This is a genomic window from Nocardioides psychrotolerans (genome assembly GCF_900113685.1).
GTDB lineage: Bacteria > Actinomycetota > Actinomycetes > Propionibacteriales > Nocardioidaceae > Nocardioides > Nocardioides psychrotolerans.
On record NZ_FOQG01000007.1, the window covers coordinates 112556 to 168783 of the forward strand.

Annotated in this window: 60 protein-coding genes and 1 riboswitch (2 of these 61 running past the window's edge); of the genes, 28 read left to right on the plus strand and 32 right to left on the minus strand. The window is 71.1% G+C overall.

The window, feature by feature from the left end:
• Positions 1-548: the 5' portion of an ornithine cyclodeaminase family protein gene (locus tag BM204_RS10475; RefSeq protein ID WP_091112875.1), read on the minus strand. 376 nt of this gene lie to the left of the window's left edge; only the first 548 of its 924 coding nucleotides appear in the window; it begins with the start codon at positions 546-548; its stop codon lies beyond the left edge, outside the window.
• Between the two features lie 209 nt (positions 549-757).
• On the opposite strand from BM204_RS10475, the gene BM204_RS10480 reads away from it, so the two are divergent.
• The gene (locus tag BM204_RS10480; RefSeq protein WP_091112878.1) at positions 758-1612 is read left to right on the plus strand and encodes an alpha/beta fold hydrolase; all 855 of its coding nucleotides are present in this window, start codon (positions 758-760) and stop codon (positions 1610-1612) included.
• A gap of 62 nt (positions 1613-1674) precedes the next feature.
• On the opposite strand, the gene BM204_RS10485 is transcribed toward BM204_RS10480, so the two are convergent.
• Positions 1675-2415 (minus strand): DUF2332 domain-containing protein, encoded by a 741-nt coding sequence (locus BM204_RS10485; protein ID WP_143099719.1) that lies wholly within the window; start codon positions 2413-2415, stop codon positions 1675-1677.
• Positions 2416-2593: 178 nt separating this feature from the next.
• Positions 2594-3778 carry a site-specific DNA-methyltransferase gene (locus BM204_RS10490; protein WP_091112883.1) on the minus strand — a complete coding sequence of 395 codons (1185 nt, stop codon included), beginning with the start codon at positions 3776-3778 and terminating at the stop codon, positions 2594-2596.
• A 68-nt stretch (positions 3779-3846) separates the two neighbouring features.
• Here BM204_RS10490 and BM204_RS10495 point away from each other — a divergent pair, with 68 nt between their 5' ends.
• Genes BM204_RS10495 through BM204_RS23250 form a run of 3 tightly spaced genes read left to right on the plus strand, consistent with a single transcriptional unit; the run spans position 3847 to position 7665 of the window.
• Positions 3847-4755 (plus strand): matrixin family metalloprotease, encoded by a 909-nt coding sequence (locus tag BM204_RS10495; protein ID WP_091112886.1) that lies wholly within the window; start codon positions 3847-3849, stop codon positions 4753-4755.
• Positions 4756-4815: 60 nt separating this feature from the next.
• The gene (locus BM204_RS10500; RefSeq protein ID WP_091112888.1) at positions 4816-6393 is read left to right on the plus strand and encodes an alpha/beta hydrolase; all 1578 of its coding nucleotides are present in this window, start codon (positions 4816-4818) and stop codon (positions 6391-6393) included.
• Between the two features lie 18 nt (positions 6394-6411).
• Positions 6412-7665: a phosphodiester glycosidase family protein gene (locus tag BM204_RS23250; RefSeq protein WP_091112889.1), complete on the plus strand. Its 1254-nt coding sequence runs from the start codon at positions 6412-6414 to the stop codon at positions 7663-7665.
• Here BM204_RS23250 and BM204_RS10510 read toward each other — a convergent pair.
• A complete protein-coding gene (locus BM204_RS10510) occupies positions 7662-8183 on the minus strand; it encodes a hypothetical protein (RefSeq protein WP_091112892.1) in 522 nt (173 codons plus the stop codon). The two genes, BM204_RS23250 and BM204_RS10510, sit on opposite strands and share 4 nt — an antisense overlap.
• Positions 8184-8232: 49 nt before the next feature.
• Here BM204_RS10510 and BM204_RS10515 point away from each other — a divergent pair, with 49 nt between their 5' ends.
• Positions 8233-8832: a mismatch-specific DNA-glycosylase gene (locus tag BM204_RS10515; protein WP_091112893.1), complete on the plus strand. Its 600-nt coding sequence runs from the start codon at positions 8233-8235 to the stop codon at positions 8830-8832.
• Here BM204_RS10515 and glgC read toward each other — a convergent pair.
• Positions 8829-10070 carry a glucose-1-phosphate adenylyltransferase gene (glgC, locus tag BM204_RS10520; RefSeq protein WP_091112896.1) on the minus strand — a complete coding sequence of 414 codons (1242 nt, stop codon included), beginning with the start codon at positions 10068-10070 and terminating at the stop codon, positions 8829-8831. The genes BM204_RS10515 and glgC overlap by 4 nt on opposite strands.
• 41 nt (positions 10071-10111) lie before the next feature.
• On the opposite strand from glgC, the gene glgA reads away from it, so the two are divergent.
• The 3 genes from glgA (at position 10112) to BM204_RS10535 (ending at position 12548) form a co-directional block, all read left to right on the plus strand.
• Positions 10112-11299 carry a glycogen synthase gene (gene glgA, locus BM204_RS10525; RefSeq protein WP_174812997.1) on the plus strand — a complete coding sequence of 396 codons (1188 nt, stop codon included), beginning with the start codon at positions 10112-10114 and terminating at the stop codon, positions 11297-11299.
• A gap of 99 nt (positions 11300-11398) precedes the next feature.
• Complete coding sequence (locus tag BM204_RS10530; RefSeq protein ID WP_091112900.1) at positions 11399-11827, plus strand: hypothetical protein; 429 nt, start codon at positions 11399-11401, stop codon at positions 11825-11827.
• A gap of 37 nt (positions 11828-11864) precedes the next feature.
• Positions 11865-12548, plus strand: a complete 684-nt coding sequence (locus BM204_RS10535) for a hypothetical protein (RefSeq protein WP_091112902.1) — start codon at positions 11865-11867, stop codon at positions 12546-12548.
• 5 nt (positions 12549-12553) lie between these two features.
• On the opposite strand, the gene BM204_RS10540 is transcribed toward BM204_RS10535, so the two are convergent.
• Positions 12554-13471, minus strand: a complete 918-nt coding sequence (locus BM204_RS10540) for a DUF1707 SHOCT-like domain-containing protein (RefSeq protein WP_091112904.1) — start codon at positions 13469-13471, stop codon at positions 12554-12556.
• Between the two features lie 86 nt (positions 13472-13557).
• The gene (locus BM204_RS10545) at positions 13558-13752 is read right to left on the minus strand and encodes a hypothetical protein (RefSeq protein WP_143099720.1); all 195 of its coding nucleotides are present in this window, start codon (positions 13750-13752) and stop codon (positions 13558-13560) included.
• Between BM204_RS10545 and BM204_RS10550 the strand changes: the two genes are divergently transcribed.
• Positions 13747-14367: a C40 family peptidase gene (locus BM204_RS10550; RefSeq protein ID WP_091112907.1), complete on the plus strand. Its 621-nt coding sequence runs from the start codon at positions 13747-13749 to the stop codon at positions 14365-14367. The genes BM204_RS10545 and BM204_RS10550 overlap by 6 nt on opposite strands.
• On the opposite strand, the gene BM204_RS10555 is transcribed toward BM204_RS10550, so the two are convergent.
• Genes BM204_RS10555 through BM204_RS10570 form a run of 4 tightly spaced genes read right to left on the minus strand, consistent with a single transcriptional unit; the run spans position 14351 to position 18974 of the window.
• Entirely contained in the window at positions 14351-15040 is a 690-nt protein-coding gene (locus BM204_RS10555) for an alpha/beta hydrolase (RefSeq protein ID WP_174812996.1), read from the minus strand. The two genes, BM204_RS10550 and BM204_RS10555, sit on opposite strands and share 17 nt — an antisense overlap.
• 54 nt (positions 15041-15094) lie before the next feature.
• Positions 15095-15433: a TraR/DksA family transcriptional regulator gene (locus BM204_RS10560; RefSeq protein WP_371863250.1), complete on the minus strand. Its 339-nt coding sequence runs from the start codon at positions 15431-15433 to the stop codon at positions 15095-15097.
• A 2-nt stretch (positions 15434-15435) separates the two neighbouring features.
• Positions 15436-16230 carry a hypothetical protein gene (locus BM204_RS10565; RefSeq protein ID WP_091112911.1) on the minus strand — a complete coding sequence of 265 codons (795 nt, stop codon included), beginning with the start codon at positions 16228-16230 and terminating at the stop codon, positions 15436-15438.
• A gap of 44 nt (positions 16231-16274) precedes the next feature.
• Positions 16275-18974: a class F sortase gene (locus BM204_RS10570; protein WP_143099721.1), complete on the minus strand. Its 2700-nt coding sequence runs from the start codon at positions 18972-18974 to the stop codon at positions 16275-16277.
• 94 nt (positions 18975-19068) lie between these two features.
• On the opposite strand from BM204_RS10570, the gene BM204_RS10575 reads away from it, so the two are divergent.
• Together BM204_RS10575 and BM204_RS10580 are read left to right on the plus strand one after the other, a co-directional pair.
• On the plus strand, positions 19069-19629 hold the full coding sequence (locus BM204_RS10575) for a hypothetical protein (protein WP_143099722.1): 561 nt from the start codon (positions 19069-19071) through the stop codon (positions 19627-19629).
• 224 nt (positions 19630-19853) lie between these two features.
• Positions 19854-20261, plus strand: coding sequence for a VOC family protein (locus BM204_RS10580; protein WP_091112918.1), 408 nt, complete (start codon positions 19854-19856; stop codon positions 20259-20261).
• Between the two features lie 51 nt (positions 20262-20312).
• Here BM204_RS10580 and BM204_RS10585 read toward each other — a convergent pair whose 3' ends face one another.
• Together BM204_RS10585 and BM204_RS10590 are read right to left on the minus strand one after the other, a co-directional pair.
• Positions 20313-20627 (minus strand): DMT family transporter, encoded by a 315-nt coding sequence (locus BM204_RS10585; RefSeq protein WP_091112920.1) that lies wholly within the window; start codon positions 20625-20627, stop codon positions 20313-20315.
• Positions 20628-20637: 10 nt separating this feature from the next.
• Positions 20638-20701, minus strand: a riboswitch (guanidine-III (ykkC-III) riboswitch).
• Positions 20702-20769: 68 nt separating this feature from the next.
• Complete coding sequence (locus tag BM204_RS10590) at positions 20770-21453, minus strand: SprT-like domain-containing protein (protein WP_246166136.1); 684 nt, start codon at positions 21451-21453, stop codon at positions 20770-20772.
• Positions 21454-21546: 93 nt separating this feature from the next.
• On the opposite strand from BM204_RS10590, the gene BM204_RS10595 reads away from it, so the two are divergent.
• Positions 21547-22026 carry a universal stress protein gene (locus BM204_RS10595; protein WP_091113183.1) on the plus strand — a complete coding sequence of 160 codons (480 nt, stop codon included), beginning with the start codon at positions 21547-21549 and terminating at the stop codon, positions 22024-22026.
• A 39-nt stretch (positions 22027-22065) separates the two neighbouring features.
• Here the strand turns inward: BM204_RS10595 and BM204_RS10600 are convergent, their stop codons facing one another.
• Positions 22066-23661 carry an alkaline phosphatase D family protein gene (locus tag BM204_RS10600; RefSeq protein ID WP_091112927.1) on the minus strand — a complete coding sequence of 532 codons (1596 nt, stop codon included), beginning with the start codon at positions 23659-23661 and terminating at the stop codon, positions 22066-22068.
• Positions 23662-23736: 75 nt separating this feature from the next.
• Between BM204_RS10600 and BM204_RS10605 the strand changes: the two genes are divergently transcribed.
• Complete coding sequence (locus tag BM204_RS10605) at positions 23737-24138, plus strand: carboxypeptidase-like regulatory domain-containing protein (RefSeq protein ID WP_091112929.1); 402 nt, start codon at positions 23737-23739, stop codon at positions 24136-24138.
• A 3-nt stretch (positions 24139-24141) separates the two neighbouring features.
• Here the strand turns inward: BM204_RS10605 and BM204_RS10610 are convergent, their stop codons facing one another.
• The 4 genes from BM204_RS10610 to nrdR form a co-directional block, all read right to left on the minus strand.
• A complete protein-coding gene (locus BM204_RS10610; protein ID WP_091113185.1) occupies positions 24142-25797 on the minus strand; it encodes a nuclease-related domain-containing DEAD/DEAH box helicase in 1656 nt (551 codons plus the stop codon).
• 28 nt (positions 25798-25825) lie between these two features.
• Positions 25826-27100: a T3SS (YopN, CesT) and YbjN peptide-binding chaperone 1 gene (locus BM204_RS10615; RefSeq protein WP_091112931.1), complete on the minus strand. Its 1275-nt coding sequence runs from the start codon at positions 27098-27100 to the stop codon at positions 25826-25828.
• Positions 27101-27570: 470 nt separating this feature from the next.
• The gene (locus BM204_RS10620) at positions 27571-30477 is read right to left on the minus strand and encodes a vitamin B12-dependent ribonucleotide reductase (RefSeq protein ID WP_091112933.1); all 2907 of its coding nucleotides are present in this window, start codon (positions 30475-30477) and stop codon (positions 27571-27573) included.
• Positions 30478-30635: 158 nt separating this feature from the next.
• The gene (gene nrdR / locus BM204_RS10625) at positions 30636-31130 is read right to left on the minus strand and encodes a transcriptional regulator NrdR (protein ID WP_091112936.1); all 495 of its coding nucleotides are present in this window, start codon (positions 31128-31130) and stop codon (positions 30636-30638) included.
• Between the two features lie 301 nt (positions 31131-31431).
• Between nrdR and BM204_RS10630 the strand changes: the two genes are divergently transcribed.
• Entirely contained in the window at positions 31432-31896 is a 465-nt protein-coding gene (locus BM204_RS10630) for a hypothetical protein (RefSeq protein WP_091112938.1), read from the plus strand.
• Between the two features lie 68 nt (positions 31897-31964).
• Positions 31965-32336, plus strand: coding sequence for a hypothetical protein (locus BM204_RS10635; protein ID WP_091112941.1), 372 nt, complete (start codon positions 31965-31967; stop codon positions 32334-32336).
• An 88-nt stretch (positions 32337-32424) separates the two neighbouring features.
• Here the strand turns inward: BM204_RS10635 and BM204_RS10640 are convergent, their stop codons facing one another.
• Together BM204_RS10640 and BM204_RS10645 are read right to left on the minus strand one after the other, a co-directional pair.
• Positions 32425-32781: a LysM peptidoglycan-binding domain-containing protein gene (locus BM204_RS10640; RefSeq protein ID WP_091112945.1), complete on the minus strand. Its 357-nt coding sequence runs from the start codon at positions 32779-32781 to the stop codon at positions 32425-32427.
• Positions 32782-32997: 216 nt separating this feature from the next.
• Positions 32998-33777 (minus strand): SDR family oxidoreductase, encoded by a 780-nt coding sequence (locus BM204_RS10645; RefSeq protein WP_091112948.1) that lies wholly within the window; start codon positions 33775-33777, stop codon positions 32998-33000.
• Between the two features lie 107 nt (positions 33778-33884).
• Here BM204_RS10645 and lexA point away from each other — a divergent pair, with 107 nt between their 5' ends.
• From lexA to BM204_RS10670, 5 genes are all read left to right on the plus strand, one after another.
• On the plus strand, positions 33885-34598 hold the full coding sequence (gene lexA / locus BM204_RS10650) for a transcriptional repressor LexA (RefSeq protein WP_091112950.1): 714 nt from the start codon (positions 33885-33887) through the stop codon (positions 34596-34598).
• 94 nt (positions 34599-34692) lie between these two features.
• Positions 34693-36225, plus strand: coding sequence for an MXAN_6640 family putative metalloprotease (locus BM204_RS10655; RefSeq protein ID WP_091112952.1), 1533 nt, complete (start codon positions 34693-34695; stop codon positions 36223-36225).
• Between the two features lie 87 nt (positions 36226-36312).
• Entirely contained in the window at positions 36313-37902 is a 1590-nt protein-coding gene (locus tag BM204_RS10660) for an MXAN_6640 family putative metalloprotease (protein WP_091112954.1), read from the plus strand.
• A gap of 73 nt (positions 37903-37975) precedes the next feature.
• A complete protein-coding gene (locus BM204_RS10665; protein WP_246166132.1) occupies positions 37976-39700 on the plus strand; it encodes an alkaline phosphatase D family protein in 1725 nt (574 codons plus the stop codon).
• A complete protein-coding gene (locus BM204_RS10670; protein ID WP_091112956.1) occupies positions 39700-41022 on the plus strand; it encodes an alkaline phosphatase family protein in 1323 nt (440 codons plus the stop codon). The genes BM204_RS10665 and BM204_RS10670 overlap by 1 nt, the downstream gene beginning before the upstream one ends.
• Positions 41023-41025: 3 nt before the next feature.
• Here the strand turns inward: BM204_RS10670 and BM204_RS10675 are convergent, their stop codons facing one another.
• Together BM204_RS10675 and BM204_RS10680 are read right to left on the minus strand one after the other, a co-directional pair.
• Positions 41026-41586, minus strand: coding sequence for a hypothetical protein (locus tag BM204_RS10675; RefSeq protein ID WP_091112959.1), 561 nt, complete (start codon positions 41584-41586; stop codon positions 41026-41028).
• A 52-nt stretch (positions 41587-41638) separates the two neighbouring features.
• Positions 41639-43630 carry an ATP-dependent DNA helicase gene (locus BM204_RS10680; RefSeq protein ID WP_091112962.1) on the minus strand — a complete coding sequence of 664 codons (1992 nt, stop codon included), beginning with the start codon at positions 43628-43630 and terminating at the stop codon, positions 41639-41641.
• 75 nt (positions 43631-43705) lie between these two features.
• Between BM204_RS10680 and BM204_RS10685 the strand changes: the two genes are divergently transcribed.
• The gene (locus BM204_RS10685) at positions 43706-44599 is read left to right on the plus strand and encodes an alpha/beta fold hydrolase (protein WP_091112964.1); all 894 of its coding nucleotides are present in this window, start codon (positions 43706-43708) and stop codon (positions 44597-44599) included.
• Here the strand turns inward: BM204_RS10685 and BM204_RS10690 are convergent.
• Positions 44574-44933 (minus strand): ROK family protein, encoded by a 360-nt coding sequence (locus BM204_RS10690; protein ID WP_256215642.1) that lies wholly within the window; start codon positions 44931-44933, stop codon positions 44574-44576. The genes BM204_RS10685 and BM204_RS10690 overlap by 26 nt on opposite strands.
• Between BM204_RS10690 and BM204_RS10695 the strand changes: the two genes are divergently transcribed.
• A complete protein-coding gene (locus BM204_RS10695) occupies positions 44814-45359 on the plus strand; it encodes a sugar phosphate isomerase/epimerase family protein (protein ID WP_246166129.1) in 546 nt (181 codons plus the stop codon). The genes BM204_RS10690 and BM204_RS10695 overlap by 120 nt on opposite strands.
• Positions 45360-45552: 193 nt before the next feature.
• Here the strand turns inward: BM204_RS10695 and BM204_RS10700 are convergent, their stop codons facing one another.
• Together BM204_RS10700 and hflX are read right to left on the minus strand one after the other, a co-directional pair.
• Entirely contained in the window at positions 45553-46245 is a 693-nt protein-coding gene (locus tag BM204_RS10700) for an SGNH/GDSL hydrolase family protein (protein ID WP_143099723.1), read from the minus strand.
• Between the two features lie 52 nt (positions 46246-46297).
• On the minus strand, positions 46298-47794 hold the full coding sequence (hflX, locus tag BM204_RS10705) for a GTPase HflX (protein WP_091112969.1): 1497 nt from the start codon (positions 47792-47794) through the stop codon (positions 46298-46300).
• A gap of 173 nt (positions 47795-47967) precedes the next feature.
• Between hflX and BM204_RS10710 the strand changes: the two genes are divergently transcribed.
• The gene (locus BM204_RS10710; protein WP_246166126.1) at positions 47968-48660 is read left to right on the plus strand and encodes a nucleoside/nucleotide kinase family protein; all 693 of its coding nucleotides are present in this window, start codon (positions 47968-47970) and stop codon (positions 48658-48660) included.
• On the opposite strand, the gene BM204_RS10715 is transcribed toward BM204_RS10710, so the two are convergent.
• The 7 genes from BM204_RS10715 to miaA all read right to left on the minus strand — a co-directional run bounded on the left by BM204_RS10715 (position 48578) and on the right by miaA (position 54828).
• The gene (locus BM204_RS10715) at positions 48578-50167 is read right to left on the minus strand and encodes an alkaline phosphatase D family protein (RefSeq protein WP_218031167.1); all 1590 of its coding nucleotides are present in this window, start codon (positions 50165-50167) and stop codon (positions 48578-48580) included. The genes BM204_RS10710 and BM204_RS10715 overlap by 83 nt on opposite strands.
• An 89-nt stretch (positions 50168-50256) precedes the next feature.
• A complete protein-coding gene (locus BM204_RS10720; protein WP_091112971.1) occupies positions 50257-51033 on the minus strand; it encodes an SDR family oxidoreductase in 777 nt (258 codons plus the stop codon).
• 20 nt (positions 51034-51053) lie between these two features.
• Entirely contained in the window at positions 51054-51875 is an 822-nt protein-coding gene (dapF, locus tag BM204_RS10725) for a diaminopimelate epimerase (protein WP_091112974.1), read from the minus strand.
• Positions 51872-52507: an MSMEG_1061 family FMN-dependent PPOX-type flavoprotein gene (locus tag BM204_RS10730; protein ID WP_091113198.1), complete on the minus strand. Its 636-nt coding sequence runs from the start codon at positions 52505-52507 to the stop codon at positions 51872-51874. The genes dapF and BM204_RS10730 overlap by 4 nt, the downstream gene beginning before the upstream one ends.
• A 21-nt stretch (positions 52508-52528) precedes the next feature.
• Positions 52529-53341: an SDR family NAD(P)-dependent oxidoreductase gene (locus BM204_RS10735; RefSeq protein WP_091112975.1), complete on the minus strand. Its 813-nt coding sequence runs from the start codon at positions 53339-53341 to the stop codon at positions 52529-52531.
• Positions 53342-53351: 10 nt separating this feature from the next.
• Positions 53352-53903 (minus strand): dihydrofolate reductase family protein, encoded by a 552-nt coding sequence (locus BM204_RS10740; protein ID WP_091112978.1) that lies wholly within the window; start codon positions 53901-53903, stop codon positions 53352-53354.
• Between the two features lie 4 nt (positions 53904-53907).
• Positions 53908-54828, minus strand: coding sequence for a tRNA (adenosine(37)-N6)-dimethylallyltransferase MiaA (miaA, locus tag BM204_RS10745; RefSeq protein ID WP_091112980.1), 921 nt, complete (start codon positions 54826-54828; stop codon positions 53908-53910).
• 45 nt (positions 54829-54873) lie between these two features.
• On the opposite strand from miaA, the gene BM204_RS10750 reads away from it, so the two are divergent.
• The 5 genes in view from BM204_RS10750 to BM204_RS10765 are tightly spaced (at most 8 nt apart) and all read left to right on the plus strand, a layout consistent with a single transcriptional unit that may run on beyond the window.
• Positions 54874-55077: an Rv0909 family putative TA system antitoxin gene (locus tag BM204_RS10750; protein ID WP_091112983.1), complete on the plus strand. Its 204-nt coding sequence runs from the start codon at positions 54874-54876 to the stop codon at positions 55075-55077.
• Positions 55074-55250 carry a hypothetical protein gene (locus BM204_RS22655; RefSeq protein ID WP_170259104.1) on the plus strand — a complete coding sequence of 59 codons (177 nt, stop codon included), beginning with the start codon at positions 55074-55076 and terminating at the stop codon, positions 55248-55250. The genes BM204_RS10750 and BM204_RS22655 overlap by 4 nt, the downstream gene beginning before the upstream one ends.
• Positions 55247-55738 (plus strand): NUDIX hydrolase, encoded by a 492-nt coding sequence (locus tag BM204_RS10755; protein WP_091112985.1) that lies wholly within the window; start codon positions 55247-55249, stop codon positions 55736-55738. The genes BM204_RS22655 and BM204_RS10755 overlap by 4 nt, the downstream gene beginning before the upstream one ends.
• Positions 55739-55746: 8 nt before the next feature.
• Positions 55747-56052 carry a hypothetical protein gene (locus BM204_RS10760; RefSeq protein ID WP_091112987.1) on the plus strand — a complete coding sequence of 102 codons (306 nt, stop codon included), beginning with the start codon at positions 55747-55749 and terminating at the stop codon, positions 56050-56052.
• On the plus strand, positions 56049-56228 hold the 5' portion of the coding sequence (locus BM204_RS10765) for a hypothetical protein (protein ID WP_091112989.1). 114 nt of this gene lie beyond the right edge of the window; only the first 180 of its 294 coding nucleotides appear in the window; the start codon lies at positions 56049-56051; its stop codon lies beyond the right edge, outside the window. The genes BM204_RS10760 and BM204_RS10765 overlap by 4 nt, the downstream gene beginning before the upstream one ends.

Here is a 56228-nt window from a genome sequence, read left to right on the forward strand (position 1 = left end):
ATCCCGGCATCGCAGACGGCCGATGCTGCGTCTTCGGATGGCCAGACCATGAGCCCGAGTTCTTCGCGGGCGCGGGCAGCGAAGTCCCGTCGGTGTTGTTGGTCCGGGCTGTACACGCGAACCTGTCTCAGCTCTCGGACGGCCGTAAGGGCCCACAACTGCGCCCAGGCCTGCCGACCGGTGCCGACAACCCCGGCGGTGTCTGCTTCGGGTCGAGCCAGGAGATCGACGGCGACGGCGCCGAGGGCCCCGGTACGCCGAGCGCCGAGTTCATCGCCCACCACCAGGCCGGTCAGCTGGCCGCTTGCGTTCCACACGGCCACCAACTGATCCCCAGCCGGGTGGCCGGCTCGGTAGGCGCGGAATCCGCTCGTGCCGTCTGGGAGACCGCCTACGGTGAAGACATAATCCACGCTGCCCAGTTCGGCGCGTGCGCGCGGAGGGGCGATGAGTTCACCGCGACCGGCCTGCAGGAGAGCCTCCCGCGCGGCGGCCACCACCATTGCGGCCGATGCTGCACACACATCGTCGTCGGTCAGGATCATCATGGACTCACCATTGCAAGTGAAGTGCGCTTGAGGTCAAGCACCACGCTGAGCGAAGCGAGCAGGCGCCCGCCGTGAAGCTCAAACTATCGCCAAGAGCGGATCGCTCTGCGAGACGCACTCGCAGGGCTGAACCCAGCAAGGTCGGTGAGCGCGCAGCCTGAGCGAGCGTCGCTCGCTTGGCTGTGGGTCGTGAGTGGTGGACTGGTCTCATGACGACCGTTGCTCTGCATCACACCGAGTTCGGACCGACTGACGGTCTCGCCGTCCTTGCCCTGCATGGATGGACGCCGGACCACCGGTTGATGACCGGATGCCTCGAACCGGTGTTTGCAGCTCGAACCCACCCGTACCGTCGGCTCTATCCCGATATGCCCGGCATGGGCGCCACACCCGCCGGCTCCGTCGCGTCATCGGACGACATGCTCGCCTCCCTCGAGGTGTATGTGGACGAGCACGTCGGGGATGGGCCCTTACTCGTCATCGGCGAGTCTTACGGCGGCTACCTTGCTCGGGCGATCACGCGGCGCCGTCGGCACCAGGTTGCCGGACTCGCTCTCGTCTGCCCGATCGGCCGCGCCGTACTACACGCCGATCGGGACGTTCCGCTGCACACCGTGCTCGTTCGTGACCCCGCCCTGGGAGACATGCAAGGTTCGGACTTCGACGATGTCGCCGTGGTCCAGACCCACGAGACCTACCGCCGCACCCAAGATGAGATCGTCGTCGGACTCGAGATCGCCGATCAGGCAGCGCTGGACCGCATCCAGCAGCAATGGGTGCTCTCCGACGATCCCGAGGACGCGGAACCGATCATGGTGCCAACAGCGATCGTGTCTGGTCGACAAGACGCCTCAACCGGCTACCGCGATGTGTGGTCACTCTTGGAGCACTACCCGAGAGCGAGCTTCGCGGTCCTCGATCGGGCCGGACACAACTTGCAGATCGAGCAACCTCGTCTCTTCACCGCGATCACCGCGGAATGGCTTGACCGCGTCGAGGAATCCCTTGCGACCTGGCCTGGACGTGTGCTCGGTCGAGCGCCCTCGGTGGTGCACGAGGAATAGCGGTCGCCCGCTCGACGGCATCTCCGGTGGTCCCGTAGTCGATCCCCAACTGCGACTGTGAGCTATGGAAGCCAGGCGAGGCTGTGGCCATGTGGTCCGGTCACGGCAACAGGCACCCGGTCGTGCGCGAGGATGAACCGGCCACGAGGTCTCGGATTTAGGTCGGCGCCACGGATGACGCCGGGAGCCTCGTTCGACACCCAGTGAATGTCGCGGATTCTCTTCACAGCGCGCATGACATCGGTGAACCGACTGCGCTGCTCTTGATCAAGGTAGGCCAACACTGCGGAGTGGAAGACAACCAACGTCGCATCCGAGGGTGCGTCCGCGAGCAGCCCGGGAAGGTCGATGAGGAGGTCACCGGCGTCGAGTCGGGGCGGGTCCGCGGCGACCAGGTCAAGTGCCCGGTCCAGGCGTTCGGCGCGGTCGATCTGTTCAGGCCAGACAAGCGAGGCCAGCCAGCGGCGGTCGTCGTCACGGTTGGCCTGCAACGGGTTCAGGTCGAGTCCGGCCCGCCAGACCACCTCGGGTAGCTGGCCGGGCAGCGGGACCGGTCCGGTCACCTCGCAGGACAGAAAGATCTCGCTTTCGCCAAGCCGATGCTCGCCCAGGCTCGTTGCATAGCGGTAGCTGTACCGGTTGGGGTACAGACACAGCCCTGCGCTGGCTCCGACTTTCGACCAGAGCGAGCGGCTGGGGCAGTGAGGCCAGTCATACGACGGCGACACCCCATGCAACTCATGCACGGCCATCCCCAGATACAACTCAGCCGTATCCCGCCCCACGCCAGTCCAGTCAGCCACGCGATCACGATAGGCAGGCCTCGAAGGATGGAGGACATGCCCCAGGTCGTGAGGTGTTCGCAAGCGGATCGGCTTTCGGGACGCATGGCTCGACCTTCAAACGCCGTCCGCTCATCGGCCAGATCCGGTAGACGCCGGCCCGCACTGCGGTCGATGGGGACACAGCCAGTGAGGGGTCCTAGACGGGCGTCAGGTCGACGAACCCGCCACCGAGCAGCGCGTCGACCGCCGCCAGCCGGGCGCGGGTGATGTCGGCGACGGTGGCGTAGCCGGCGAGCTGGGCGTTGGAGCCGACCCGGGTCGGTTCGGTCGAGTTCACCGACAGGCACGTGCGGCGCCCCCCGTCCTCGGCGTTGGCGAGCGCGACCGCGTGGCCCGTCGTACCGCTGCCGGCGAAGAAATCGAGCACCCGCGCGTCGTCGGGCATGGTGGCGAGGATGCGCCGCAGGAGCCCGGTCGGCTTGGGTGACTCGAAGACGTGACCGAGGATCTCCTTGAGCTCGACGACCGCGCTGTCGGTCGAGCCGATCTCGTCGGCCAGCCAGATCGTGCGCAGCTTCTTGCGGCGCCCCCCGGGAACGTCGCGGTGCAGCCAGTCCTTCTGGAAGACGTCGACCCGCTCGCCGCGCACCCCCTTGATGGTGCGGCACACCAGGTCGTCAGGGCGCTCGTCGATGCGGGGCCGGCTCCAGCGCCAGACCGCAGAGGTGCCGTCGCCGAAGACGGGGGCGATCTCAACGGCGCCCTCGAACGGCAGCGTGCGCACGGCCCCCGACTCCGGGTCGCCCCACACCGAGAAGTGCAACGTGCGGGCCGTCGCGGGGTTGAACTTCTTGTTCGTGTTCCTCAGCGGCAGGTGCCGGAACCGCCTGCCGTCGACGTCGGTCAGCGGGAAGTCGTGCTCGTTGACGGTGTCGGTCGTGCTCGCGTCGAGCACGCAGGCACGCGCATCCCGGGCATAGGCGAGGAGGTACTCATGGCTGGTCGCGAAACCCTTGCCCAGCTGGCGTCCCTTCGGGTTGAGGTTGACCACCACCTGTGCCAGCAGCTGGGCCTCACCGAAGACGTCGTCCATGAGCAGCCGCAGGTGGGCAGCCTCGTTGTCGTCGATGCTGACGAAGATCGCTCCCGTCGGGGCGAGCACGTCGCGGGCGGCCACCAGCCGCGGCCGCATCATCGCCACCCACGCCTGGTGGCGGCTCGCCCCGCCGACGCCACGGATGTCGTCGCGGTAGGCGAACTCGTTGCCGGTGTTGTAGGGCGGGTCGATGTAGACCAGGTCGACGCTCGCGGGCGCCAGCAGCGGTAGCACGTCGAGGTTGTCGCCGGCCACGAAGGCGTTCCCCTGCTCCGGCCACTCCACGGCCGCACCCTACGGCGCGGACGACGGCCAGGCCGTCCTGGGTGCGGGTCGCTGCGTAGAGTTCTGACGTGGGGTGGTCCGAGCGTCGCGCGCAGCGTGAGTGGGAGCGTGACCTGCTGCGCCAGATCCGAGCCCTCGAGACCACCGACGAGGGCCCCGACGGCGGTCAGGTCACCCGCCTCCGCCGCCAGCGCGTACGACGACCACCTCGCCGCCCGCGCCGTGCCCCGGCGGTGCGACGCGGACGCGCCCCGGGTGAGCGCCGTCGTACGTTCGTGACGATCGGGGTCACGCTGTCGCTCATCGGCGCGCTGCTGCTGCTCAACGTGGTGCCCGGCGCCTACCAGCTGCGCAACCTGCTCGGGCTCGACGACCGACTCGGTGCCGCGGTCGACGGCGGGAGCTCCGGCGCCTACCGCTTCCTCTCCACGCGACCGGGCACCGACGACCCGATCGGCTGGGACCCTTGCCGCCCGATCGCCTACGAGGTCAACCCGGCCGGGGCGCCCGACAGCTGGGAGTCGCTCGTGGGCGACGCCGTCGCGACGATCAGCAGGGCCACGGGGCTGGTCTTCGAGGACGAGGGCGTCACCGACGACCGCGCCTTCGACGAGCGCTTCCGAGCCGGCATCGACCCGCGACCGGTGCTCATCGGGTGGGCCACGTCCGACGAGGTCCCGGGGCTGAAAGGCGACGTCGCCGGCCTCGCCGGGCCGATCTCGACCAGCGACGGGGTCCTGACGCGCTACGTCACCGGCCGCGTCGTCCTCGACAGCGAGGCGTTCGAGCAGATCGAGCGCTTCCGCGGCGCCGAGGAGCAGCAGCGCGCGATCGTGCTGCACGAGCTCGCGCACCTGGTCGGGCTCGACCACGTCGACGATCCCTCACAGCTGATGTACCGCACCACCGAGGTCACCCGGTTCGGCCGGGGCGACCTGCGCGGGCTCGCGCTCGTCGGCGACGCGCCCTGTGGATGAGCCCCGGGTGACGGTGGTCACAGGGCGTGACCTTCGTCTCTCCGGCGAGTTGATCCCGGCATGACGTCACGCCTCGCCCTGCGCTTCGGAGTCCTGCCGCTCGGTGCCACGCTGCTCGCCGCCACCCTGGCCGCCGTACCGACCGCGACGGTCGCGTCCCCGGCCGCCTCGTCCGCGAGGTCCGGCGTCGCGGTCACCAACGGCTGCCTCTCAAGCGTCCCGGAGACGAAGGGCGGCGCCCCGGTGAAGATCTGCTACTCGATCTTCAAGCCGGCCTCGGCGACCTCCGCGAAGCGTGTCCCGATGGTCATCCACTCGCACGGCTGGGGCGGCTCGCGCACCACCGACCCCGCCGACTTCGCCAGCCTCACGCGAGCCGGCTACGGCGTGCTGTCCTTCGACCAGCGCGGCTTCGGCGCCTCGGGCGGCAAGGCCCACGTCGAGAACCCCGACTTCGAGGGCCAGGACGTCCGCGCGCTCGTGCGGTTGGTCAGCAGGCTCCGCTGGGTGCAGCAGGACGCCCCCGGCGACCCGCGCCTCGGCGCGATCGGCGGCAGCTATGGCGGGGGCTACCAGTTCCTCGGCGCCTTCGAGTCGCTGCGCCTCAAGGGCAAGCCGGTCTTCGACGCGCTCGCACCGGAGATCACCTGGCACGACGTGTCGCAGAGCCTCGCGCCCGAGGGCGTGGTGCGGACCGCGTGGGCGCTCGCACTCAGCGCTGCGGCGCTGCCGACCCAGGCGCTGCCCGAGCGTGTCTACAAGGCGCTCGTCGAGGGCGCCGCTACCGGCACCTGGCCCGACGGGTCGATCCCCGGCACGGAGGACCTCGTGACGTTCTTCGCCAAGAACGGCCCGAAGCACCACGTCGACGCCGGTCGCCGCCTCGACATCCCGGTCCTGCTCGGCCAGGGCACGACCGACTCGCTCTTCCCGCTCCAGCAGGGGCTGGCCAACTGGCAGCGCGCGATCACCCCTCGGGCCCGCAAGCAGAGCATCTTCGTGGGCTACAACGGCGGTCACGTGCTCCCCGCTGTCCTTCCCCAGGGTGTCGACGTCACCTCCGACCCGTGCAGTCGCAGGCTCGGCGGCGGCGACTTCCGCGCGCTCACCGTGAAGTTCTTCGACAAGGTCCTGCAGCGCAAGCCCAGCAGCCTCGGCGGCTTCGGCAAGATCCACCTCGCCACCCCCGACAACACCTGCACGACCGTCTCGTCGGTCGCCCCCACCACGACGTACGACGTCGGCACGGTCGCCACGACCGAGGGACCGGCCGGTGCGCCGATCCCCTACGCGGTCGCCGAGGGCCCGATCCGGATCGCCGGCTCGTCCTACCTCACCGGCAAGGTCACGGCACTGGGCGTCAACAACCGGGCGTTCTACGGGCTGGCCGTCGGCACCTCGCCGCTCGATGCCCACCTCGTCCAGAACAACGTGCTGCCGCTGAACGAGCGCCTCCCCGTCTCGGGCTTGGCCCGGCGTGTGACGCTGCCGTCGGTCGCGATCGACGTGCCCGCGGGGCAGACGCTCTACCTCCTGGTCTCGCCCGTCAGCGACACGTTCGTCACGATGGGCTCGCGGACCCCGGGTGCCGTGGTCATCGACGACACGGTCGTGCACCTCCCCGTTGTGGGCCGCTGACTCTTTACCCTGGGCTGGATGCGTACCCGACTTCCCCGGATCGCAGGCCTGGTGCTGGTCTGCGCTCTTCTCGCGGCTCCGCCGGTCCAGGCCGACGGTCCCCCAGACGACGGCACCGACCTGCGCCCCGACCAACGCTTCGCCCAACGCCTGAGCCAGGCCCGTCTCCCGCAGACCTCCGACCGGGTCCGCGGCGCGATCGCGGCGCCGATGTCACCGCTGGTCCGGCGACTCTCGACCCGTGTGGGGCCCTCGTCGAGGTGGGTCGTCTCGCCCGGTGTCAGCTACACCACCTGGAGCCAGACCGACGCGCGCGGCCCGATCCGGGCTCATCTGCTCGCGATCGACCTGAGCACCCCCGGCCTGCGGCTCGACTACGCGTCGGCCGGGGCCGTCCGTCGTACGGACCAGGTCAGCGACATCCTCGCCCACAACAAGGCGATCGCCGGTGTCAACGGCGACTTCTTCGACATCGGCGACACCGGGGCCCCCCTCGGCCTCGGTCAGGACCGCCAGCGCGGGCTGCTCCACGCACCGCGCGGCGGGTGGAACTCCGCCTTCTGGCTGGACAGGGCCGGGCGACCCGACATCGGCTACCTGCCGCTGAAGGCAGCGGTCAGGTTCCGCCCCCACCTGAAGATCACCAACGTCAACTCCCCCGAGGTACGCCGCGGCGGCATCGGCGTCTACACACCTGGGTGGGGTGCGAGCGCGGGCTACCGGTGGACCGGCGGGCAGACCAGGCAGGTCCGGATGGTGCGCGTCGTCAACGACCGCGTCGTCGAGACCAAGAACAAGCTGCCGAGCAACACCGTCATCCGGGGCAACCTGCTGGTGGGGCGCGGCGAGGGTGCCCGGCGGCTCGCGGGACTCGCCAAGGGCGCGAAGGTCGACGTCGAGGGCTGGCTCCAGGGGCGGCCGCAGGTCGCGATCACCGGCAACAAGTTCCTGATCCGCAACGGCGTCTTCGAGGTCATCAACGACCGGGAGATGCACCCCCGCACGGCGATCGGCATCGACCGCGACACCGGCGAGGTGCTCCTGCTCGCGATCGACGGGCGGCAGAGCTTCAGCCGCGGCTACACGATGGTCGAGCTCGCCGAGATGATGCAGGACCTCGGCGCCAACGAGGCGCTCAACCTCGACGGCGGCGGCTCCACGACCATGGTCGCGCGCCGGCCCAACGGGTCGATCGGCGTGGTCAACAGCCCGTCCGACGGCTTCCAGCGCTCGGTCGCCAATGCTCTCGAGGTGACCTACTCCGCGCCCTAGCCCTGGCTCGGCACGTCGACGACCGCGATGGTCGTCACCGGAGCGAGGCACTCCTGCAGGGGCGCGGTGACCTTGTCAGGGGTCACCGTCCAGGTCCCGCTGTCGTCGGGCGCGCCGGTCACCGTCACGCCCGGAGGCACGTCGCAGCCCAGCGCCACGACCGCGGCCATCAAGCGGTGACCGTCGGCCGGCGGGTTGTCCTCGGCGATCGTCATCACCTGCTCGCTGAGGCTCGAGGAGTCGAGCTGGGTCAGGAAGTCGAGCAACCCGTCGCCGTCGATCGGCGTCAGTGTGTCCGACACCGTGCCGCCGGCGTTGGTCTCGTGCACCAGGCCGAGCACGGTCGCGCCGTCGTCGGTCCCGTCGTCGGCCCCGCCGTCCGTGGGTGCCGGGGTGGTCGGGGCGCTCGAGGCCGACGGTGTCGACGTCGCGTCGTCCGTGGCTGAGCCGGTGCCCTCCTCCCCGCAACCGGCGAGCAGGAGGGGCAGAAGCAGGAGGGGTCCGAGTGTCCGTCTCATGATGGTTGGGACGTTACCGGGGTGAGGGGGGTTCCGGCAGGCTGGGCCGGTGACCGAACGCCGCCGCTCCTTCACCCGCGCCGAGCTGGAGTCCTTCCGCGACGCGGAGGTGCCCGACCTCCTGCCCGATGACGACGACCAGGGGCTGCGGCTGCTTTTCGTCGGCATCAACCCCGGCCTGTGGACCGCCGCGACCAACACCCACTTCGCCCACCCCGTCAACCGGTTCTACCCCGCGCTGCTCCTCGCGGGCGTGCTCGAGCGGCCGATCGACCCCGCGGCCGGGATGAGCGAGGAGGACCGTGACTACCTGCGCGCGCGAGGCGTCGGGATCAGCAACCTCGTGCGCCGCGCCACCGCCCGCGCCTCGGAGCTGTCGAGGGAGGAGCTGCGCGAGGGCGGGGAGGCACTCGCCGCACTGGTCCGACGTACGACGCCCGCGGTGGTGGCCGTCGCCGGCATCACGGCCTACCGCACAGCGTTCGGCGTGCCCAAGGCCGTGCTCGGGCGGCAGCCGGAGCCGTTCGAGGGGGCCGAGCTGTGGGTCGTGCCCAACCCCAGCGGGCTCAACGCGCACGAGACCGTCGCGTCGCTCGCCGAGGCCTACGCGGCACCGGCCCGGGCCGCGGGGATCCTCGGACCGACCTAGAACTCCTGGTCCTTGCCGAGCACGGTGAGCCCGTCCTCGACGACGAACCCGCGAGCCAGGTCGGCCGCGGGGTCCACGCCGAGCTGGCCGCCGGGCGGCACGACGACGTTCTTGTCGAGGATCGCGTTGCGCACGACGGCTCCGGCGCCGATGCGCACACCGTTGAGCAGGACCGAGCCCTCGACGACGGCACCGGGCTCCACCCGCACGCCCGGGGAGAGCACCGACCGCTTCACCGTCGCGCCGCTGACCACGACACCCGGGGAGAGCAGTGCCTCGTCGACCGTCGAGTCGACGCCGTCCGCGCCCTGCACGACCTTGGCCGGGGGCTGGGGGCCGTAGGAGGTGTAGATGGGCCACTCGAAGTTGTAGAGGTTGAAGACCGGCAGCGGCGAGACGACGTCCATCTGGGCGGCGTAGTAGGAGCCGAGCGTCCCGACGTCGCGCCAGTAGCCCCGGTCGCGGTCGGTGGCGCCGGGGACCACGTTGTCCTTGTAGTCGTAGACGCCGGCCAGGTTGCGGCGCACGAACGACGGGACGATGTCGCCGCCCATGTCGTGCTTGGAGCCGGCGGTCGTCGCGTCGCGGGTGACGGCGTCGATGAGGGCATCGGCGTCGAAGACGTAGTTGCCCATCGAGGCGAGGACCTCCCCGGGGCTGTCGGGCAGGCCGATCGGATCGGTCGGCTTCTCGAGGAACTCGCGGATCCGCGACGGGTCGTCCGGGTGCACGTCAATGACGCCGAACTGGTCGGCGAGCCCGATCGGCTGGCGGATCGCAGCGACAGTGCAGGTCGCATCGCTCTCGACGTGCTGCTGGACCATCTGCGAGAAGTCCATGCGGTAGACGTGGTCGGCGCCGACCACGACCACGATGTCGGGCTTCTCGTCCTTGAGCAGGTTGAGGGACTGGAAGATCGCGTCGGCGCTGCCGAGGTACCAGTGCTTGCCCACGCGCTGCTGCGCCGGCACGGGCGTGACGTAGTTGCCGAGCATCGTCGACATGCGCCAGGTCTGGGTGACGTGACGGTCGAGGCTGTGCGACTTGTACTGCGTGAGCACGACGACCTGGAGGTAACCCGAGTTGACCACGTTGGAGAGCGCGAAGTCGATCAACCGGTAGATGCCGGCGAAGGGCACGGCGGGCTTGGCGCGGTCGGCGGTGAGGGGCATCAACCGCTTGCCCTCCCCACCCGCGAGGACGATGGCCAGGACCTTCTTGCGCGACGCTCCAGTCATGGCGCGACCCTAGCCGGAGGCCGGGGCCTAGGGTGAGCGTCGTGCGCGTCGACGTGGTGTCCAAGGAGTATCCGCCGTCCGTCTACGGAGGGGCCGGCGTCCATGTGACCGAGCTGGTCCGGGCGTTGCGCGCCCGCGCCGATGTCGATGCCCGGGTGCACGCCTTCGGTGGGCCGCGCTCCGAGGCCGGTACGTCGTCCTACCCCGACCTGGTCGAGCTCGCCGGCGCCAACACCGCGCTCCAGACGCTCGGGGTCGACCTGGCCATCGCCGACGCGGTCGGCGGGGCCGACCTCGTGCACTCGCACACCTGGTATGCCAACCTGGCCGGCCACGTCGCGTCCCTCCTGCACGGCATCCCCCACGTCGTCTCGGCGCACTCGCTGGAGCCGCTGAGGCCGTGGAAGGCCGAGCAGCTCGGCGGTGGCTACGCCGTGTCGTCGTGGGTCGAGCGGACGTCCTACGAGGCGGCCGCCGCGGTGATCGCCGTCTCGGCGGCGATGCGCGACGACGTGCTGGCCTCCTACCCCGCGATCGACCCGGCGAAGGTGCAGGTGGTGCACAACGGCATCGACACCGAGCAGTGGTCGCCGATCGTCGCGCCCGACCGGGTGCGCGAGCTCGGCGTCGACCCGGACCGGCCCTCGGTCGTCTTCGTCGGTCGGGTCACCCGCCAGAAGGGGCTGCCGTTCTTCCTGCGCGCGGTCGCGCAGCTGCCGCCGGAGGTGCAGATCGTGCTCTGCGCCGGCGCGCCCGACACCCCCGAGATCGCTGCGGAGGTGGAGGTCCTGGTGGCGGAGCTCGCCGCCGGGCGCTCGGGCGTGGTGTGGATCCGCGAGATGCTGCCGCGCCCCGACGTCATGGCGCTGCTGACGGGCGCCACCGCCTTCGCGTGCCCGTCGATCTACGAGCCGCTCGGCATCGTCAACCTCGAGGCGATGGCCTGCGAGACCGCCGTCGTCGCCACCGCCACCGGCGGGATCCCGGAGGTCGTCGTGCCGGGCCAGACCGGCCTGCTGGTGCCCATCGAGCAGGCTACGGACGGCACGGGCACGCCACTGGATCCCGAGGGCTACGTGCGCGACTTCGCCGCCGCGCTCAACGAGGTCGTGGCCGATCCGACGCGGGCAGCCGCGATGGGGGTCGCGGGTCGGCAACGGGCCGTCGATTCCTTCGGCTGGCCGGCGATCGCCGAGCGCACCGTGGAGATCTACCGCTCGGTGCTCTGAGCCGCGGCCTGAGTCGCGGGGCGTGAGTCGCGGGGCCTGAGTCGCGAGGCCTGTGGAGGAGCGTTCGCGCGATCGCCGGGATGGGGGGATCGTCGAGACATGACCTTTCAGACACAGATCCGCACCCAGTCCGACCTCGAGAACGCCTGGCGCACCCTGATGGGCCCGCTGGGCTTCGGCGGCCACAGCGTCTGGCTGATGGCGCTGGAGCCCGACGGCACGACGACGCCCATGATCATGGAGATCACCGAGTCCGAGGAGCCGATCGACGAGGAGATGCAGGCCTCGCTGGCCGAGCTCCTCCGACTCACCACGACCGAGCTGGTCCCCGACGGCCGGGTCGCCTTCCTGCGCACCCGCCCCGGAAGCGACGGCCTGAGCGCTGCCGACCGGGAGTGGGCGCGGGCGCTCTACGCGGCGTGCCGGCTCGCCGGCGTGCGGCACGAGGTGTTGCTCGTCGCCAACGACGTGATGCTGGAGCCGTTGCCCCTCGACGACCTGCCCACCGGCCTGCCGATGGCCGGATGACCCTCGCCCGGCGGCCACGTGCTCTAGGTTCGGCTGCGTGACCAAGCTGATGTTCGCCCTGTGGGGTGACGACCTCTCCGCCGCCCTGCACTCCCCCGACCTGCGGGCCGCTCTGGCTGCGGCCGGCGCCGAGCGTCTGCAGGTCAACCTCGACGACGAGCACGTCGCTGCCGCGATGCGGATCCCCACCGGCGACCGGCCGATCGGGGCCGTCGTGAGCGTGTGGACCTCCGGTCCCTCAGCAGTCGTCGTGTCGGCCCTCGAGGCAGTCGCCCGGGACGCGTCGGGTCACGTGGCCGGGTGGGAGGTCGAGGAACGGCGTCCGATCGGGCCTCCCGAGACCTGGGACGGCTCGCGTGGCGCCGGGCTCGCCAACGTGGCGGTCCTGCGACGTCCCGACGAGCTCTCCCAGGAGGAGTGGCTGCACCGCTGGCTCGTCGACCACACCCCGATCGCGATCGCGACGCAGGCGACGTTCGGCTACCTGCAGAACGTCGTCGTCGAGGCCGTCACCCCGGACGCTCCGGTGGTGCACGCCCTGGTCGAGGAGCTCTTCCCGATCGAGGGCATGACCGACATGCATGCGTTCTACGGCAGTGGTGGCGACGACGCCGAGCTGTCCCGACGCCTCGAGCTGCTCATGGGCAGCGTGACGCGCATCGGAGCCGACCGCGACATCGACCTGGTGCCGACCAGCCGCTACCTCTACGCGCTCAGCTGACAGGGTCAGCTGACGGAGCGGTCGATGACGGTGCCGTCCTTCTCCGCCCTGAGGTAGCCCGACTCCCCGAAGTCGTTCGACGCATACGCCGACAACCAGGTCGTCGAGTCGTCCTGGGGCTTGCGCACGATGACGTAGTAGCTCGTCGGGTCGTCGACCAGCATCCGCGTCTTGCGGGTCAGTCGGCCCAGGACGGTGGGGTCGATCGTCGAGAGGTCGAAGCGCTCGTAGGTCGAGGTGCTCTTCGTGCTCTCGGTCAGGTCGCCGTCGAAGTAGTAGCTGATGGAGCGCTTGCCCTCCGCCTCGGCGGGGGCCGTCGTCACGGCGTACTCCGAGTAGAGCACGGACTCGAAGACCGCCGTCCTCCCGGTCTCCTCGCGGAGGGAGTCAAGGAGGTCGCGGAAGCCACCCGGCGTGAACAGGTCCGGCGGTGGGGCGTCACCCGGGCCCGGGGCGTCCTCGAACCCGTCGAAGGGGTCGAACCCCCCGAAGGTCTCGTCCGAGCCGTTCTCGATGTTGCCGACGACGCTGAGGATCACCGCGCCCGCCCCGATCGCGATCACGAGGAAGAAGATGATCGGGACGAGGATCAACGCCCTCGACCCCCCCGGGGGCTTGGTGCCATACATCTGCGTCACCTGCGCCGCGACCATCTGGTCCTGCGGCGGGCCGTAGTTGACCTGCGGCGCGGGGCTCGCTTCCTCGCTCGGGTCCGTCTGCGGCGGCTCGTACGTCGTCCACGCCGGCGCGGTCGCGCGGTGCGCGAGGTCCTGGGTGATCATCTGCAGCTCGGTCGTCGTCTGCGCGTACTTCAGCTGGTCGACGCGGCGGTCCCGGTCTGCCTGGACGATCCGACCCTCGGCCAGGGCCGCCTCGACGGCCTTCTTCGCGGCGTTGCGATCCCCATCGTCTACTCGGTCCACGGGTGCACGCTAGCCGTGACGGGGGGTCGGCGTCAGTAGTCCACACGAGCCATCGGGACGCTGTGCAGCGCGGGCCTGCTGCTCACCTACGCTCCGTGAGCCGGCCCGTTCTCGAGGTCGGCGAGTCGCTGGTGCAGCTGGCGGCGTACGTCCTCCGGCGTGACCTGCGCGCGCTTGCGCTGCTCGCGGGCGATGATGGCTCCGCTGGCGGCGACCCCGGTCAGCCCGGCGATCCCCAGCACCTTCCACAGCTTCATCGACAGGACTCCCTCATCGTGCACACCTCACGCCTGACCCTCGATGCCGCGGTCGAACTGACCCGCACCGGGGACCTCTGGCTCTTCCGTGGCCATTCGGCCGCTGACCACGCTATCCGCGTCCTGACCAACGCGCCCGTCAACCACGTCGGCATGGCGATCGTGATCGATGACCTGCCGCCGCTGATGTGGCACGCCGAGCTCGGCAAGGGGCTGCTCGACGTGTGGACCGGCGACCACCACCGCGGCGTCCAGCTCCACGACCTGCGCGGTGCGGTCGAGCAGTGGTGCGGCCGCTACGAGCAGCGAGCCTGGCTGCGCCAGCTCGACGGCGAGGTCACCCCAGAGATGGAGGCAGCCGTGCTGCGGACGGTGGCGCGGCTCGACGGCACGCCGTTCCCCGCGACGGCCAAGCTGATCGGTCGGTGGGCGCGCGGACGCCTGCGACGACCCGCACCCGCCGAGCTCACCTACTGCGCCGAGGTGGTCGCCGCGACCTACCAGGCGATGGGCCTCCTCGACGGCTCACGCCCCACCAACTTCTACGACCCCGGGACGTTCTGGTCAGGAGACGACCTGGAGCTGGGCCGCGGCGCGACGCTCGGCGACGAGATCGAGGTCGTCACGTCCCTGCCGTGACCCACTGCTCGCCACCGATCACCCGGCGTACGGGCCTGGAGAGGGCGCCGGTGGGCACGTTGCGCAGCAGCGAGGCGGCGGTGAACTCGGCGGCAAAGCGGTCGAAGACCCTGCCGTGGCTGAGCATCGCGTGCTTGCCCCCGGGGATGGTGATGAAGCCCAGCGACGCCCGCTGCGCGATGCGTTCCGCGACCAGCCGGGCACGGGAGATCGGTGCGATCCGGTCGGCGTCCCCGTGGACGACGAGGACGCGGCGCCCGGAGAGGTCGGCATCGTCGTCGGGGTAGAGCCACGGATTGAGGGCGACCACCGACTCGACGCGGGACTGACCACCGGCCAGGAGTGCGGCGCGACCGCCCAAGGAGTGACCCACCAGCCCGACGGGGAGATCGGCGTAGTCCGCACGGACCTTGCCCATCGCCCAGATGACGTCGCGCACGGGCGTGTGCGCCGAGTCCCAGCCGCGGTAGGAGTTAAGGAGTCGGTAGACCGCCAGGTGGCCACGTCCCTCGCGGGCGACGCGTCGCCCGGTCGGGATCATCCGGACCACCGACAGCTGCGCGGGGCTGACCATCATCTGCTGTTCGCGCGACGCTCCGCCGTGCAGCACGAGCACGACACCGGTGGCCGCATCGGGCTCGCGGACCGGGATCAGCCGGGGTGATGCTTCCAAGCTCAGTCCCTCCTCTTCTCGCTCATGGCTGGCCAGTACCCAGGGTGGCCGTCCTCAGGCGCATCCCACGCACGTCCGCGCCATCGGGCGGGCCTCGAGCCGACCGGCCGGGATCGCGTGGCCGCACACCTCGCAGGTGCCGTAGGTGCCGGCGTCCAGCCGACCCACGGCCGCGTCGACCTCGGCCAGGTGGGCGACGGCCTGGTGCACGAGCGCGTCCACCTGCGAGCGCTCGAACGCGATCGTGGCTCCCTCGGGATCGTGCTCGTCGTCGGCGTTGGTGTCGCGCGAGGCGGCGACGACCCCGGCGAAGTCACCGCGCAGGCTGGCCAGGCGTAACGCCGTGCGCTCCCGCTCCACGGCGAGGCTCGCGCGAGCGTCCTCGTCGCTCACCATCAGGACGAGGGCGTCGGGCTGGGCGTGGGCAGGGTGGGGTCGACCTCGGTCGGGAGCGGGTCGGTCGGCGTCGGGTCGGACGGCTCCGTCGGCTCCTCGGTCGGCGTCTCCGAGGGGTCCACGGTCGGCACCTCCGACGGGTCCTCCGTCGGCTCCTCGGTGGCACCCGAGGTCGGCTCCTGCGTGGGCTCGCTGCCACCGTCGCTCGGTTGACGGTCGGGCTGCTCGTCGTCGTCGCCGGACGAGGAGCCGCCGCCGGTGAAGGTCGAGCTGGAGTCCTTGTCGCTGCCTCCGGTGTAGGAGGACACGCTGCGGCCGGTGAGCGCCTCGAAGGAGGCGATCGCGATGACGACGACGAGGAACGTCGCCGCGGCCAGGGCCGCGATCCGTCTCCACGGCAGCACCACGAGACGATCGCGCAGGGTCGGCGGCGCCACGGCCGCCTCGTCGAGGTCCGCCTTCGCCTCGCCGAGGCGCTCGTCGGCCATCTCGAGGTGGGCCTCGACGGCCTCGTCGTCACCCTGACGCCGGCCGGCGCGGCGTACTTCTGCCTGCGCGATGCCGACCTTGAGCAGCGCCGTCTCCTGGGCCTTCGCCAGGGAGCGCCTGCTGCGGGCGAGACCCTGCGCATAGAGCTGGCTCGTCACGGTCACCGCGATGCTGCCGAGGGCGGCACCGACGAGGGTGCCGACCGCGCCGAGGGTGGACAGCAGGACCGCAGTCGAGACGGCCGCCAGCGCTCCGGCGAACGTCTTGACCCAGTCGAGCTCGAGCTTGGGGTCTTCGTCAGTCATCTCCTCTCACCATGCCACGGTGACCCAGCCCACACCGCACCCCGTCAGGTCACCTCCACCGCCGTCACGACGAGGTTGTCGGCGTAGTGGAACCCGCCGACCGTGCGGCGTCTGGTGGTGCAGGTGACGAGGTGCAGGACGTGGGGGCCGTCGGTGCGGAACAGCTCGGCAGGCAGTCCGCGGGTGCGGGCGAACCGCTGGACCCGGCGTACGACGAAGCGGTGGGCGCTGCCGTCCGCCGCGGTCCAGGCCACGACGTCACCGATGCGCACCTTCCGCAGGCGCCACAGTGCTCCCGGACGTTCGTGACGGTCCGAGACGTGGCCCGAGACGACGCTCGCACCGAGCAGCTCGCCGGCCGACGAGGTCGTCGTGAGCCACCCCAGCCGCCGCCTGTCGTCGGGGATCGCCATCGCGCCCCGGTCGAGTCCCACCCCGTCGACGGGCGCGCCGATGCCGGCGCTCGGGATGCTGAGCCGCCCAGCCGGCAGGCGTCTCGCCGACGAGACAGGAGCACGGTAGGTGCGGTGCAGGTAGTGCGGTCGCGCCCGCCGGGTCGGCACCGTCGCCTCGCCCTGGACGGCCTCGCCGCCGAGCAGCGCCGCCGAGCCCAGGCCCCGCAGGTCGCCGGAGGTGGGACCGGAGGGCACCTCGGGCACGTAGGGCGTGACGGGTCGGGTGAGGAGCGCCGTCTCGACGGGGATGCCGGGCCGGGTGGCCGCCGCGTCGGTCGAGGAGGTCGCAGGCAGCCGCTCGCGGTAGGTGTAGCACCCTGCGACCTCGAGCAGCGTCGACCGCGTCTCGCGCGTGCCGTTGCCACGAGCGAGGAGCTCACCACGGTCGACGACCGGAGCGCCACGCCAGTCGAGCCCGTCGCAGGACCCGTTGCCACGCGGCGCGAGTGGTCCGTGCAGCCACCACCGCACCGTGACCCGGTCGTCGGCGCCGAGCCCGCGCAGCCGCACGGTGTCGGAGATCCGCTCGCCGGTCAGCGCGTGCTGGTCGGAGGCGACCGTGCTCACCCGTGGCGTACGACGGACCGCGAGCGCCGTCTCCGTCTCCAGGCCCGGCGGACTCACCGCCTCGCTCGTCAACGCCGTGGGCGCGACCCGCTGGCTGTAGGTGTAGCAACCGGTGGCGCTCAGCGTGGTCGACGGGGTGCGGTAGGAGCCGTCGCCCAGCACCGCGAGCCCCCCGGACGCGACGATCCCGGCGCGACCCCACGCCAGGTCGTCGCACGAGCCGTCGCGGGGTGCGCGCGGGCCGTGCAGCGCCCACTCGATCGTCACCGGGCTCTCCCCGATGCCGCCGAGGACCACCCGGTCGTGGAGGGCGTCACCGACGAGCGCGCGTTGCTGCGACGCGGTCGTGCGGATCGTCGGCGTGAACGGGATGACCCGGGTCGTCTCCTCGACGATGCCGCAGCGCGTGGTCACCGGCACGGTGTCGTCGTCACCGGGGAACGACTCGACCCACGTGTAGAAGCCGACCGCGGGCACCACCACCGGCGGTGTGGTGGACGTGCCGTTGTCCGACACCGCGAAGGTCACGCTCCCCGCCCTCGCCGACGGCGTGCAGTCCTCAGCGCCCGGCTGGTCGGCGAACGGGCCGAACAGCGTCGCCGTCACTTGCGCGTCGTAGCCCTCGGGCAGGCCGGTCACCATCACCACGTCGTGGATCTCGGCCCCGGGCGTCACGACCGCCTCGGAGGTGCGGGTGACGACCTCGGGCCTGGCCTTGCGGATCTTGGCACTGGCCTGGACGACCGCGGTCGTGCGACTCTCCTGGGCGATCCAGCCGCGCTGCACGCCGGCCGGGCGCGCGGTGCGACCGCCGTGCGGTCGCCACGACCGGGCGCGGTAGAGCAGCCCGTCGGCTGCCGGCCCGAACGCGTTGGCGCGGATCCGGTAGCGGCCGACGTCGTGGGGCTTGATCCGGAGCTTGGTGCGGTGCGCGTTGGAGCGCACGGGTCGCGGGCAGCGGATCGGACCGGTGCAGACGAAGCGCACCTCGACCCCGGGCACCCGGACCCCCGCCGCGGAGAGGACGCGGACCCGGTAGGTGCGGGTGCGTCCGAGCCGCATCGGGCCCTGGTTGCGACTCTCCATGCGGAGCTCGTAGGGGCCGCGAAAGCGTGAGGCCTGCGACCACATCTCCTGCGCCAGCCGCAGGATCGGCCCACCGAGCCCCCCGATCGGTGGCCGGACGTGCTCCCCCACGTGGAGGCCCTGCGGGTAGACCACGGCGCCACCGGGTCGCACCCCGTCGCCCATGACCTCGCGGATGACCAGGGCGATCGCGGCGTCCCGGTCGTCGCTGCCGGTCGAGCCGTCACCGGCCCACGTCGAGATCACCTGGTTGAGCGCCGCCACCTCCGCGTCGCCGACCCGCTCCCCGAGCTGGTTGACGAGGCGGTCGGTGCCGACCGTGGGGGCGCTGCGCGGCAGCCGCGAGTCGTAGAGGAAGTCGATGCAGAAGAACACCCGGCCGTCGGGCGCTCGGTAGGTGCCGATCCAGGTCAGCCCGCTCCCCCGACCCGTCGACCAACGCAAGCAGGCGCCGTTGACCAGGTTGGGGTCGATGCTGCGGCAGGCGCCCTTGGCGACGCGCGTGGCCGCCTCGGCTGCCGGCGTACGGCCGGGTGGGAGCAGGACCAGCACCAGCGCGCCGAGGAGCAGGCACAGCGCGAGGGCGGCGTGGGTGACGGGACGGGCGACGGGGCGGGCAAGGCGTGAGAGCGACATGACGAGCACCGTTGCCGCTCTCGGGGGCTGAGCGAACCACGATCTGGACGCCTGTGGATGACCGCCTGGTCGGGCTGCCGCTAGCGTGCAGGTCGTGGACGACTACGACGCTGAGGAACTCTTCGACGAGATCGAGTTCGGCGCCCGCGCCGACAAGGCCGAGGCCCACGAGAAGATCGGGTGGTCGATCCCGGTAGGTGAGCACGGACGCGTGCTGTTCCTCAAGGCGGCAGCCGAGCACTGGGCGATGCGCGACGACCTCGCCCACGCCCGTGAGCTGCTGGCCGAGATCGCGGACGGTCCCGACGAGGGAGTGCTGAGCGTCCGTGCCATCCAGCTGACCATCGCGCTCCGGGAGGACGACACCGCGGAGGCCGAGGCGCTCCTCGCCCAGCTGCTCGCCGACTTCCGCAAGGACCTGGTCACGACCTCGACCTGCCACTTCGTCGGGGACTGCCTGCAACACGCCGGTGAGCTGAAGAAGGCGCACCGCTGGTTCACCCTGCCGCTCTCCAACGTCGACCCCGACGAGGACCTCGACGACCTCGAGGAGATGTGCGTCGTGGCCCGCGCCGGCGTACGCCGTCAGCTCGGGCTGCCGCACGACCGCTATGACGCGGTCGCCGACGAGATCGAGGCCCTGCGCGAGGCCTGACGCGCGAGGCATCCGGATCAGAGCCGGGGAGGACGCCCGGCAGGCGCGGTCGCCGCCCGACGCCCGCGTGGTATCCACCTGCCGGCGAAGGGGTGCGCCTCGGGAGAGCTCGCCGGCGCGCGCTCGCTGCCATCCTCGAGACCGCACCGAGCGACCGATGAGTTCTCCGGCCGACGCCGGTCGGAGCACCTGAAGGACCACCCGACCCGACCTGAGGAGCCACCATGGCCGCCCTGCTCAACCCCTACATTCACTTCGAGGCAAGCGCCCGCGAGGCGATGGAGTTCTACCAGTCGCTCTTCGGCGGCGAGCTCAACGTGATGACCTTCGGCGACATGGGCATGGAGGGCGCCACCGCCGGCCACGTCATGCACGCCCAGCTGCAGGCGCCCAACGGCTTCGCACTGATGGCCTCCGACACACCTCCGGGGATGACCCTCACCAAGGGCGAGACCGTGACGCTCTCGCTCAGCGGTGACGACGAGACCGAGCTGCGTGGTTGGTTCGAGGCGCTGGCCGAGGGTGGCGAGGTGCACGCGCCGCTCGAGAAGCAGGTGTGGGGCGACCAGTTCGGGCAGGCGGCCGACAAGTTCGGCGTCACCTGGCTGGTCAACATCAACCAGCAGGGCTGACCCAGCCTCCACGGCTGCGGCTGCGGCTGCGGCTGCGGCTGACCGACCGGCTCAGTGCAGCAGCTTGAGGCCGGTCACGCACCCGACCAGGCCCACGAGCAGCAGCACCTTGAGCGCGGACACCGACTCCTCCCCGCTCGCCATCGCGTAGGCGACGGTGAGGGTCGCGCCGATCCCCACCCACACGGCGTACGACGTGCCGACCGGGAGGGTGCGCATGGCCCAGGCCAGCCCCGCCATGCTCGCGAGCAGCGCTGCCGCGAAGGTCACGCTCGGGACGAGCCGGGTGAAACCCTCGGAGCGACCGAGGGCGGTCGCCCAGACCGCCTCGAGCACGCCTGAGATCACGAGAACGAACCATGACACCGGAGTCTCCTCTGGGCCGTCTTGTCGCGAGCCGGGTACGGCACCCATCGTCCGGGAGCCTCGTCGGGCTCTGGCTCGACCCTAGCAACGGGTGGGCTGAGGGGCACGTCGCCGCGGTGGCCGCTCCGTCACGTTAGGCGGACTAGGAAACCCGCTCCGCCATTGAGAACGGCACAGTGAGGACGCCACCACCGCGGACTTCCAGGTGGTAGCGGGTGCGGCCGCGCTTGACCAGCGTGCCGACGACGCCTTCGTAACGGCCCTGGGCGATCACCCGCATCGGCTCGCCGACCCGGGCAGGCGGCCCGGCCGGCACGAGGGCGGGCTGGTCGAGGATCCGGCGCAGGTGGGCGTCGTAGCCGGCGGTCATCGCGACCGATCGGCCGTGGTGGGTCCAGGTGAAGAGGTGGGCGACGTCGAAGGTGGTCGAGCAGAGCCTGCAGGTCAGGGGGCGCTCGGGCCGGCGGTGGCGGGTGACGCGGTGGGCGGCGCCGCACAGCCCGACCCAGGCTCCGTCCACGGAGGGGGCATCGGGTGACATGCACCGCTCGGCGCTGCAGCCGATGCGTCGGGCGGTCGCCTGCCAGACCCGGTCGTGGCCGTGGCGCGCACCGACCAGGGCATGGGCGACCTCGTGGAGGAGTGTGTCGCGCACGTCGGCCTCGGAGTGCAGCTCGGTCAGCGGCGCGGACAGACCGATCTGACGGGTGGTCTCGCGGCAGATCCCGGCGCGGCGCTTGGCGCGGTCGAAGACCAGCTCCCAGTCGCGCAGGCCGTGCTGGTCAAGGAGGGCGCGGCCGAGGTGGGCTGCGGCGGTGAGCTGCACGTCGTACCTCCTCGGGAACCGGTGCACCACGATCCTAGGAAGGCCCACCGACATCGGTGCCGAGGCGCTCCGTGCAGGTGCGAGGATGTGACCATGACGACTGAGAAGCCCGTGATCGTGCTCGGCAACGACGGCTCGAAGGCGAGTGAGCCCGCCCTGCGCTGGGCCCTGCAGCAGGCCCGCGCCACGGGTGGGCAGGTCCAGGTCGTCCGGGGCTGGACCATGGCGACGGCGCCGCGACCCGAGTCCCAGACCGTCGGCTACGTCCCGCCGCTGGCGGACTTCGAGGCTGCGGTCGTCACGTCGATCGAGGCCGACTGCGCGGCGATCGTCGCGGAGTTCCCCGAGGTCGAGGTCGCCTACGTCGCCAAGCGCGGCCCTGCCGCCAACGCCCTGCTGGACTGCGCCGAGGCCGCCGACCTCGTCGTCGTCGGTGCGCGTGGGCTCGGTGGCTTCCGCGGCCTGGCCCTCGGGTCGACGAGCGACCAGGTCACCCGCCACGCGGCGTGCCCCGTGGTCGTCGTCCGCCACGACAAGGACGCGCAGACCGAGAGGTCGCTCCCCCGCGAGTGACCCCCGAGTGACCCTGGTCAGACGACGGCGCCCTGGCGATCAACGCCTGACGTCGGGCTCCAGGTCGGTGCTCCACAGCACCGCGCCGGTGAGGTCGCGCAGGCTCATCGTCAACCGCCCGTCGATGGCGATCGCCGCGTGGCCGAAGAACTGGTTGCCCTTGCGCGGCGACTCGTTGGGCGTGGCGGCCGACTTGCTGAAGACCACCTCGGGCCCGAACGTGCCGTCGAGCTGGTTGGGGCCGAAGGTGCCCGCCGCGATCGGCCCGGCGACGAACTCCCAGAACGGCTCGAAGTCGGTGAAGCCGGCCCGCGTCGGGTCATAGCGGTGCGCCGCGCAGTAGTGCACGTCGGCGGTGATCCACACCGTGTTGCGGATGCCGCGGCGCTTGATCTCGGAGAGCACGTGCGCGATCTCGAGCTCCTTGCCCAGCGGTGCGCCCGGGTCCCGGTTGGCCAGGCTCTCCTGGTTGACCGGGCCGTCGGGCACGACGACGCCGAGCGGCATGTCGGCGGAGATCACCTTCCACGTGGCCGTCGAGCGATCGAGCTCGCGGACCAGCCAGTCGACCTGCTCCTGGCCGAGGATGTTGGTCCCCTCGGCCTCGAGACCAGGGGTGTTGGGGTCCTTGAAGGTGCGCATGTCGAGGCAGAACACGTCGAGCTGCGGCCCGCGCGCGACCTTGCGATAGATCCGCGCCGGCGCGAAGCCCTGGTCACGACCGCGGTCCTGGCGGTGGGCGCGCGGGTCGGCGATCGGCATGTACTCCTGCCACGCCTGCCGCGCCCTCGCCGCCAGCACGTCGACGCGACGCTCCTGTGCGTAGCGCGGGTCGTCGAGCACCTCGCCGGCCCACCAGTTGTTGGTCGTCTCGTGGTCGTCCCACTGCGCGATCACCGGCACCTCGGCATACATCGCCCGCACGTTCTCGTCGAGCATCGTGTAGCGGTGCCGCCCGCGGAACTCCCCGAGCGTCTCGGCCACCTTGCTCACCTCGGGCGTCACGAGGTTGCGCCACACCTGCCCGTCCGTCTCCACGACCTCCGCCGCGATCGGCCCGTCGGCATAGATCGTGTCGCCGGCGTGGACGAAGAAGTCGGGCCGCGTCTCGTGCATGGCGCGATAACCGACCAGTCCCCCGAGGTCCGGATTGATCCCCCACCCCTGTCCGCACGTGTCACCGGTCCACACGAAGCTCGTCGCCTGCGGCTGTACGCCGGCCGTGCGGAACCTCGCCACCTGCGACTCGCCCCGGTGGCCGTCCTCGTCCTCGAACGCCAGCCCCACGGCGTACTCACGCCCGGGCGCCAGCCCCTCCAACGCGATCTTGGCCGTGAAGTCGCTGCTCGCGTCGGCCCACGGCCCCTCCACCCGCCGACGCTTCCGCCCGCTCAGCACCTCCGCCACGAGCCGCCCCCGCCCCGACGACCGCGCCCACACCACGCCCGAGCCAGTGCTCACGTCACCGCTCTGCACGCCGGAGGTCAGTCGCAGGCGGCTGCGCACCAGGCTCGCCAGCACTGCCGATGTACTCGAGGGGAGCGCGACGGCGCCCGTGGTGGTCAGCGCGCCCGCGGTGAGTGCGCTGGAGCGCAGGAGCGTACGACGGCCGAAGGTCTTCCCGAGATCAGTCATGTCCCCCACGCTGCTCGATCGAGGTGGCGAGGCGGTGATCTGGAGCCGAACAGACCACGACGACGTCCCACCACCATGCGCTTCCTGCTAGCAGCCACGGCCCTGCTCACCTGTGCCGGTTGCGGCAGCGATGCCTCGCCCCCCGCTTCAGGGGCTGGGACCCGGTCCGCCGTCTCCGGCCAGGTCCTCCTCGGACCTCAGTGCCCGCTCGAGGTCGTCGACGAGCCCTGCGACCCGGCACCCGCCGCCGGCGCCACCGTGACCGTCTCCGAGCAGCTCCCCGGTGAGGCCTACGCCGCCGGCCCCACCGTCGCCGAGGCCCTCACGGACGCGTCAGGCCACTTCCGGATCGACCTCGCCCCCGGCGACTACGTCGTGACCGCCGACGCCGGGATGTCCTGCGAGCTCATGGACGTGCGCGTCGTCGTCGGCGAGGACGCCACGATGGACGTCCCGTGCGACACGGGGATCCGCTGACCGTCAGCAGATGCCGAGCCGCTTGGCGACCTCGTCGCCGGCCACCCGTCGTACGACGTCAGGGTCGCCCACCACAGTGAGCAGGTCGGTCGCGCGGGACATGCCGACGTAGAGCCGCTCGCGAGCGCGGTCACGCCCCCCTGATTCGTTGACGCACAGCACCACCGCGGACCGCTCGAGGCCCTTGCAGCCGAGGACGTGGCCGTAGAAGACGTCGTCGCCCTCCCAGAAGGTCCGCCAGTAGCCGAGCTGGCCGTGCCGCTCAGTCGCGTCGGCGTGCATCGGGTGACGGTGCCCGGTGGTGATCAGCGCGATGTTGCCGTGGGACCAGCCCTCGACGAGCAGGCGCTCGACCTCGTCGTCGGCATGCCCGATCGCCTCGTCGGACGAGCACGGCACGAACCGGACGGCAGGGCCGTCGCCTCCCTGGGCATACATGCGACTCGGTGCCAGGGGTCCGAAAGCGCCGTGGATCTGCTTGGTGTTGCGCAGGTTGTGGTCGAGCACGAGGGGCACCAACGCGACCGGCGGCCGGCCGAAGCGGGCGAAGATGCGCTGGTTCTCGTCGGAGTAGACGTAGAGCCCGCCCTCGACCTCGTCGCGCAACGACTTGAGGACCGGACGCCACCAGCTGTCGGCGAAGTCCTGGGCCTCGTCGACGATGACGGCGTCGTACCTGTGACCCTCCGGCAGATGCTCGGCCAGGTCGCCCATGACGGTCGGGAGGGTGACCTCCCAGAAGTGGCTGTCCTCCCTGCTCCCCTTGGGTGCGCCCCACTGGCCGCCGAAGTCCTCGAAGGTTCCGACGTACGCCGGGCGGTGGTTGCGCGGCCAGGTCGAGACCTGGCGCTTGAGGAACTCCGCGAGGCCGATCGAGTAGCACAGCAGGGCCACCCGCTGGGCCTTGCGCTCGCTGGTGCCGCGGGTGAGCTCCTTCGCCTGCTGCAGCGCGAGGACCGTCTTGCCGCTGCCGGCACCGCCGCGCACCTCGACGCGCCGGAGCAGCCGCGTCACCTTCAAGATGATGTCCTGCTCCTGGGTGAGCCGATCGGCGCGCGCGGACCGCTCGGCGGCCTCGGCGTTGACGTCGTAGGCCGTGTGGAGCCGGCCCGAGAGGATCTCCACGATCAGGTCGATGTCGTCGTGGTTGGGCGTCGGGTGGTCGTGCGCCAGGCCCCAGCCGTTGTCGCGCACCCGTTGCTCGAGCTCGACCTGGTCGTGCTTGTCGTGGAACGCCCACCGGGGCAGCTCGGGCACCGAGAAGTCGTTGCCGAGGACGGAGTAGGGAAGGACCACGCCGTGCGACCAGGCGACGTGGCCGCGACTCCCCCAGCGGGGGTCCTGCTCGACATAGCGACGCAGCGCGTGCTTGGCATCGCGCGCCTGGTCGACGGGCCAGGTGGGCTCGTCCTTGCCGCTGCGCCTGACCCACCAGCCACCCTCGTCGTGCCACACAGAGCCACCCTTGACCTCCAGGACGAGCACGCCCGCCTCGGGCATCAGCACGATCAGGTCGGCCTCGTGGTCCTTGTCCTGGTCGGTCAGGCGGAAGTTGGCGATCAGCACGTCGTCGGCGCCCAGCCCCGCGCGGAGCCGCTCCCAGACCTCCTGCTCGGAGGTGGTCGTGAACCGGGGCTCCTCGGGGATCAACCTCACCATGGGGCGACCGTGCCACATCCGGGCGCCGTCACGACACCTCCTGCTCCCACTCGCCGGAGTCGAGTGTCTCCTCGACGTCCAGCAGGGACAGCTGCTGGCTGCGGCGCAGGGGCGACCGTTTGTCGAGGGCGCCGCGGCGGACCCGCGCCTCGCCGTCGGAGAGGAAGCGCAGCGCCCGACGCAGGTGGCTCAGGACGAGCTCCTGGTCGTGGTCGTCGGTCGCCAGCGAGTCGCGACGCAGCGCCACGATGGCGGCGATGATCGCGCTCCGGTCGTGGCTGAACAGCACCGCCACGCTCGAGGGACGCATCGGACCCTCGTGCAGCGCCTCGAGCAGCGCGGTGAGCGCCAGGGGCGGCTCCGGGGCGACGGGCTGCTCCCGGAGCACGTCGCGGAACCGCCGCCCACCCAGGCGTACGGCGAGCTCGCGCGCCAGGTCGTCGACCACGCTGAGCATCACCGCCAGCATGCCGCGCAGCTGCGCCGGCGCGAACGGCATCGCCACGAGCCGCACCTTCATGACGACGTAGTCGCCGACCAGCACGAACTTGAAGAGCTCGTTGGCCCGGTTGAGCAGCGCCAGCTCGACCGGGACCCGCGAGTGCTCCCGGACCCCGAGCACGACGTGGGCGAAGAGGTCGATCGACGGAGAGTCCTCCACGACGCGCACCCAGACCAGGGACCGTCCCTCCACGACCGTGACGTCGCCGTCCTCGTCATGGGTCAGGTCGTCACCGAGCATGACCCGCAACGCCTCGTCGACGAGCGAGCGCAGGTGGTCGTCGTCGACCGGCATGACCGCGATCTCCTCGGGCTCAACCGCCGCGGCGCTGGTCACCGTCTCGACGGGGCTCGGCTCCTCCAGGTCCCCCAGCAGGAACGACGGGTGCAGGCATCCGTAGACCTCGCGCAGGGCCCGCACCACCAGCACGGCAACGCGGTCTGCCTCGCGGGGTTGCGCGTGGACGTAGAAGTTGCCGCCCTGGTCGGACTCGTCGTCGGCTGGCGCTGGCCGCTCCCAGCCCATCTCGAGCAGCGCGTGCTCGTGGTCGTCGGACAGCGCGTAGCGCTCGTCGAGGTAGTCGTTGCTCACGACCTCGACGCGGATGGCTCCCTCGTCCCACCGCAGGACCTGCGCGTAGGGCGCCGCGCCCTCCAGGTCCTCCTCGTCGACCCCGGTCAGCACGTCGATGCTCAGGATGTCGTCGACCTCCATCGCGATGATCCGGTCCGCCAAGCGGCCCCGGAACCGCACCCACTCGTCCTCGACCTGGCTGTCCAGGTCCCGTCGTTCGTTCGTCATCTGACCCCTACCTCTCGACCCGCTTCACGGCTCACGTTAGGGGTGACCACCGACACTGATGGCGAGGTGAAACGGCGGTATGAAACCTTGGGTCCGTGACTCATGAGGCAGTGCCGCTCGGGCTGTATGAATCGCTGCTCACGGAGCGCTCTCGTCTGAACCCGATCCACCACGGCGACCTCGAGTCCTCCACTGGTGCCGTCGACCCTGCCGATCAGCCGCACGTCCCGGCGCGAGCCCAGCGCCTTGCTAGCCGCGTCGTCGATCGTCGGCGCCCTGACGAATGACCCCCCGGAGATCGCACCCACCATCGCCTAGACAGTCGCCCGCGGCAGGTGCGGATGGATCATCAGCACTGCGGTTGCCCGCGCACGCCACGCACGTGCTGAAAGAATGCGGTTGATCTGGTCCACTGGATGGGTAGACCAGATCAACCGCACTGTCACGGGCAGACCTTCAACGGTCGAGCCTCAGCTGCAGCCGGACGTGCTGCCGCAGCCCTCACACACATAGCAGGAGCCGGCGGGGCGCATCTTGGTGCCGCAGGTCATGCAGAGGGGAGAGTCGACGGCGGTGCCGGTGAGCTTCTCCATCAGCTCGGCGGAGGTGCGGGCCTGCTGGGGCTCGACGACCACGGCCGAGGTCTCGACGCGGGCTCCTGCGTCGCCCGGCTCGACCACCAAGGACAGGTCCACGAACTCGGCCTCGATCAGCTCGGAGGGTGAGCCGGTCTCGGTGACGGGCTCGTAGGAGCCGGTCTCGAGGTGGCGCTGGCGCTCGTCGGCGGAGTAGATGCCGAGGGCGGAGCGCTCCTCGAACGTCATGTAGTCGAGGGCCAGGCGGCGCCAGACGTAGTCCATGAGGGACTGCGCCATGCGGACGTCGGGGTCGTCGGTGAGGCCGGCGGGCTCGAAGCGCAGGTTGGTGAACTTCGCGACGTAGGTCTCGAGGGGCACTCCGTATTGCAGGCCGATGGAGACCGCGATCGAGAAGGCGTCCATGACGCCGGCGAGCGTGGAGCCCTGCTTGCCGAGCTTGAGGAAGACCTCACCGAGCTGGCCGTCGTCGTGGGCACCCGAGGTCATGTAGCCCTCGGCGCCACCCACGGTGAAGGAGGTGGTGCGCGAGGTGCGCGACTTGGGCAGGCGCTTGCGGGTCGGGGCGTAGACGATCTTCTCGATCACCTTGGTGGCCTCGATGACCTCCCCGACGACGTCGCCGGCAGCGGCGGACTTGTTGGAGTCCTCGCCCTTGTTGTCACCCTTGCCGCTGGAGAGCGGCTGGCCGACCTTGCAGTTGTCACGGTAGATCGCGGTGGCCTTGAGACCGAGCTTCCACGACTGGAGGTAGATGTCCTCGATCTCCTCGACGGTGGCCGACTCCGGCAGGTTGACGGTCTTGGAGATGGCACCGGAGAGGAACGGCTGGCAGGAGGCCATCATCCGCACGTGGCCCATCGGCTTGAGCGAGCGCGCGCCCATCGCGGTGTCGAAGATGTCGTAGTGCTCCAGCTTGAGGCCCGGTGCGTCGATGACGTGGCCGTGCTCGCCGATGTAGTCGACGATCGCCTCGACCTGCTCGCCGACGTAGCCCATCTTGCGCAGCGCGCGCGGGATGGTCTGGTTGACGATCTGCATCGAGCCGCCGCCGACGAGCTTCTTGAACTTGACCAGCGAGAAGTCCGGCTCGATGCCGGTGGTGTCGCAGTCCATCATGAAGCCGATGGTGCCGGTGGGGGCGAGGACCGAGGCCTGGGCGTTGCGGAAGCCGTTGAGGGCACCGAGCTCCTGCACGTCGGACCAGGCCTTCGTGGCGAGAGCGTGGACCTGGCCGTCGGCGATCCCGAGCGTGCGGATCGTGTCGTTGGCGGCCTGGTGCTTGCGCATGACCCGCTTGTGGGCCTCGGCATTGCGGGCATAACCGGCGTAGGGACCGACGATCGCGGCGAGCTCGGCCGAGCGCTTGTAGGACTGACCGGTCAGCAGCGAGGTGATGGTCGCTGCCATCGAGCGGCCACCATCGGAGTCGTAGCCCAGGCCCATGGCCATGAGCAGCGCGCCGAGGTTGGCGTAGCCGATGCCGAGCTGGCGGTAGTCGCGGGTGGTCTTGGCGATCGGCTCGGTCGGGAAGTCGGCGAAGCAGATCGAGATGTCCATCGCGGTGATGATGAACTCGACGGCCTTGGCGAACAGCGGGGCGTCGAACGTGTCGTCGTCCTTGAGGAACTTCAGCAGGTTGAGCGAGGCCAGGTTGCACGAGGAGTTGTCGAGCGACATGTATTCGGAGCACGGGTTGGACGCGGTGATGCGGCCGGTCTCCGGGTTGGTGTGCCAGTCGTTGATCGTGTCGTCGTATTGCAGACCCGGGTCGGCGCAGGCCCAGGCGGCCTGGGAGATCTTGGTGAAGAGCCCCCGGGCGTCGACGGTCTCGATGACGGAGTTGTCCTTGCGCGAGCGCAGGCCGAAGTCGGTGCCGTCCTCGACGGCGCGCATGAACTCGTCGGAGACGCGGACCGAGTTGTTGGCGTTCTGGTATTGGACCGAGGTGATGTCGACGCCACCGAGGTCCATGTCGAAGCCGGCGTCACGCAGCGCGCGGATCTTGTCCTCCTCGCGCGCCTTGGTCTCGACGAACTCGACGATGTCGGGGTGGTCGACGTCCAGGACGACCATCTTGGCCGCGCGACGCGTCGCGCCACCGGACTTGATGGTGCCTGCGGACGCGTCGGCGCCGCGCATGAACGAGACCGGCCCCGAGGCGGTGCCGCCGGAGGAGAGGAGCTCCTTGGAGGAGCGGATGCGGGAGAGGTTGAGGCCGGCCCCCGAGCCGCCCTTGAAGATGAAGCCCTCCTCCTTGTACCAGTTGAGGATCGAGTCCATGGAGTCGTCGACGGAGAGGATGAAGCAGGCCGAGACCTGCTGGGGCGACGGCGTGCCGACGTTGAACCAGACGGGAGAGTTGAAGGAGAAGTACTGGTGGACCAGCAGCCAGGTCAGCTCGTGCTCGAAGATCTCGGCGTCGGCGACCGTGGCGAAGTAGCCGTGGTCCTTGCCGGCCTTGGTGTAGGTCTGCACGACCCGGTCGATGAGCTGCTTGAGGCTCCACTCGCGGACCTCGGTGCCGACGGCGCCGCGGAAGTATTTCGTGGTGACGATGGTGGAGGCGTTGACCGACCAGAAGTCGGGGAACTCGACCCCGCGCTGCTCGAAGACGACCGCGCCGGTCTTCCAGTTGGTCTGGTTGACGTCACGACGCTCCCAGGTGAGCTCGTCGTAGGGGTGGACACCCTCGGTGCTGAAGACCCGCTCGAGGGTCAGGCGCTTGCCGGAGACACCGTCTCCTGCGCCCCTGCTCGTGCCGCTCACGGTCTCGGTCATGTGCTCTCCTCGTGCCTCGTCTTCGGGGGTGGGTCGATCATCGCTGCTGGCACCGACAGTCCCGACCGGCCTCGTCACGAGGAACCGGTCGGGCTGGGGCGCTCGACGTTGGTACGCCCGGCAGGCAGCTTCCCCACTACCTGCCGGGCGGTCTGTGGTCAGCCGCTGGGGGCTGAGTGGGTGAGCTCCGCGGGCGAGTCCGGGACGGACCGCTCGGCGCGGAGGATCGCGATCTCGTCCTCGAAGTCGTCGGCGGACTCGAAGGCGCGGTAGACGCTCGCGAAACGGAGGTAGGCCACCTCGTCGAGCTGACGCAGCGGACCCAGGATGGCGAGCCCGACCTCGTTGGCAGGGATCTCGGCGGCACCGGAGAGACGCAGCGCGTCCTCCACGGCCTGGCCGAGGTGGGCCAGCTCGTCCTCGGTGACCGGGCGGCCCTTGCAGGCCTTGCGGACACCGGAGATGGCCTTGTCACGCGCGAACGGCTCCGTGGCGCCGGAGCGCTTGAGCACGGTCAGCTGCATCAGCTCCACGGTCGTGAACCGTTTGGCGCAGGCGTTGCAGGTGCGACGACGGCGGATCGAGCCACCGTCGTCGGCGACGCGCGAGTCGAGGACCCGGGTGTCGGTGTTGCGGCAGTAGGGGCAGTGCACGACGGGGCCTCCTCTCGGGCGCAGTCGAGACACCCGCCAGATGACGGGTGACCTGTGGATAACGGGGGTCTTACTGTGCATAACAACGAGCGAACTGTGGGCCATCCCCATCCGAGCTGTGAACTAGATGTGGATAACTACACCGGTGTAAGTACTAGATGTTGTGGTAACCGTACGCCCCGACTTCGGGGCTGCGCAAGTGGGTCGGCGAACTTCCTGGGACCCACTTCACAGCAGACCCAAAGCCGCAGGTCAGCGGCGTGATGGACGCTCAGGGAAGGGCCCGTGGCACAGTCGGGGCATGCGTCGTACCCCTGTGCTGAGCTCCCTGGTCCCGCTGTCAACCCTGCTGCTGACCTTCGCCCTCACGGCCTGCGGTGGGGACGGCGAGGAGCCTGACGCCTCGGATGGGAGCACGGCCTCCAGCAGCGTCAACACCGGCGACCTGCCCGAGGGCTTCCCGGTCGACGACGTCCCGCTGATCGAGGGCCGCATCACCCAGGCCACGGCCGGCGAGGAGGCCGGCGAGGACGAGGGCTTCGTGGTGATCCTCCAGGCCGACGGACCCACCGACTCCGTCCTGGCCGAGGCCGTGGCCCTGCTGACCGACGCCGGATTCACCGTCACCGAGACCGTCGGCGGGAGCGGCGGCGGAGGCTTCGCAGGCAGCTCGCTGACCCAGGACTCCTTCACCGTGACCATCACGACCTTCCCCAACACCGGCGACGAGCAGACGACGTTGCAGTACCTCGTCTCGGAGTCCTGATCGGGTCCTGATCGGGTCCTGAGCGAGTCCGGCGCGACGAAGCCAGGCGCATCGGGAAGAATGGCCGCGTGGCACAGGGGAAGCGGGCAGGGACGCGCAAGGGCAGCAAGCCCAAGACGGGGTTCCAGCCTGCGCTGCTCGGCCTCGCCCTCGGCGTGACGGGCGCCGTCGCGGCCTGGGGCTACCTCGTCTACGCCGCGATCGACTTCGGCTCCGAGGCCCGCGGCGGCGACTCCGGAGCCTGGCTGTTCCTCGGCCTGGCATCCGTCGGTGCCGTCGCGTGCCTGTTCCTCGGCTTCCTGCTCGTGGCGCGACTGCTGCGCCGACTCGGCATCACCCAGGCGCCCGCCCGCACACTCACCGCGCCGGTCATCGAGGACGGGGCCCGGCCCGACGCTCCGCCGAACACGCCTCCCGGCGGGCACCGCGCGATCCGCTAGGACGCCGCAGGGGGCGAGGCCGATGGCCTCGCCCCCTGTCTTCCCCGGCTCACCAGCCGGGGTCGAAGCGGCTGGCGAAGTCTGTGTGTCAGCTGGTGGGGACCCGCAGCTCCTGCCCGACCGAGAGAATGCCCGAGTCGAGGGCGTTGAGGCGGGAGATCTCGTCCATCATCGAGCGGACGTCACCGTCGTCGGAGAGGTCGGCCGCGAGGTCCCAGAGCGTGTCGCCGGGGCCGACCAGCACCACGCGGGTGGGCTCGGGCGTGCCGGGACGCTCGGTGGCGACCGAGCCGGAGGCCAGGGCGAACCCGACAGCGAGCACGACGAGCAGCGACCCGAGGAACACCACCAGGCGACCACGCCGGGTCAGCCGCAGGGCCGGGCCGTGGGTGATGGCAGTGGTGGCGGCGGTGGCGGTGATCGGGTGCAGGGTCAGGGTGCTCATCTGGGACCTCCTGGGGAAGTGGCGGTCAGCCTCGGATCGAGAAGTGCTGCGGTGTCGAGGAGATGTCTAACCGTGGCCGCCGACAGTGCCTCCTGAGGAGGATCCGCGGTGCCACTCGATCAGAGATTCGATCGAACACATGCTCGAGGCTAGAGCAGGTGTTCGAACGACGCAAGGCCCTGGGCGAACATTTGTTCGAAGCCGTCAGGGGTGCACTCAGGAGCGCCCGGCGCGCCGTCCCTGGGCCGCGAAGAGCGCGGTGGCGCCCTGCGACAACGACGGAGCCAACGTCGAGGCGCGCATCAGCCCTCCACGCCAGGCCGGCAACGTCCGCACCACGCGCCGCGACCCCAGGAGGGCGACCGCCTGGGTCGCGACCTCCTCGACACCCAACATCCGCCCACCCGACTGGACCAGGGCGCGGGCCAACCCGTCGGGTCGCATGTCGGCGACCATCTGGGTCGCCACTCCGTCGGGGCACAGCGCGTGCACCCGCACCCGACGGGGCGTCTCGGCCTGCACCGACATCGTGAGCGAGACGACCGCGGCCTTCGTGGCGGCGTAGACCGAGAGACCCGGCACCGGGCCGTGACCCGAGAGCGACGCGGTGTTGACGACGTCGCCGCCATGGTCACCGAACGCCCCGACCGCGGTCCGCGTGCCCCACAGGACCCCGAGCAGGTTGACCTCGACCAGCGTGCGCACCTGCTCCTCGGACAGCTCCGCGAGGGTGCCGTCGAAGCCGACGCCGGCATTGTTGAACCAGGCGGTGAGCCGGCCGTGCCTCGCGGCGCTCGCCGCGACGGCCCGGTGGGCCTCGGGGTCGCGCACGTCGTGGGCCAGCCCCTCGGCGGCGCCGATCTCAGCGGCGGTGCGGGCCGCAGCCTCTCCGTCGAGGTCGGTGAGGACCACCCGCGCTCCGCGCGCCACCATCTGCTCGGCGATCCCCCGGCCGATGCCCCGCGCCCCACCCGTCACGACACAGCTCACGTCCATGGCGCCATCCTCCCGGCCTCGGGGGCGGGGACGGGAGCGGTCTCGCCCCGCGACACGCCTTCGAACAGGTGTTTGAAACTCCGGGGGGAAGATGGGACAGTCACCCCATGGCCAAGAAGACTGTCACCGAGCTCCCCGACGGACCCCCCGACGCCTCGGGGCTCACCCCTCGCCAGCTGCGCGTGCTCGCGCACATCAAGGACAGCATCGAGATGCGCGGCTATCCGCCCAGCATGCGCGAGATCGGTGAGGCCGTCGGTCTCACGAGCTCCTCGAGCGTCGCCCACCAGCTCAAGTCGCTCGAGGAGAAGGGCTTCCTCAAGCGCGACCCCAACCGTCCCCGGGCACTCGAGGTCTTCCTGCCCGAGGTGCTGGCGGCCCGCAGGTCGATGAGCAGCGCCGACGACTCGACGTACGACCCGACGGGTGCCGGCGACGCGCACCCCGAGGCCACCTACGTGCCGATGGTCGGGCGCATCGCCGCCGGCGGCCCGATCCTGGCCGAGGAGCGCGTCGAGGACGTCTTCCCGCTGCCCAAACAGCTCGTCGGTGACGGCACGCTCTTCCTGCTCGAGGTCTCGGGCGACTCGATGATCGACGCGGCGATCTGCCACGGCGACTACGTCGTCATCCGCCAGCAGCCGACGGCCAACAACGGCGAGGTCGTGGCCGCCATGATCGACGGCGAGGCGACGGTGAAGACCTTCCAGAAGAAGGACGGCGAGGTCTGGCTGCTGCCGCACAACCCGGCGTTCGACCCGATCGACGGCACCCACGCGACGATCCTGGGCAAGGTCACCGCGGTCCTGCGGCGGATGTGACCGGGCTGCGCTAGACCAGGGTCGGATGGCCGGGACGGATCGGCGCGACGGGTCTAGCGTCGGGAGCCCCTCACCTCTTGCCCCCGGAGCCCTCGTGAACTCTCGTCCCGCACGTCTCGGCGTCCCCTTCCTGGTGTCGCTCGTGCTGGGGCTCGCGACCCTGGTGGCGCCGCCCGGCGCGCAGGCGCGTCCCTTGCCGGAGACCGAGAAGGGCGCGCGCGCCTCCGCCCCCGCCGCTCGCACCGCCCTCGACCGGGCACAGGGAGTGCTCGCCGGCCGTCAGCGTGGCGACGCGACGACGGCCCTGCGCCGGCTGGCCCTCTCGAAGTCGCAACTGACGGGCGCCGACCGCGCCGCGGCCGACCGGATCCTGGCGCGTCCGAGCGACCCCGGCGACGAGGACGGCTACGGCGCCAACCTGGTGACCACCACCTGCTCGGCCACGGTCTGCGTGCACTACACGACCACGGGTGACGAGGCGAGCACGGCGGAGTTCGCCGCCGCGACGCTGGCGGAGGCCTCCGCGGTCAACGACACCTACGTCGCAGCCGGCTACCGGGCACCCAAGCAGGACGGGACCCAGGGCGGGAACGCGCTGCCGGACGTCTACATCGCCGAGATCGGCGACAAGGGGCTCTACGGCTACTGCACGACCGAGGACGACGTGCCGTCGAACGGCCCCTACGACGTCTCGGCCTACTGCGTGGTCGACAACGACTACTCCGCGGACGAGTTCCCGACGAACACCCCTCTGGAGAACCTCCAGGTGACGGTGGCCCACGAGTACTTCCACGCCGTCCAGTACGCGTACGACGTCTACGAGGACGATTGGTTCCTCGAGGCGACCGCCGCCTGGGTCGAGGACATCCTCTACGACGACGTCGACGACAACCTGCAGTACCTCCGCGACAGCCCGCTGACGATGCCGCGCGCCTCGATGGACCAGTTCAACCGCGACAACGGCTTCCACTACGGGGTGTGGATCTTCTTCCGCTACCTGAGCGAGAAGTACCCCACGGCCCAGGGCGGTATGCCGACCATCGTCCGCGACATCATCCGTCGCACCGACGGCTCCGCCGGTGGACCCGACGACTACTCCTGGCAGGCCATCGGGAGGGTGATCCAGGCGCGCGGGAGCAGCGCGGCCCAGGCCTTCGCGTTCTTCGCCGACGCCAACCGCCGGCCTGCAAAGTCCTACGCGGAGGGCGCGGCCAACAGCTACCCGCAGGCACCGCTGGGCAATTTCAGGCTGAAGTCCGGGTGGTACGTCACGACGATCGACCACCTTGCCTCCGCCACCGGACGCTTCACACCGGGTCGGCGCGGGTCGAAGCTCAAGGTCACCGTCGACCTCGCTGACGAGGCGACCTCTCCCGCCGCGATCGTGTCGGTCTACCTGAAGTCGGGAGCCGTCAGCACCTCGGCTATCTCGCTCAACGGCTCGGGCAACGGGTCCAAGACCGTCGCCTTCTCCAGGAGCAAGGTGACGTCGGTCGAGGTGACGCTGGTCAACGGCAGCGGCCGCTTCCGCGACTGCTATTCCTATGCGACACCGTTCTCCTGCGGTGGAGCGGTCCCGCTCGACGACAACCGGTTGTTCAGGCTGTCCGCCACGCTCCGTTTCTGACCTGCTGCCGGGCGGGGAGGCCCTGTCCCCGCCCGGTTGTAGTGTCGGTGGCTCGCACCCCTTGATCTCTCGCGTTCGGAGCCATCTGTGTCAGCTCAGCCCACCCGTACGCCGCTGCTCGTCGTGGTCGTGGCCGTCCTGGCCGCGTTGCTCGCCGCACCCGTCGCGCAGGCGGAGGCTCCGGCGGCTGGTCCACCCGGTGCCGCCCCGGCGTCCGGCTCCCAGGCCCGCCAGGCGCTCGTCGCAGCCCAGTCGATCCTGCGCGGCGACTCCGACGTGCTCGCGCGCGGCTCGGCCTCCTCGGCCTCGAGCGATGGTGACGCCACCCTCGCGCTGCGCGACCTGGTCCTGCTGAAGGACCAGCTGACCGGCGCCGACCGGGAGGCCGCCGAGCGCCTGCTCGCCCGGCCGACCGGCGGCAACCAGGACCCGCAGGACGACGGCTACTCCGTGCCGGAAGCGACGCCGGTGTGCTCCGCGGACGTGTGCGTGCACTACGTCGCGACCACCCGCGACGCTGCCACCCCGGCCTACGTCAACACCGCGCTCGCCACGCTCACGTCGGTGCACAACACCTATGTCGGCGCCGGTTACCGCGAGCCCAAGGGCGACGGCACCCGCGGTGGCGGGTCCAACCTGATGGACATCTACCTCTCCGACATCGGCGACGCCGGCCTCTACGGCTACTGCACCACCGACGACAAGACCGCCTTCAAGGCACCGTGGGCCCGCTCGGCCTACTGCGTGCTCGACAACGACTACGCCCGCAGCGAGTTCGGCGACGCCAACACCGCCGAGGAGAACCTGCAGGTCACCGCCGCCCACGAATACTTCCACGCGGTCCAGTACGCCTACGACTTCAAGGAGGACAGCTGGTTGCTCGAGGCTACGGCCACCTGGGCCGAGGACGAGCTCTTCGACGCGGTGAACGACAACGTGCAATACCTCGGCTACAGCCCGCTGACCCGCCCGCGGCTGCCGATGGATTCCTCCGGCGGCGGTTTCTTCTACGGCACCTTCGTCTTCTTCCGTTTCCTCACCGAGCGCTTCCCCGCCGCCCAGGGTGGGCTGCCGACCCTGGTGCGTGACATCTGGCGCAAGGCCGACGGCACCAAGGGTGCCCCCGACCAATACTCCTGGCAGGCGGTCGCGACCGTGCTGCGCGGCAAGAAGACCACCGCGGCCAAGGCGTTCACCGCCTTCGCCGAGGCCAACCGACGCCCGGCCCAGACCTACGACGAGGGTGCGGCCAACCGCTACCCCAAGGCCCGCCTGGCCGACTCCCTCACCCTGGGCGTGCGCCAGTTCCGCCGAGAGGTGCGGCTCTCGCACCTGACGTCCGCGACCTACCGCCTGACGCCCGGCGGCGCCCTGCGCAACAAGGCCTTCAAGCTGCGCGTGCTGCTCGACCTGGCTCCGACCTTCCGTGGGTCCTCGGCGATCGTCACGGTCTACACCACGTCCGGCGACGTGCGCCGCAACATCATCAAGCTGCGCAAGGACGGCAACGCGACCAAGGTCGTGCCGTTCTCGAAGGCAGGAGTGCGTCAGGTCGAGGTGACGCTGGTCAACGCCAGCGGTCGCTACGACTGCTTCGTCCGGGGGGCCTTCTCGTGCCAGGGCGACTCGCGCGACGACCGCCAGGTCCAGAGGTTCAGCGCCCGCGCGTTCCGGTGACGAGCAGGTGAACGCTGGGTGCTCATCGGCGCAAACGCATGACCTCACGGGCGTCGGCGCGTTGACTACTGTCGTGAGCACCCTGCGCAGTCCCCTTCGCCGTCGTACGGTCCTGGCCGGCGGCACCGCCGCCGGAGCCGGCGCGGCCGCCCTCGTCGCGACCACGCCCGCCGGCGCCGCCCCCAGCGCCGCAGGCCCCGGGGGCACCGCCTATTTCCGCCACGGCGTCGCCTCGGGCGATCCCGAGCCGGACCGTGTGGTGATCTGGACCCGCGTGACCCCGACCGCAGCCAGCACCCCCGGCTCCGGCAAGGGCCCCAAGATCGACGTCGGCTGGGAGGTCTCGAGGGACCGGTCGTTCAGCTCGACCGTGCGCCGCGGCACCTTCGCGACCAGCGCGAGCCGCGACCACACCGTCAAGCTCGACGTCGGGGGGCTGAAGCCCGCGACGTGGTACTTCTACCGCTTCCGCTACCGCGGCTCGGTCAGCCGGGTCGGCCGCATGCGCACCGCGCCGGCCGCCGGGTCCTCCCCCGGGCACCTGCGCTTCGGTGTCGTCTCCTGCGCCAACCTGCAGGCCGGCTGGTTCACCGCCTACCGGGGCCTGGCGAAGCGCGACGACCTGCACGCGGTGCTCCACCTCGGCGACTACCTCTACGAATACGGTCCCGGCCAGTACGGCTACGGCTCCGACAACGTCGACATCCGCAAGCACCAGCCGGCCCACGAGATGGTTTCGCTGGCCGACTACCGCCAGCGGCACGCGCAGTACAAGCGCGATGCCGACCTGCAGGACCTGCACGCGAAATACCCCTGGATCATCACGTGGGACGACCACGAGGTGACCAACGACCAGTGGGAGGCCGGCGCGGAGAACCACACCGCCGGCGGCGGCCAGGGCGGCGAGGGCAACTACCTCCAGCGCCGGGCCCGCGCGCACCGCGCCTACGACGAGTGGATGCCGGTCCGCATGGACGCCACGGCCGCCCTGGGTGACGGCGCGCGGCTCTACCGGCGGCTCACCTTCGGCACCCTGGCCGAGATCAGCATGCTCGACCTGCGCACCTACCGCGACGAGCAGGTGAGGACAGCGGCGCCCACCCCCGTCCCAGCTCTCGAGGCCGAGGTCAGCGACCCCGACCGGACCCTGCTCGGTCGTCGCCAGATGCGGTGGCTCAAGGAGTCGCTGAGCCGCCAGCGGCCGCAGTGGAAGATCATCGGCAACCCGGTGATGATCGCGCCGGTCACCTTCGCCGCCGTGCCCCAGGACCTGCTCACCCCGATCAACGACGTCACCGGCCTGCTGCCCGACGACGGGCTGCCCTACAACGTCGACCAGTGGGACGGCTACACCGACGACCGGCGAGAGGTGCTGGCCCACATCCGCGACCACCAGATCAAGGACGCGTTGTTCGTGACCGGCGACATCCACTCCGGCTGGGCCTGCGAGCTGCCCTACGACGTCGGCGCCGACCCCGTGGTCGGCGACTCCGCGGGCGTGGAGTTCGTGTGCTCGTCGGTGACCTCCAACAACCTCAAGGACATCACCGGCACCCCGTCGCGCACCACGAGCGTGGCGGTCGAGCAGGTGATCATGGCCAACAACCAGCACATCAAGTACCTCAACTTCGACGACCACGGCTTCTCGGTCCTCGACGTCACCGCCAAGCGGGCCCAGATGGACTGGTTCATCATCGGCGACCGGGCCGACAAGCAGACGACCGTGCGCCACACCGCCTCCTTCGCCACGAGGACCGGCACCGGCAAGGTCATCAGCGTCGATCGGCCGGTGCGCTGATGTGTGAGCTGCCCTCCTGCTCCTCAGGGGACACGCCCTTCGCCGCCGGCCTCGCGGAGGTTCGCGCGGGTCGTCGTACGTTGTTGAAGGTGGGGGGCGCGGGCGTCGCCTTCTCGACTGCGGCCGGTGCGCTGGGTGCCGCCGCCGCGGCTGCTGCCGCGGCACCGCCGGGCAACCGCAAGCGGGCCTACGTGCTGGTCGTCGACGGCTGCCGGCCCGAGGAGATCGACAGCGGCCTGACGCCCAACCTGGCCGCGCTGCGCAACGGCGGGCTGCGCTTCCCGCGGGCCTCCTCGATGCCGGTCATGGAGACCATCCCCAACCACGTGATGATGATGACCGGGATGCGCCCCGACCGGACCGGGGTGCCGGCCAACTCGATCTACGACCGCAAGCTGGGCGAGACGCGGACGATGGAGCGGGCCTCGGACATCAAGGTCGACACGGTGATCGAGCGGCTCAACCGCAAGGGCTACCGGACCGGGACGGTCCTCAGCAAGGAATACCTCTACGGCGTCTTCGGTGACCGCGCGACCGCGCGCTGGGAGCCGGCGCCGATCATCCCGATCTCCGGGCACGCGCCCGACCACTTCACGATGAACGCCGCGCTGACGATGGTCGAGGAGCTCGACCCGCACCTGATGTTCGTCAACCTCGGCGACATCGACCGCTTCGGACACAGCGACTTCACCGGCACCACCGTGCGCGTGGCGCGCAAGCTGGCGCTGGTCGACACCGACCTGCTCGTGGGCCGCTTCGTCGACATGCTCAAGTCGACGGGTCGTTGGGAGCACTCCATCGTGGTCGTGCTCGCCGACCACTCGATGGACTGGTCGCGGCCCGACCGGGTCATCTCGCTGCAGTCGTCGATGGACGCCGACCCCTTCCTCGGTGGCAAGGTCGCGATCTCGGCCAACGGTGGCGCTGACCTCCTCTACTGGACCGGTGCCGCCGCCGAGCGCACCCGCGCGATCACGCGGATGCGCCAGATCGCCCTCGCCACCCCCGGCGTCCTGTCGGCCCCCCGTCGCACGGACAAGTGGTTGCGGCTGGGCCCCGAGGCCGGCGACGTCGTCGTCTTCTGCAAGTCCGGCTGGCGCTTCAGCGACCCCGACCCGATCACCGACAACCCGATCCCCGGCAACCACGGCCACCCTGCGACCCGAGCGATCCCGTTCTTCATCGGCGGCGGCCACCCGCGGGTCCCCTCGCGCAGCGCCTCCTCGGCGCACGCCAAGACCGTCGACGTCGCCCCCACGATTGCGTCGTTCTTCGGCGTCGGCTCGCCGCGGCGCGGCTGGGACGGGATCGCGCGGCTGTAGGTCTCAGGCCGTCGAGCCGGGAGCGTCCTCGACGACCCGCCACTCGTAGATGACCCACTCGTTGTCGGTGTGGCCGACCACGAGCACGGTCTGGCGCCTGCGAGCAGGAATCGTGCCGACGACATCGCCGCTTGAGTCACGGGCGGTGAGCTCCGGCTGGTCGAGCAAGGTCCTGACCTTCCAGTAGCGCACTTCTGGGTCATCGGGCAGTTCGCGCATCTGGAGCACCTGCACCGACCAGTCGTCGAAGTCGTAGACCTCCTGGTCCTGGTGAGCCTCGGCCGCGAGGTCGTTGATCTGCGAGCAGATCTGACAGAAGGCGTCGCTGCGGAGCACCGCTGCGGGGAAGGTCGTGCGCAGTGCGTACTGCACCTGGTCGACGAGGTGCACGGCGTAGGCGACCACCCGCGCCTTGGCATCGCGACCCATGGCCGGGTCGGGCGAGGTGGGCTCCGGGAGGCTCAGCACCGAGGCGGGCGGCCACGAAGGTTCGGTGCGGGTGGCCGAGACCTCCTGACGCGGCTCGGCGGTGGGATCGCCCGTGCACGCCGCCAGGAGCAGCAAGCAGACGAGGAGGTCCGCGCCCGCCTTCCCGAGTCGTGTCGTTGCCGGCACCTCAGCCGCCGGCCAGCCGCTTCAGGGCCTTGCGTACGACGGCAGGGTCGGTGGTCGTCCACATGGGCGGCAGGCTCGCCTTGAGGAAACCGCCGTAGCGAGCGGTCGCGAGCCGCGGGTCGAGCACGGCCACGACGCCGCGGTCGGTGGTGGTGCGGATCAACCGACCGGCGCCCTGGGCGAGGAGGAGCGCCGCGTGGGTGGCGGCGACCTGCATGAAGCCGTTGCCGCCGGCCTTGTCAGCGGCCTTCTGGCGCGCGCTCATGAGGGGGTCGTCGGGGCGCGGGAAGGGGATCCGGTCGATGAGGACCAGCTGGCAGGTCTCGCCGGGGACGTCGAGGCCCTGCCAGAGGCTGAGGGTGCCGAAGAGGCAGGTGTGGGGGTCGCTGACGAACTGCTTGGCGAGCTCGGGCAGCTGGGCCTCACCCTGCGCGAGGGTCGTGAGGTGCGGCAATCGCTCGCGGACGGCTGCTGCGGCGGCGTCGGCGGCGCGGCGGCTGGAGAAGAGCCCGAGCGTGCGGCCCTCGGCGGCGTCGACGAGCTCCACGATCTCGTCGATCTGCGCCTGGGCGAGGCCGTCGCGCCCCGGTGGCGGGAGGTGGCGGGCGACGTAGAGGATCGCCTGCTGGCCGTAGTCGAAGGGCGAGCCGACGTCCATGCCGACCCACGGCAGCGCTGCCTCGTCGTCGGAGACCGGCCCGTCGCCCAGCACCCGCTCGCTCGGCTTGAGGCCGACGTTGCTGGCGACGGCGGAGAAGTCGCCGCCGAGCATCAGGGTCGCCGACGTCATCACGACGGTCTTGTCGGTCAGGAGCTTGTCGCGCATCTGGCCCCACACCTGCAACGGTGCGACGCACAGCCGCGGGGGCATCCGCTCGGTGCCTTCGGTCAGCCACATGACGTCGGCGTCGGAACCGGCCGCCATGCGCTCGGCGGTCACGAAGACCTCCTGGACCGAGCCGCGGGCCTGCGTGCGGCCGGCGTCGCCGTCGGCGTCGGAGTCGCCCTTGGGGTAGGCCGACAGGCACGCCCGCGCCGCGTCGCGGATCAGCTGCAGCGCGTCCGAGATCTCCTCGGGCACCCGCTCGAAGCGCCCGGGCGTGCCCTGCGACAGCGCGTCGCGCAGGGCGCTCGCCGAGTCGGCGAGGTCGTCGGCCTGCGGGCCCTCGACGTAGCGCTGCGAGCGTCGGGCCGCCCGCTCGACGTCGGCGGCGAACAGCTCGTCGGTGGCGGCCTGGGTGACCCGAGCGGTGAGCTCGTGGGCCTCGTCGATCACCACCACGTCGTAGTCGGGGATCATCGGCACGCCCTCGATCGCGTCGATCGCGAGCAACGAGTGGTTGGTGATGACCAGGTGGGAGCGGTGGGCCTTCTCGCGGGCCAGCTCGACGAAGCACTCCTGGCCGAAGGGGCACTTGCTCGCCCCGAGGCAGTCGCGGTGGCCGACGCTGACCTGACGCCAGTCCTTGTCGGTGTGGCGCGGCGCGGCGTCACGCTCGCCACTGCCACCGCTCTCGGCCTCCTTCTCGGCCCAGGCGCGCAGCTCGAGGATCTTCTTGCCCTGCGAGCCTTCGGGCAGCTCGACGAGCGCGCCCTGGTCGTCGGGGACGCCCTCGCGGATGCGGTGCAGGCACGCGTAGTTGGAGCGGCCCTTGAGCACGGCGTAGGAGGTGTCGACACCAGGGGTGTCCTTGAGCGCCTCGACCAGGCGCGGGATGTCGCGCTCGACGAGCTGGTTCTGAAGCGCCAACGTCGCCGTGGCGACAACCACGCGCTCACGGTGCATCAGGCTCGGGACGAGGTAGGCCAGCGACTTGCCGGTGCCGGTGCCGGCCTGGACGAGCAGGTGCTGCTCATCGCTCATCGCCGTCGCGACCGCCTCGGCCATGGCGACCTGCCCGTCACGCTGCTCCCCACCCAGCGCCTCGACCGCGGCACCGAGCACCCGGCGTACGGGGCTGTCGGCGGCGGCGGGGGCAGGGGCGTCGGGCACCTGCGAACCCTAGCCGCGGCGGCGGACAGCGCCGACCAGGCGACCCCCCGCCTGTGCACGACCTAGGGTCGGCCCATGACCTATCTCGACGTGACCACCGCCGACGGCCGCACGCTGGAGGTCCTGGTGGAGGGGGACCCGGAGGGCTACCCCTGGCTCTACCACTCGGGCTCGCCCTCGGCGGCCGTGCCGTTCGCCGCGGTCGACGAGGCCGCCCGGTCACAGGGACTGCGGATGATCACCTGCTCCCGCCCCGGCTACGGCGGCTCGAGCCCCCGGCGCGCGGAGCAGGGACCGCCGCGGATGGTCGACGACGTGGCGGACGCGGTCACGGTGCTCGACCACCTCGGCGTGGGCGACTTCGTGACGCTCGGCTGGTCCGGCGGCGGACCCCGCGCCCTGGCCTGCGCGGCGCTGCTGCCCGCTCGCTGCCGCGCGGCGGCCAGCCTGGCCGGTGTCGCGCCCTACGACGCCGCCGGTCTCGACTGGTCGGCCGGGATGGCACCGGAGAACGTCGCCGAGTACGCCGCTGCCGAGCAGGGCGTCGACGCCTACGCCGCCTACCTGACGACGGAGTTCCTGCCGGTCATGCGGGCCAGCGCCGACGACCTGATCGAGGCGATGGGCACCCTGCTGACCCCGGTGGACCGGGCGGCGCTGGACCGCCCCTACGCGGACTACCTCTCCCGGACCTTCCGCCGTGCCGGCGCCCAGGGCGTCGTCGGTGTCCGGGACGACGGTCTCGCCGCCGCTGCTCCCTGGGGCTTCGACGTGGCGTCGATCAGCGTGCCCGTCGCCATCTGGCAGGGGCGCCAGGACGCGATGGTGCCCTACGCCCACGGCGCCTGGCTGGCCGCGCACGTGCCCGGCGCGACGCCCCACCTCCTCGAGGACGAGGGTCATCTCTCGCTCGTCGCCCGGCTCGACACGATCCTGGCGGACCTCAAGGACCTGGCGGGGTTGGGCTAGCCCTACGCCAGCGCCAGGCCACGCGCGTCGATGTAGTCGGGCGAGAGCACGTGCCCGATGGCGAGCGCAGCGGCGCCGAGGACCCCGGCGCGCTCGCCGGCCTGGGCGGTGCTCGGTGGCGAGCGGCAGCGATCGCGGGACCGGCGGCGACCGCCTCGAGGCAACCGGTGTTGCCGCAGCGACAAGTGACGTCGTCGGCGCGCAGGACCCGCACGTGCCCGAGGTCGCCGGCGGTGCCCTGGGCGCCGCGCTGCCGCTGACCTCCGGAGATGAGGCCGGCGCCGATGCCGGTGCTGACCTTGATGAAGACCAGGTCGTCGACGTCGTTGTCGATCAGCACGGGTACGGCGAACGCTCGCTGCACGTGCGCGGGCACGTCGTAGCGGTCCCGAGCCACATGATGTGGCAGGACCTCGACCCGGTCGCGTTCATCACCGACTTCGCCGACCGGATCTACCACGTCGACTGCAAGGACACCCGGATGCGGCTGGGCGGCGGACGCAACGGCGTCCTGTCCTCGCACCTGCCGTGGGGCGACCCGCGTCGCGGCTGGGACTTCGTGTCCACCGGTCGCGGCGACGTGCCCTGGGAGGACTCGTTCCGCGCCCTGGCCGCCATCGGCTACGACGGCCCGATCTCGGTCGAGTGGGAGGACGCCGGCATGGACCGCCTCCACGGAGCCCCCGAGGCGCTCGCGTTCCTCCGGCGCTTCGACTTCGATCCACCGGCTGCTGCGTTCGACGCGGCGTTCTCGAGCTGAGGCTCGGGGTTCGGGGCTGGTGGGGGCCGCTTCATCAAGGTATGTCGCCGGAGCGGCACTTCCCACGGTCGAACGTCGCCGGTCGCGCCTCGGGCGGCGTACTTCCCATGGCGACACGCCACCCACCACGGGGTGCCCGGCGTGGGAAGTGGCGGTTGGTCTGCATACCTTGATGGAGCGGCAAGCAGCGCGATCAGCCCAGCGCCGCCACCGCGTCAGCAACAGCATCGCCGAACTCCTGGTGCCCGGCGGGGGTGAGGTGCAGCCGGTCGTCGAGATAGGGCAGGTCGAGCCCCATCATCGAGAGGTACGACGCACCGTGCTGCTCGGCGAGCCCGGCGAGGAGGTCGTCGACGTGGGGCACGGCCGAGGAGCGGGCGGGTGCGTCGGCCGGCCCGACGACGAGCACGGGCAGGTCACCGAGCACGCCCATCAGCCGCGCGAAGCCGGCGCGGATCTCGGCGTCGGTGCGGTCGACGTCGTTGAGCCCGCCCTCGACGACCACCAGGTCGGCGCCGTCACGGACGGCCCGTGCCGCCCGGTCGGCGAAGGACACGCGACCGCAGCCGCTGGACCGGTCGCTGAAGCCGGAGCCGGAGAAGCCCGAGACGTGGACCCGGCCCGGCAGCCGTGAGGGCCAGGAGTCGGCGGCCAGGTCGAGGCCGAGACCCACCGAGTAGGAGTCTCCGACGACCACGACCCGCTCGCCCGAGCCGACGTCGGCGGTCAGGCGCGCGGCCGCGACCTGCTCGAAGCGGGCGCATCCGTCGACCCCCGCGCTGCTGGCATCGGAGAGCCACAGGGTGAGCAGCGAAGCAGCGACGAACAGGCACACGGCCGTCGTCAGCAGGCGCGCTCGCACGCTGGTCGCCCCCCGATGGATCACGAGGAAAGTGTGCGGCACCCGGGGCCGTGATCACGACCAGGTTGCCGAACCGTTATCGAACGACGTCCACGGCGTAGCCGGCGAGCTCACCGGCCAGGTCGTCGTTGGCGCGTCCGCGCACGAGCGTGCCGTCGGCGGTGTGCTCCAGGGTGGCGATCTCGCCCTCCTGGTGGATCCGGTTGACCAGGTCGCCGCGCTCGTAGGGCAGCAGCGCGTTGAACTCGACGCCCGGGCGCGGCAGCTCGCCCTCGATGACGGCGAGCGCCTCGGCGATGCCCTCGCCCGTGCGCGCACTGACCACGACCGAGTGCGGCTCGCGCTGCTGGATCCGCGCGATGACCAGCGGGTCGGCGGCGTCGGCCTTGTTGATGATGACCAGCTCGGGCACCTGCTCGGCACCGATCTCGACCAGCACCTCGCGCACGGCGGCCAGCTGGCCCTCCGGGTCGGGGTGGGAGCCGTCGACGACGTGGAGGATCAGGTCGGACTCGGCCACCTCCTCGAGGGTGGAACGGAACGCCTCGATCAGCTGGTGGGGCAGGTGCCTCACGAAGCCGACGGTGTCGCTCATCGTGTAGACACGGCCGTCCGTGGTCGTCGTACGACGGACCGTGGGGTCGAGGGTCGCGAACAGGGAGTCCTCGACCAGCACCCCGGCGCCGGTGAGGCGGTTGAGCAGCGAGGACTTGCCGGCGTTGGTGTAGCCCGCGATGGCGACCGAGGGGATCTGGTTGCGCTGGCGCTCCTGGCGCTTGTTGTCGCGGGTGCCCTTCATCGCCTTCAGCTCACGACGCAGCTTGGCGATCTTGTCGTTGATGCGTCGGCGGTCGGTCTCGATCTTGGTCTCACCGGGGCCACGGCCACCGATGCCGCCGCCCTCGGCGCCGACGCGGCCACCGGCCTGACGGGAGAGGTTGCCACCCCAGCCGCGCAGGCGCTGCTTCATGTATTGCAGCTGAGCCAGCTCGACCTGCGCCTGGCCCTCCTTGGACTTGGCGTGCTGGGCGAAGATGTCGAGGATCAGCGCGGTCCGGTCGACGGCCTTGACCTTGAGCCGGTCCTCGAGGTTCCTCAGCTGGCTGGGCGCGAGGTCGCCGTCGAGGACGACGGTGTCGGCGCCGGTGGCCTGCACGATCTCGAGGAGGCCCTCGACCTTGCCGCGACCGATGTAGGTGGCCGGGTCGGGCGTCTGGCGGCGCTGGTAGATCGCCTCGAGCACCTCCGAGCCGGCGGTCTCGGCGAGCAGCGCGAGCTCGGCCATCGAGTTCTCGGCGTCCTGGATCGAGCCCTCGGTCCACACCCCGACGAGCACCACGCGCTCCAGGCGGAGCTGGCGGTACTCGACCTCGGTGATGTCCTCGAGCTCGGTGCGCAGGCTCGCGACGCGGCGCAGCTGGTGGCGCTCGGCGAGCTCCATCGCCCCGACGGTCGGCTCGTCCTCGGGGTCGGGCTCGTCGGCCCAGGTGGTGTCGGGCTCGCTCTCGTCCCAGTCGTCGGTGGCCTCGAGCTCGTGGTCGAGGTTGAAGTCGTCAGCGTTTGCGGTAGTCATACGTCCTCCAGCCTAGGTCGGCGGGCGAACCAACGCGAACCCCTTTTCGGGTGGGGTCACCGCCCGGGGTCGTCGAGTGACACGGAATGCATGCTCTGGGGGGCTCAGGACATGCTCCAGGCGTCACTCGACGCGACCTGAGACGGCCGAGCACGACCTGAGACGATCACCGGGTGCTCCGCCTCTCCCCCGACGCCCACGAGCTCGACGACCTGCTGGCCGACCTGCTGGCCGACCTGGTCAGTCGCGGCGGTCGGCTGCTGGGGATCACCGGAGCACCCGGCGCCGGCAAGTCCACGCTGTCCGCGTTGCTGGCGAGCCGGCACGGCGCCACCGTCGTCCCGATGGACGGCTTCCACCTCGCCGACGCCGAGCTGGACCGGCGCGGGCTGCGCGGCCGCAAGGGCGCGCCGGAGACCTTCGACGCCGAGGGGTACGCCGTGCTGCTGCGGCGGGTGCGGGGCCACGAGGCGCTGGTGATGGCGCCTGCCTTCGACCGCGACCTCGAGCAGCCGGTCGCCGGGTCGATCGCGGTCCCCGGCACGGCCGACCTGGTAGTGACCGAGGGCAACTACCTGCTGCTGCCGACCGCGCCCTGGCCCGTCGTCCGCGCCGAGCTCGACGTCGTCTGGCACGTCGTCACCGACGAAGGCCTCCGCCTGGAGCGCCTGCACGCTCGGCACGAGGCGTTCGGCAAGACCCCCGCGCAGGCGCGGGCGTGGGTGAGGGACGTCGACCAGCCCAACGCCGCGCTCATCGAGGCCGCTGCCGGCACGGCCGACCTCACGCTGGACGTGACCGGGCTTGTTCCTGGGGCTCCAGCAGCGTCGACCACAAGACCGCGCCCGTCCCGTCGTGCAACGTGACCGTCAGCTCGCCGGTGGCGGCCACCTGGGCGTGCCCGAAGAACTGGTGGCCGGCGCGGGGCGACTCCCGCCCCCCTGAGTCGTTGCCCCGCGAGTAGTCCACCCGGGGGCCGAAGGTCCGGTCGAGCTGGTCGTCCTTGGCGGGGAACGTCTCGGCCGCGATGGGACCGGAGACGAACTCCCAGAACGGGTCGAAGTCGGTGAACGCCGCCCGCTCGGGTGCGTAGTGGTGGGCGGCCGTGTAGTGGACGTCGGCGGTGAGCCACACGACGTTGCGCACCCCGTTGCGCTTCAGGCCCGAGAGCACCCGGGCGATCTCAGGCTCCCGCCCGACCGGCCGGCCGTCGGCGCCGTTGCCGGGGCCGTCGAGGTCGTCGGCGTGGGTCGAGGGGATGGACAGCGGGAGGTCGGCGCAGACCACCTTCCACGTGGCCGTCGAGGCGGTCAGCGACTCGACCAGCCACCGCTCCTGGACCGGCCCGAGGATCCCCTTGTCGTCGGCCCCGGAGTTGGCGCCTCGGTAGGAACGCATGTCGAGGCAGAAGACGTCGAGGTGCTGCCCGCGCGGGACCTTGCGGTAGATGCGCAGCCCCGCGAAGCCGTCACCGGTCTCGGAGACCAACCGGTCCACGGGCACCGGTTGGTACTCCTGCCACGCCCGTCGACCACGCGCCGCCAGGACGTCGCAGCGTCGCTCGGTGTAGCGGTCATCGTCGGTCAGCTCGCCGGGGAACCAGTTGTTGACGGTCTCGTGGTCGTCCCACATCGCGATCGTCGGCACCTCGGCGTAGAGCGCGCGCACGTGGGCGTCGTCGAGGGTGTAGCGGTGCCGGCCCCGGAAGTCGGCCAAGGTCTCGGCCACGTGCGTCACCGCGTCGGTCAGCTCGTTGCGCCACACCCGGCCGTCGTCCTCGACGACCGTCTCCTCCATCGGCTCGTCGCCGTAGATGGTGTCGCCACAGTGGACGAAGAAGTCGGGTCGGGTCTCGAGCATGGCGCGGTAGGCCGTGAGCCCGCCGAGCTCGGCATTGATCCCCCACCCCTGACCGCAGGTGTCACCGGACCAGACGAACGACTGGGGCGCCGCGTGCAGCGGGGCCGTGCGGAAGGTGAGCCGCTCCGGCACGGAGTCCCCGCCGGAGCCACCGGGACCGGTGAACCAGACCGTGGCGTCGTAGGCCCGTCCCGGTGTCAGGCCGGTCAGCTGCAGCCGGGCGGTGTAGTCGCTGCGCGCGTCGGTCCAAGGGCCGCGCACCGACCGCAGTCGGCGCCCACTGCTCTCCAGCCGCAGCATCAGCCGGCCCTGCTGGCCCGCCCGGGCCCAGACGACGGCCGAGCCAGTGCTCACCTCGCCGGTGCGAGCCCCCGTGATGGAGCCGCGTCCCATGATCAGGTACGGCGCCTCCCGGCCGAGCCCGGCCCCCATGAGACCGGGGACCGCCCCCACGGCGACTCCCGCGAAGAGGGTGCTGCGACGTCCGATCCTGGGCTGCTCCGGCGCGACCACGCCACCGAGACAACCCGGCCAGGTTGACCAGACCCGGACGCCTCGATGACGAGTCGCCCAACAGCGCCCGAAGTCCTACGTGCGGGGTCCTACTTGGGGGGCATCCGGATGCCGCCGTCGACGCGGACGACCTCGCCGTTCATGTAGGCGTTGGTGAGGCACTCCACGACCATGCTCGCGAGCTCCTCGGGCGTGCCGAGCCGCTTGGGGAAGAGCACGTTCTGGCCGAGGTTGGCCTTGAAGGCCTCCGAGTCGGGGCCCTCGCCGTAGATCGGGGTGTCGATCAGGCCGGGCGCCACGGTGTTGAGACGGATGCCGGCGGCCGACAGGTCGCGTGCGACCGGGAGGGTCATCCCGACGACCCCGCCCTTGGAGGCGGAGTAGGAGGCCTGGCCGATCTGGCCGTCGAAGGCGGCGACCGAGGCGAGGTTGACGATGGCGCCGCGACACCCGTCCTCGTCGGGCTCGTTCTGGCTCATCGCCGTCGCGGCCTGGCGGACCATGTCGAAGGTGCCGATCAGGTTGATCTGGACGACCTTGGTGAAGGCCTCGAGCGAGTGGGCCGACTCGACCAGGCCGTCTCGGCCGATCGTGCGCTGGGCCCAGCCGATGCCGGCGGAGTTGACGACGGCGCGCAGCGGCGCGATGTCGGAGGCGACCTTGACCGCGTCGGCGATCTGCTCGGTGTTGGTCACGTCGACCTGGACGAAGACGCCCTTGATCTCCTCGGCCAGGGCCTCGCCCTTGTCGGCCTGGAGGTCGGCGACCACGACGGTGGCGCCCTTGGCGGCGAGCGCGCGAGCAGCGGCCGCGCCGATGCCCGAGGCCGCGCCGGTGACGATGGCAGAAGATCCGGTGAGTTCCATGCAGCGGACTTTAGTGGCGCTCAGAGGGCCGTGGTGCCGCGGGCCACGATGAGAGCCGGGCCCGTCATCAGCACCCGGTCGTCGGTCGTCCAGGTGATCGAGAGCGTGCCGCCCGGCAGGTCGACGGTGTAGGCCGTGCCACGCGGTGCGTCGTCGGCCAGCGCCGCCGCGACCATCACCGCGCAGGCACCCGTGCCGCAGGAACGGGTCTCCCCCGAGCCCCGCTCGTGCACCCGCATCGCGACGTGCTGAGGCCCTCGTCGTACGACGAACTCGACGTTGACGCCCGCGGAGTAGACCCCCACGTCGTGGGCCGGTGCCTCGAGCAGCGGACCGGCGTGCTCGAGCGCGTCGACGAACGCGACGGCGTGCGGGTTGCCCAGGTCGATGTGCCGCGCGCGCCAGGTGTGGCCCGGCACGGACACCTCGGTGTCGCCCAGGACCTTCGGCGTCCCCAGGTCGGCGGTGACGAGCCCGTCGGCGCCCAGGGTGAGCACCTTGACCCCGTCGCGGGTGCCGACCGGGATCGGCTGGGAGGGGTCAGCCAGGCCTTCCTCGACGAGGTGCCGCGCGAAGACCCGGATGCCGTTGCCGCACATCTCCGAGAGCGAGCCGTCGTGGTTGCGGTAGTCCATGAACCACTCGGCGTCCTGCCCCCGCCCGGCCTCGAGCGCGGCAGTGCGGATGACGCGCAGCACCCCGTCGCCGCCGATGCCGGCGCGCCGGTCGCAGAGCGCGCGCACCCGCTCGATCGACAGGTCGCCGTGCAGGCTGCCGTCGTGGTCGGGCAGGAGCACGAAGTCGTTCTCGGTGCCGTGGCCCTTGAGGAAGGGGTAGTTCATCGGTAGAGGCCTTCCGCGTAGGAGGGTCCGTAGTAGGCGTCGAGCTGCTCGAGACTCATCCCGCTCGGCTCGACGTCGTGGGCGATGACGGCGCGCCGCGGGACGCTCCCGGTGGGGTCCCAGGTCTCGGGCTGCCACAGCTGCGAGCGCAGGAAGGCCTTCGAGCAGTGGAAGTAGATCTCCTCGATGTCGACGACCACCGCGAGCAGCGGGCGATGGCCCTTGACCACCATCTCGTCGAAGAACGGCGCATCGCTGACCAGCCGCGCCCGCCCGTTGACCCGCAGGGTGTCGCCGCGGCCAGGGATCAGGAAGTGCAGCCCGACGTGCGGGTTGGCCAGGATGTTGCGGTAGCCGTCGGCTCGCCGGTTGCCCGGCCGCTCCGCCAGCGCGATCGTCACCTCGTCGATGACGTGGACCAGCCGACCAGCCGGGTCACCCTTCGGCGAGGCGTCGCAGGCACCGGTGCCGGAGGCCGTGGCCATGACGCAGTAGGGCGACGCGGCGAGCCAGTCGCGGTCGACGTCGAGCAGCGCGGCGCGCCCCTTGCCCGCGGCGCGGGCGTTGGGCTCGCCGAGCAGATCGACGAGCTCGTCGACGGTGGCGATCTCGGTCCAGGCGGCGCTGCTCACGATGCTCACGCTACTCGCGGGCTAGTCGCGCAGGCCGGGATGGCTCCGGGCCAGGACCGGCAGCAGCAGGCTGCGCGGTGTCACCTGGGAGACCGCCGCGGCGAGCCGGTTGGCGGTGCCGGGGATCACGACCAGGCGGCCCTTGGCCATCCCGTCGACAGCGGCCTTCGCAACGTCGGCGGCACCGACCCACATGATCGCCGGCAAGGCCTCCTCGGCGTCCTCCTTCGAGAAGCCCGCGGCCGCGCCGAACCCCGTGTCGACCGGGCCGGGGCAGAGCGTGGTCGCGGTGACGCCGGTGCCCCGCAGCTCACCGGCCAGCGACTGCGTGTAGGAGAGGACGAAGGCCTTGCCGGCGCCGTAGCCCGCCTGGCCCGGCAGTGGCTGGAAGGCAGCCGTCGACGCGACGTTGAGCACGGCGCCCCTGCCCCGGTCGACCATGCCGGGCAGGAAGCGGGTGCACAGGTCGGCGACCGCGACGACGTCGACCTCGATCATGTTCATCTCGGCCGCGGGATCTGCCTTGCTCACCGGGCCGAGCGTGGACAGACCGGCGTTGTTGACCAGGATGTCGGGGACCAGCGCGAGGTCGGTCAGCCGGTCGAGGAGCTGCGCCCGAGCGGCCCGGTCGGACAGGTCGGCGCCGATCACGTCCGCCCGTCCGCCCGCCGCGGTGATCTCGGCCGCCAGGTCCTGGAGCTTGCTGACCGTGCGGGCCACCAGGGTCACCTGGTGGCCGCGCCTGGCCAGCTCGCGGGCGATCTCGGCGCCGATCCCCGACGAGGCACCGGTGACGACGGCGGTGCGGTCCGGTGCGGGCTTCGGAAGGCTCATGCGGCTGAGCCTAGGGCTGCGCGTCCCGCGCGCCGACCACGTCATAGCGGGCGCAGGCGAACGCACCGTTCTGCGCGAGCTCGGTGAGTCGCAGGTCGTAGCGGCGCGGGAAGAGCGGACGCCCCGCGCCGAGCGTGACCGGCGCGATCGAGACGACCACCTCGTCGAGCAGGCCGACGTCGGCGAGCTGCCCGGCCAGGTCTCCCCCGCCCACGACCCAGACGTCCCGGTCGCCTGCGGCGGCGACCATCGCCGCGTGGACGTCGGCGATCGGGGCGTCGGTGAAGGCGATCTGCTCGCCGATCGGCTCGAACGTGCGGTGGGTGAGCACCCAGGTCGGCACGTCATAGGCCCAGGCCTCGCCTGTCTCCGCCTGGTGGTCGGCGATCCACTGGTAGGTCGTGGCACCCATCACGAGCGCACCGATGCCGGTGATGAAGGCGGTGTAGCCCATCGGCCCGTCGGCGTCGACGTCCTGGGTGAAGAGCCAGTCGAGCGAGTCGTGCTCGTCGGCGATGAAGCCGTCGAGGGTCGTGGCGGTGTAGTAGACGGTGCGGGTCATGTCGTCATGGTGTGCTGAGCGCCGCGACGGCGTCCAGCGCCCGTTGCGCCCGGTCGGGGGCGTCGAAGCGCACCCAGACGATCCGCGGGTCCTTCTTGAACCACGCGTCCTGGCGCCGGGAGAACTGCCGGGTCGCGATGACCGTGCGCTGGCGGGCCACGTCGAGGCTCAGGTCGCCGGCGAGGTGAGCGCGCACCTCGCGGTAGCCGATCGCCCGCGACGCCGTGACCCCGACGGCCAGGCCCTCGGAGAGGAGGCGCTCGACCTCGGCGACGAAGCCGGACTCGAACATCGCGGACACCCGCTGCTCGATACGCCGGTCGAGGCTCGGGCGGTCGATCTCCAGGCCCAGCTGGAGAGTGCGGGGGTCGGCATAGGTGAGCTCGGGCAGCGATGACGCGTAGGGCGCCCCGGTGATCTCGATGACCTCGAGGGCGCGCACGACCCGGCGGCCGTTCTCGCGCTCGATCTTGGCGGCCGCGGCGGGGTCGATCTGCGCGAGGCGGGCGTGCAGGGCGAACGAGCCGACCTCCGCTAGCTCGGCCTCCCAGCGGGCCCGGACCTCAGGATCCGTGGCGGGGAACTCGAAGCGGTCGAGGATCGCGCGGGTGTAGAGGGCGCTGCCGCCGACGAGCACCGGCGTGGTCCCGCTGCCCCGCAGCTCGGCCGTCAGGTCACGCGCCTGCTCCTGGAAGCGGGCGACGGTGAGGGGCTCACGGACGGTGAGCAGGTCGAGCAGGTGGTGGGTGATGCCACGGCGCTCGGTGAGCGGCACCTTCGCCGTACCGACGTCCATGCCGGCATAGACCTGCATCGCGTCGGTGTTGACGATCTCGCCGCCCAGGGCCTCCGCGAGATCGAGCGACAACCCCGTCTTGCCGGACGCCGTGGCGCCGACGAGCGCGACGATCGGCGGTGTGGACATGTGGCTAGTGTGGCAAGCACCGATCCCCGACCTGACGGAGGAGCCATGGGCTTCCTGGACGACGCGAAGAAGAAGCTGACCAAGGCCGTTGACCAGCACGGCGACAAGATCGCCTCTGGCATCGACAAGGCCGCCGCGGCCGCCGACAAGAAGACCGGCGGCAAGCACACCGCCAAGATCGCCAAGGCCACCACCAAGGCCAAGGACGGTCTGGACAAGCTCGACAAGAAGAACGACGACCTGACGTGAGCGAGCTGCCCGCCACCGACGACGACCTCACCGGTGAGCCGTTCGAGAAGCCCCCGGGTGAGCACTCCAGCGAGCTGCCCAGCGACAACGACGCGACCGACCCGTCCGGCAAGCAGGCCGAGAACGCCCAGGAAGAGAATGCACAGACCTCCGGGGACCAGCCGTCCCAGTGACGGTGCTCGAGCCCGCCGAGGCGAGGGCGCCCCACGGCCGCTTCGTGGTCGTCCCGGCCTCCTACGTCTACCTGCTGCGCGACGGCGTCGCCGGGCCGGAGGTGCTGCTGCAGCTGCGCCAGGGCACCGACTACATGGACGGCCACTGGGCTGCCGCCGCGGCCGGTCACGTCGAGCGCGGCGAGACGGCCCTCGACGCGGCCAGGCGCGAGGCGCTCGAGGAGATCGGGGTCGCCGGCCTGGCCCTGGAGTTCGTGACGTCGATGCACCGCACGATGCACGCCGACCCGATCGACGAGCGCGTCGACTTCTTCTTCACCGCCCGCTCGTGGACCGGCGAGCCGCGCATCGTGGAGCCGGAGAAGTGCGCCGAGCTGCGCTGGTGCGCTCTCGACGCCCTGCCCGAGCCCGTCGTGCCGCACGAGCGCTTCGTGTTGGACGCGCTGCGGACGGGTACCACCACTTCCTACACCCCCTTCGGCTTCTAGGAGCACGCATGTCCGAGCACGAGAACGAGTCCGATCTCGGCCCCAAGCCCGACGCGCAGATCGAGCCCGGCGAGCCCAACCCCGGCGGCGTCGACGCGACGCCCAACAGCGACGGCGTCGACGGCGAGGCCGCGGACGGCCAGCCGCTGGGCCGCGACGCGGAACCCGAGGACAACCCGGCTGTCGAGGACGCACTGCCCGACGAGGTCAAGGAGGGCGAGGACACCTCCACCGAGGCGACCGAGGCGACCGAGTCGCCCGACGAGGAGAACACCGGTGCTGCCGACGACGCCGACCGGGAGAACCCGGCATGAGCGACGAGCGCCCCATCATCGCTGATGACGACCACGACATCACCGAGTCCGACCAGGACACCACCGGCGACATGGGCGTGAGCAGCGAGCGCGAGGGCCCCACCGGCCCCGGCCAGCACGGCACCACCGGCGTCCGCGACACCAGCCCGGTCGTGGCCGACCCCGACGCCGACCCC

Bases quoted from the DNA above. Each gene is read 5' to 3' on its own strand.
- BM204_RS10570 (WP_143099721.1), bottom strand. From the start codon at position 18,974: ATGTCGCTCTCACGCCTTGCCCGCCCCGTCGCCCGTCCCGTCACCCAC.
- BM204_RS10620 (WP_091112933.1), bottom strand. From the start codon at position 30,477: ATGACCGAGACCGTGAGCGGCACGAGCAGGGGCGCAGGAGACGGTGTC.
- BM204_RS10595 (WP_091113183.1), top strand. From the start codon at position 21,547: ATGACGACTGAGAAGCCCGTGATCGTGCTCGGCAACGACGGCTCGAAG.
- BM204_RS10645 (WP_091112948.1), bottom strand. From the start codon at position 33,777: ATGGACGTGAGCTGTGTCGTGACGGGTGGGGCGCGGGGCATCGGCCGG.
- BM204_RS10480 (WP_091112878.1), top strand. From the start codon at position 758: ATGACGACCGTTGCTCTGCATCACACCGAGTTCGGACCGACTGACGGT.
- BM204_RS10640 (WP_091112945.1), bottom strand. From the start codon at position 32,781: ATGAGCACCCTGACCCTGCACCCGATCACCGCCACCGCCGCCACCACT.
- BM204_RS23250 (WP_091112889.1), top strand. From the start codon at position 6,412: ATGCGTACCCGACTTCCCCGGATCGCAGGCCTGGTGCTGGTCTGCGCT.
- BM204_RS10720 (WP_091112971.1), bottom strand. From the start codon at position 51,033: ATGGAACTCACCGGATCTTCTGCCATCGTCACCGGCGCGGCCTCGGGC.
- BM204_RS10685 (WP_091112964.1), top strand. From the start codon at position 43,706: ATGACCTATCTCGACGTGACCACCGCCGACGGCCGCACGCTGGAGGTC.
- BM204_RS10600 (WP_091112927.1), bottom strand. From the start codon at position 23,661: ATGACTGATCTCGGGAAGACCTTCGGCCGTCGTACGCTCCTGCGCTCC.
- lexA (WP_091112950.1), top strand. From the start codon at position 33,885: ATGGCCAAGAAGACTGTCACCGAGCTCCCCGACGGACCCCCCGACGCC.
- BM204_RS10510 (WP_091112892.1), bottom strand. From the start codon at position 8,183: ATGAGACGGACACTCGGACCCCTCCTGCTTCTGCCCCTCCTGCTCGCC.
- BM204_RS10630 (WP_091112938.1), top strand. From the start codon at position 31,432: ATGCGTCGTACCCCTGTGCTGAGCTCCCTGGTCCCGCTGTCAACCCTG.
- dapF (WP_091112974.1), bottom strand. From the start codon at position 51,875: ATGAACTACCCCTTCCTCAAGGGCCACGGCACCGAGAACGACTTCGTG.
- BM204_RS10740 (WP_091112978.1), bottom strand. From the start codon at position 53,903: ATGACCCGCACCGTCTACTACACCGCCACGACCCTCGACGGCTTCATC.
- BM204_RS10750 (WP_091112983.1), top strand. From the start codon at position 54,874: ATGGGCTTCCTGGACGACGCGAAGAAGAAGCTGACCAAGGCCGTTGAC.
- BM204_RS10615 (WP_091112931.1), bottom strand. From the start codon at position 27,100: ATGACGAACGAACGACGGGACCTGGACAGCCAGGTCGAGGACGAGTGG.
- hflX (WP_091112969.1), bottom strand. From the start codon at position 47,794: ATGACTACCGCAAACGCTGACGACTTCAACCTCGACCACGAGCTCGAG.
- BM204_RS10735 (WP_091112975.1), bottom strand. From the start codon at position 53,341: ATGAGCCTTCCGAAGCCCGCACCGGACCGCACCGCCGTCGTCACCGGT.
- BM204_RS10500 (WP_091112888.1), top strand. From the start codon at position 4,816: ATGACGTCACGCCTCGCCCTGCGCTTCGGAGTCCTGCCGCTCGGTGCC.
- BM204_RS10530 (WP_091112900.1), top strand. From the start codon at position 11,399: ATGACCTTTCAGACACAGATCCGCACCCAGTCCGACCTCGAGAACGCC.
- miaA (WP_091112980.1), bottom strand. From the start codon at position 54,828: ATGTCCACACCGCCGATCGTCGCGCTCGTCGGCGCCACGGCGTCCGGC.
- glgC (WP_091112896.1), bottom strand. From the start codon at position 10,070: ATGACTGGAGCGTCGCGCAAGAAGGTCCTGGCCATCGTCCTCGCGGGT.
- BM204_RS10605 (WP_091112929.1), top strand. From the start codon at position 23,737: ATGCGCTTCCTGCTAGCAGCCACGGCCCTGCTCACCTGTGCCGGTTGC.
- BM204_RS10670 (WP_091112956.1), top strand. From the start codon at position 39,700: ATGTGTGAGCTGCCCTCCTGCTCCTCAGGGGACACGCCCTTCGCCGCC.
- BM204_RS10760 (WP_091112987.1), top strand. From the start codon at position 55,747: ATGTCCGAGCACGAGAACGAGTCCGATCTCGGCCCCAAGCCCGACGCG.
- BM204_RS10580 (WP_091112918.1), top strand. From the start codon at position 19,854: ATGGCCGCCCTGCTCAACCCCTACATTCACTTCGAGGCAAGCGCCCGC.
- BM204_RS10565 (WP_091112911.1), bottom strand. From the start codon at position 16,230: ATGACTGACGAAGACCCCAAGCTCGAGCTCGACTGGGTCAAGACGTTC.
- BM204_RS10610 (WP_091113185.1), bottom strand. From the start codon at position 25,797: ATGGTGAGGTTGATCCCCGAGGAGCCCCGGTTCACGACCACCTCCGAG.